The sequence below is a fragment of the Cohnella abietis genome (assembly GCF_004295585.1).
Classification (GTDB): Bacteria; Bacillota; Bacilli; order Paenibacillales; family Paenibacillaceae; genus Cohnella; species Cohnella abietis.
The window spans coordinates 230,685-288,355 of the sequence record NZ_AP019400.1; the positions used below are offsets into that span (position 1 = coordinate 230,685).

The 57,671-nt window shown below is 48.1% G+C and carries 33 protein-coding genes (2 of these 33 cut by a window edge); 20 read left to right on the plus strand and 13 right to left on the minus strand.

The window, feature by feature from the left end:
- Positions 1–379, plus strand: partial view of an FG-GAP-like repeat-containing protein gene (locus tag KCTCHS21_RS01045; protein WP_130604730.1) — the 3' end only. 1,991 nt of this gene lie to the left of the window's left edge; only the last 379 of its 2,370 coding nucleotides appear in the window; the start codon falls outside the window, past its left edge; the stop codon is at positions 377–379.
- A gap of 396 nt (positions 380–775) precedes the next feature.
- On the opposite strand, the gene KCTCHS21_RS01050 is transcribed toward KCTCHS21_RS01045, so the two are convergent.
- The 4 genes from KCTCHS21_RS01050 to KCTCHS21_RS01065 form a co-directional block, all read right to left on the minus strand.
- Complete coding sequence (locus tag KCTCHS21_RS01050) at positions 776–1,078, minus strand: PadR family transcriptional regulator (RefSeq protein ID WP_130604731.1); 303 nt, start codon at positions 1,076–1,078, stop codon at positions 776–778.
- Between the two features lie 24 nt (positions 1,079–1,102).
- Entirely contained in the window at positions 1,103–1,918 is an 816-nt protein-coding gene (locus tag KCTCHS21_RS01055; protein ID WP_130604725.1) for an RDD family protein, read from the minus strand.
- A gap of 295 nt (positions 1,919–2,213) precedes the next feature.
- On the minus strand, positions 2,214–2,441 hold the full coding sequence (locus KCTCHS21_RS01060) for a hypothetical protein (RefSeq protein WP_130604732.1): 228 nt from the start codon (positions 2,439–2,441) through the stop codon (positions 2,214–2,216).
- A gap of 212 nt (positions 2,442–2,653) precedes the next feature.
- Complete coding sequence (locus KCTCHS21_RS01065; protein WP_130604733.1) at positions 2,654–10,804, minus strand: S-layer homology domain-containing protein; 8,151 nt, start codon at positions 10,802–10,804, stop codon at positions 2,654–2,656.
- Positions 10,805–11,146: 342 nt separating this feature from the next.
- On the opposite strand from KCTCHS21_RS01065, the gene KCTCHS21_RS01070 reads away from it, so the two are divergent.
- The 4 genes from KCTCHS21_RS01070 (at position 11,147) to KCTCHS21_RS01085 (ending at position 15,700) form a co-directional block, all read left to right on the plus strand.
- The gene (locus KCTCHS21_RS01070) at positions 11,147–11,770 is read left to right on the plus strand and encodes an RNA polymerase sigma factor (RefSeq protein WP_232058020.1); all 624 of its coding nucleotides are present in this window, start codon (positions 11,147–11,149) and stop codon (positions 11,768–11,770) included.
- Positions 11,767–13,275, plus strand: a complete 1,509-nt coding sequence (locus tag KCTCHS21_RS01075; protein ID WP_130604734.1) for an ABC transporter substrate-binding protein — start codon at positions 11,767–11,769, stop codon at positions 13,273–13,275. The genes KCTCHS21_RS01070 and KCTCHS21_RS01075 overlap by 4 nt, the downstream gene beginning before the upstream one ends.
- Positions 13,272–14,606, plus strand: coding sequence for an ABC transporter substrate-binding protein (locus KCTCHS21_RS01080; protein WP_130604735.1), 1,335 nt, complete (start codon positions 13,272–13,274; stop codon positions 14,604–14,606). The genes KCTCHS21_RS01075 and KCTCHS21_RS01080 overlap by 4 nt, the downstream gene beginning before the upstream one ends.
- A gap of 278 nt (positions 14,607–14,884) precedes the next feature.
- The gene (locus KCTCHS21_RS01085) at positions 14,885–15,700 is read left to right on the plus strand and encodes a GNAT family N-acetyltransferase (RefSeq protein ID WP_157993908.1); all 816 of its coding nucleotides are present in this window, start codon (positions 14,885–14,887) and stop codon (positions 15,698–15,700) included.
- Between the two features lie 394 nt (positions 15,701–16,094).
- Here the strand turns inward: KCTCHS21_RS01085 and KCTCHS21_RS01090 are convergent, their stop codons facing one another.
- From KCTCHS21_RS01090 to KCTCHS21_RS01095, 3 genes are all read right to left on the minus strand, one after another.
- Positions 16,095–18,536, minus strand: coding sequence for a leucine-rich repeat domain-containing protein (locus KCTCHS21_RS01090; protein WP_162309241.1), 2,442 nt, complete (start codon positions 18,534–18,536; stop codon positions 16,095–16,097).
- 297 nt (positions 18,537–18,833) lie between these two features.
- Positions 18,834–18,929 (minus strand): competence inhibitor ComI, encoded by a 96-nt coding sequence (gene comI, locus KCTCHS21_RS30755; protein ID WP_157993909.1) that lies wholly within the window; start codon positions 18,927–18,929, stop codon positions 18,834–18,836.
- 362 nt (positions 18,930–19,291) lie between these two features.
- Positions 19,292–21,610, minus strand: coding sequence for a preprotein translocase subunit SecA (locus tag KCTCHS21_RS01095; RefSeq protein WP_130616285.1), 2,319 nt, complete (start codon positions 21,608–21,610; stop codon positions 19,292–19,294).
- A gap of 308 nt (positions 21,611–21,918) precedes the next feature.
- Between KCTCHS21_RS01095 and KCTCHS21_RS01100 the strand changes: the two genes are divergently transcribed.
- The 6 genes from KCTCHS21_RS01100 (at position 21,919) to KCTCHS21_RS01125 (ending at position 39,673) form a co-directional block, all read left to right on the plus strand.
- Positions 21,919–24,303, plus strand: a complete 2,385-nt coding sequence (locus KCTCHS21_RS01100; RefSeq protein ID WP_130604738.1) for a carboxypeptidase-like regulatory domain-containing protein — start codon at positions 21,919–21,921, stop codon at positions 24,301–24,303.
- 120 nt (positions 24,304–24,423) lie between these two features.
- Positions 24,424–29,034: a fibronectin type III domain-containing protein gene (locus KCTCHS21_RS01105; protein ID WP_130604739.1), complete on the plus strand. Its 4,611-nt coding sequence runs from the start codon at positions 24,424–24,426 to the stop codon at positions 29,032–29,034.
- Between the two features lie 243 nt (positions 29,035–29,277).
- The gene (locus KCTCHS21_RS01110) at positions 29,278–30,174 is read left to right on the plus strand and encodes a LysR family transcriptional regulator (protein ID WP_130604740.1); all 897 of its coding nucleotides are present in this window, start codon (positions 29,278–29,280) and stop codon (positions 30,172–30,174) included.
- Between the two features lie 210 nt (positions 30,175–30,384).
- Complete coding sequence (locus KCTCHS21_RS01115; protein ID WP_130604741.1) at positions 30,385–32,775, plus strand: carboxypeptidase-like regulatory domain-containing protein; 2,391 nt, start codon at positions 30,385–30,387, stop codon at positions 32,773–32,775.
- Positions 32,776–32,895: 120 nt separating this feature from the next.
- Positions 32,896–37,710, plus strand: a complete 4,815-nt coding sequence (locus KCTCHS21_RS01120) for a fibronectin type III domain-containing protein (protein WP_130604742.1) — start codon at positions 32,896–32,898, stop codon at positions 37,708–37,710.
- Between the two features lie 451 nt (positions 37,711–38,161).
- Positions 38,162–39,673: a copper amine oxidase N-terminal domain-containing protein gene (locus tag KCTCHS21_RS01125; protein ID WP_130604743.1), complete on the plus strand. Its 1,512-nt coding sequence runs from the start codon at positions 38,162–38,164 to the stop codon at positions 39,671–39,673.
- Between the two features lie 593 nt (positions 39,674–40,266).
- Here the strand turns inward: KCTCHS21_RS01125 and KCTCHS21_RS01130 are convergent.
- Positions 40,267–42,927, minus strand: a complete 2,661-nt coding sequence (locus KCTCHS21_RS01130) for a hypothetical protein (protein WP_130604744.1) — start codon at positions 42,925–42,927, stop codon at positions 40,267–40,269.
- 273 nt (positions 42,928–43,200) lie between these two features.
- Between KCTCHS21_RS01130 and KCTCHS21_RS01135 the strand changes: the two genes are divergently transcribed.
- Both KCTCHS21_RS01135 and KCTCHS21_RS01140 read left to right on the plus strand, forming a co-directional pair.
- Positions 43,201–43,614: a tellurite resistance TerB family protein gene (locus tag KCTCHS21_RS01135; RefSeq protein ID WP_130604745.1), complete on the plus strand. Its 414-nt coding sequence runs from the start codon at positions 43,201–43,203 to the stop codon at positions 43,612–43,614.
- 192 nt (positions 43,615–43,806) lie between these two features.
- On the plus strand, positions 43,807–44,940 hold the full coding sequence (locus tag KCTCHS21_RS01140; protein WP_130604746.1) for a THUMP domain-containing class I SAM-dependent RNA methyltransferase: 1,134 nt from the start codon (positions 43,807–43,809) through the stop codon (positions 44,938–44,940).
- 245 nt (positions 44,941–45,185) lie between these two features.
- Here the strand turns inward: KCTCHS21_RS01140 and KCTCHS21_RS01145 are convergent, their stop codons facing one another.
- The 4 genes from KCTCHS21_RS01145 to KCTCHS21_RS01160 form a co-directional block, all read right to left on the minus strand.
- Positions 45,186–45,962 carry a hypothetical protein gene (locus tag KCTCHS21_RS01145; RefSeq protein ID WP_130604747.1) on the minus strand — a complete coding sequence of 259 codons (777 nt, stop codon included), beginning with the start codon at positions 45,960–45,962 and terminating at the stop codon, positions 45,186–45,188.
- On the minus strand, positions 45,962–46,948 hold the full coding sequence (locus KCTCHS21_RS01150; protein WP_157993910.1) for an ABC transporter substrate-binding protein: 987 nt from the start codon (positions 46,946–46,948) through the stop codon (positions 45,962–45,964). The genes KCTCHS21_RS01145 and KCTCHS21_RS01150 overlap by 1 nt, the downstream gene beginning before the upstream one ends.
- A 19-nt stretch (positions 46,949–46,967) precedes the next feature.
- On the minus strand, positions 46,968–48,146 hold the full coding sequence (locus tag KCTCHS21_RS01155; protein ID WP_157993911.1) for an alpha/beta hydrolase family protein: 1,179 nt from the start codon (positions 48,144–48,146) through the stop codon (positions 46,968–46,970).
- Positions 48,147–48,282: 136 nt separating this feature from the next.
- The gene (locus KCTCHS21_RS01160; protein ID WP_130604750.1) at positions 48,283–49,842 is read right to left on the minus strand and encodes a helix-turn-helix domain-containing protein; all 1,560 of its coding nucleotides are present in this window, start codon (positions 49,840–49,842) and stop codon (positions 48,283–48,285) included.
- 220 nt (positions 49,843–50,062) lie between these two features.
- Between KCTCHS21_RS01160 and KCTCHS21_RS01165 the strand changes: the two genes are divergently transcribed.
- The 5 genes from KCTCHS21_RS01165 (at position 50,063) to KCTCHS21_RS01185 (ending at position 55,060) form a co-directional block, all read left to right on the plus strand.
- On the plus strand, positions 50,063–50,512 hold the full coding sequence (locus tag KCTCHS21_RS01165; RefSeq protein ID WP_130604751.1) for a GNAT family N-acetyltransferase: 450 nt from the start codon (positions 50,063–50,065) through the stop codon (positions 50,510–50,512).
- Positions 50,513–50,525: 13 nt separating this feature from the next.
- Positions 50,526–51,476: an AraC family transcriptional regulator gene (locus tag KCTCHS21_RS01170; protein WP_162309242.1), complete on the plus strand. Its 951-nt coding sequence runs from the start codon at positions 50,526–50,528 to the stop codon at positions 51,474–51,476.
- Positions 51,477–51,482: 6 nt separating this feature from the next.
- Positions 51,483–52,421 carry a hypothetical protein gene (locus KCTCHS21_RS01175; protein WP_130604753.1) on the plus strand — a complete coding sequence of 313 codons (939 nt, stop codon included), beginning with the start codon at positions 51,483–51,485 and terminating at the stop codon, positions 52,419–52,421.
- Positions 52,422–52,630: 209 nt separating this feature from the next.
- Positions 52,631–53,266, plus strand: a complete 636-nt coding sequence (locus KCTCHS21_RS01180; RefSeq protein WP_130604754.1) for a 2OG-Fe(II) oxygenase — start codon at positions 52,631–52,633, stop codon at positions 53,264–53,266.
- Between the two features lie 276 nt (positions 53,267–53,542).
- Positions 53,543–55,060, plus strand: coding sequence for a family 43 glycosylhydrolase (locus tag KCTCHS21_RS01185; protein WP_197726497.1), 1,518 nt, complete (start codon positions 53,543–53,545; stop codon positions 55,058–55,060).
- Positions 55,061–55,374: 314 nt separating this feature from the next.
- Here the strand turns inward: KCTCHS21_RS01185 and KCTCHS21_RS01190 are convergent, their stop codons facing one another.
- Positions 55,375–56,328 (minus strand): hypothetical protein, encoded by a 954-nt coding sequence (locus KCTCHS21_RS01190; protein WP_130604755.1) that lies wholly within the window; start codon positions 56,326–56,328, stop codon positions 55,375–55,377.
- Between the two features lie 175 nt (positions 56,329–56,503).
- Here KCTCHS21_RS01190 and KCTCHS21_RS01195 point away from each other — a divergent pair, with 175 nt between their 5' ends.
- Both KCTCHS21_RS01195 and KCTCHS21_RS01200 read left to right on the plus strand, forming a co-directional pair.
- Complete coding sequence (locus KCTCHS21_RS01195; protein ID WP_130604756.1) at positions 56,504–57,181, plus strand: response regulator transcription factor; 678 nt, start codon at positions 56,504–56,506, stop codon at positions 57,179–57,181.
- On the plus strand, positions 57,178–57,671 hold the 5' portion of the coding sequence (locus KCTCHS21_RS01200; protein ID WP_130604757.1) for a sensor histidine kinase. It continues 886 nt past the right edge of the window; 494 of the gene's 1,380 nt are visible here — the first part of the coding sequence; the start codon lies at positions 57,178–57,180; the stop codon falls past the right edge of the window. The genes KCTCHS21_RS01195 and KCTCHS21_RS01200 overlap by 4 nt, the downstream gene beginning before the upstream one ends.

Consider the following 57,671-nt stretch of genomic DNA (forward strand, 5'->3'; position numbering starts at 1 on the left):
TGGCAAAGAGCCGGGCACTCTTCCGTTCAGTGATAAGGAAAGCATTCCAGATTGGGCAGCGACATCAATCTCCGCAGGTGTAACTGAGGGGATGCTCGATGGTTACTCGGACGGCACGTTCCGCTCGCAGCAGACTATTACACGGAGCGAGGTGGCTGCAATGATTGCGAAGGTAATGAAGTGGACGGCAACAACCGAGCGTTATTCAAGCTATGCCGACGGCACTAGCATTCCGGAGTGGGCACGAACCTATGTGGAGGCAGTATATGTGAGAGGGCTAATGCAGGGTCGCGGAAACAATCAGTTTGTACCAAATGGGATTACGACAAGAGCGGAAGCTGCAGTCATGCTGCTTAGGCTACGGAACAATATGAAATAAATGTTGGTCCCATAAGGTGAAGCTGTATGCGGGGAGCTGGAGCGATTGGATTTCCTACGCCGACAACCCGATAGCTGTAGGTGATGAAAAAGAGCCGAGAACCCGATTGCAGTGGGGGACGAATCTTAAATACAGAGCATTGTAAGATCATGCGCCTGTACAGGCTGTCCAGAATGGGCCGAAGTCAACACGGATTCAACACTTAGTCGCTGAAAATACTTACAGCGCGGCTCCAAATCGAGCGCGCGCTCTCATGTTCTGTGCCAACACAGAAGGGCCGGGAAGTCACCCATCACAGGTGTCTCCCCGGCCCTAGCTCTGTTTAGTTGGAAGAGGGGGCACTCTGTACCAAGTCAACTCTACTGAGCTTTTTGGTTAGCAATATAACGATCTATACTAAAAGTTTATCCCGAGTGAAGAAACACCTCGGAGTACGGTTCTCCACTCTTCTAACATTTGATTCAAATAATCCTCGCCGGAAGGAGTAATACCATAGTATTTTCGTGCTGGACCGTTCGGTGATTCCTTTTGCGTAATGTCGGTATAGCCGGTTGTATTTAACCTACGAAGAATGGTATAAATGGACCCCTCATAAACATCCGGGAAAACCTGTCTAACGGATTTCATAAGTTCATATCCATACAGCGGTTCGTCTTTAAGCTTAAAGAGAATACACATTTCAAGTATTCCTTTTTTCATTTGAGCTTCCAAATTAATCACCTCTTACACATCTGACACAATGGTATCGGCCAGCATATCGTGAAGTGCTTTATGTTCTTTTGTAAATAAGATTGTAAAAATAGATATAAGGGGAAGAATTGGGATGGAGTTGAGGAGCGTTTTACCTAAAAATTCCCGATAAAAAATAGCTTTAGTCGTAGTCGGTTCGGTACTCGAATATCGAATTTGGATGTGCATCAGTTTCTTGCCGATCGTCTGCCCTTTGAATAGTAGGGTGCAAATCAAGGAATAGAAAACATAAAAGACAAGACACATAATTGCCAGAATAGATCTGGCAGGCATCGGGTGTTTGGCATTCTTTCGTTGTTCCTCTACGACCGTTCGGACCCCGTTTTCGTTGTCCACAGATTCTGTTCTCGAACTGATGGCTACCGATGAAGTGGAATCGCTTGTTGTATAGATCATAAGCGCTTGAGTTGCCAAAACTCCGTTTGCGGGGCTAGGATAGGCAGCAATCAAAAAATAGGGAAGCGAATAAGCTCCTATAAAAATCGATAATAGTAGCATGGGAATTACAGCGATAACCGCATCTATGAGGTAAGCGCATATACGACGGCCAGGATTGGTTATGCGTTTATTCAGTTGCTTAGTTCCTTGGTTGCTATGTTCTTCTAATAATGATTTTGCTATAAACGCAGGCGAACCAAGCTCTTTTGAGATTTCCTCGTCGGTTCTTCCATCTTCTTCACCGGAGATAAAAAAACTTTCGTAGTCGGACAAAATATCTTTTAATTCGTCCGGTGACACTCGTGTTTCTAAATTTAATTTTAATTCACGTAGAAATTCAGATCGTTTCATGCGGTTATCCTCCGATACTGATTATTAAACAGTAGTATGGTTTTAGTATAGATTACTACTGTTCAATAAACAATACTGAATTTTTGTGATATGCAATCAAGATTGGTTTGTACTTGGAATATAAAAGATATATGACAATGCCAATTCAACAGCTGGAGTGATTGGATTAGCTAAGCGGGGAATGCTGTTGTTGTCGGGCCGGGGGTCCAAAATGTAACAACTGACGATCATTCGTATTTTTATCATGCATAAAAACTCTGCCCTCAAATCGGTCAGAGTTGCAGCAATCAAATGATTATAAGATTTTCGTTTTTACCATCTTGCGCCAATTGTCCTTTCCCATCGCCATGATGACAAATCTGTTCATGGATTCATCGTAAGGATAAAAGTCCCGAATGGAGGAGTCTGGCGTACCTGCCCCCTGAATCCATTTCTCTAACCTATCAAATTCCGATTTTTCAGTTAAATAGTTACCAAGCTCGGGCTGCGTCTTCGTGGTACCCGTAATATAATGAGAAATCATTACAGACTCTGGTTCCTCATTGGAAGAAGGCGGAGGACTCACTTCGCTAGATTATACGATAGAAAAGGAGATTGTATAATGAAAGGCAAAAAAATGTTGCTCAGTGTCGTTGCCCATGCCGGGTGAACTAACAAAACAAGCTGCCGAATCGTCTCTGCGACGTTCGACAGCTTGTTTTGTTTAGTGCCTGCTGTAGCAGGCGGGCTTCCTTCTTACCAAATCGGCTCAGGGATGAGCTCCGTCATCGATTCCGAACCATCCGAGTTCCGTTTATAGCTATGCGACTTCACGCTTTCCTCTACATCGCCAAACGCCCAGAATGAAGGGCTGACGTCAGGGAACGTTTGGCCTGTCTGCGTAAGCGGGCCTCTGAATAACAGACGGTTAATCATGGCAACTGCCTCGGCGCGAATCATTTTTCTGCCTGGGCCGAAAGTGCCGTCTGGATAACCGGAAATGATGTGATAACGGTAAATCTCTTCGATAGCATTTTTTGCCCAGTGCTGCCCAATATCCGTAAAGTGCAGATCAGCTGGAGCGGGAGCAGTCAGCTTCAAGTACTTGGAGATGACTTGTGAAAGCTCCGCGCGGGTAATGGCGTTATTCGGGCGGAACGTTTTGTCTTCATAACCACTGAATAACCCAGCCTTCACTGTGGCCTCAATATATCCGCCAGCCCAGAAAGTTGGCTCCACATCCGGGAATAGCTTCGCGCCTGTTACGGTGCTGCGCAAGTCCAAAAGGCGGGCAAAGATAGCTGCAATTTCCGCTCTTGTTATAGTGCGCTGCGACTTAAACTCGCCGTCCGGATATCCGAGTATATAACGAGTGTGCCGCTGCTCCGCGTAACGTTTCGAGAATAAAAGTACCTGAAGCTTGGATGTGTCGTCGTCTACGTTAATTAGATTGTCCGTACTGGTTATAGTCGCTGTGTTGTCCACCCGTACTTCGGCTTTCAGTAAGCCTGTGGCTTGCACCTTTACCTTGTAAACGATGGTGCCCTTGCCTCCGGCCGGAAGATCGCCTATTTTCCAACTGATGAGATTGCCATTAACGGATCCGTTAGCTGCGTCCGAAACGCTGGTGAACAGCGGCACCTCAGCCTGAACCACTACACCATGCGCAATTTCGTTTGTTTTATTGGTGTATACCACAGTATAAGTAATTTCGCTGCCTTCCTCATAGCTTGCTTTGTCCGAGTAAAGGTGAGCGGCCAGATCTCTTTGTCCAGGCAATGGGATCGTTCCACCGCCTCCAGATCCATTGGATGGACCTGTTGAAACAATTCGACTCAATGTTAAATCATGTCTAACAATATCTAGCTCTACTGAAATGGTAGGACTTATATATCCGTGATAGCCGGGTTTTGTTACTCTCAAGTAATAATCGGTATGATCGTATACCATGAAAGCATAATCCCCTGCCGCATCGGAATCCTGTGGGCTGGCATTATCATTCGGAGCAAAACCGACAATGGCAGGCAATGATACAGGCGTATTAGGAACAAGGCCTTTTAAGATGTTTCTTGGCGTATCAGCATAATACAATTCTACATGCGCTCCTTCAATCGGAGCGTTCGTGTCGTAGTCGGTAATTTTTCCGTAAGGGTCAATGAGCTCTTGGATAATGTTCAGTTCTCCGCCTTGCGTTACCTGCACCGTAGGCAGCCCATTTACAGTTCCATTGACAATAATAGAACGTCCTGGTGCAAGCTCATAGCTCAGCTCCAGCTTATAGCTTCCCTGTGGCACGTTCTTCAAGCTGAAAGTACCGTTAAGCGCAAGCGGCTCTGAAGCGCCAACCTGGGCGTTACTAGTGATATCCAGCAAGCGAACCGTTAGCTTGGATTGCAGCGCAGGAGCAAGAAGGCCAGCTCCGCCGCCGGATAGGCTGAACAAAATAATGCCGGTTGCGCCTTTATTAGGTACGAACACATCGTTGCCTAGTCCGCTGATGTTTCCTGCAGTTACCGTCTGTTGGAATGCGATATTTTCGGTATGTCCTCCAACCTGAACAGGTTTTGTAATAACCAAATCATATTGGACATTGCCGCGCGGAATCGCAATTGTATATTTGCCGTCCGCTCCTGTTACTGCAGTGCCAGTAAAATCGATCACGCCGTCATTATCAAAATCCTTGGATATGACAACAACCGCTCCGCTCACTGGAACAGCAACGCCATTAACCATTTCGGTCACAATTCCTTCAATAGAAGCAGGCTCAAAAGTTACAATAATATTGGCTTGTGCCAATTTATTATGGCTTGTATCAAAGGCTGTTGCCGTTACTGGGAAGCGTTCCGACAAAATACCGGAGATTTGCGACGATTGGAACAGCACGGATGCTTTCCCGTTAGCGTCAGTTACCGCCGTTGCTCCTGATGGGAACGAGCCTTTGCCAGGAGGAGCCGTGAACGTTACCGGCAGCCCTGCAACCGGATTTCCTTCCAGATCAGTTATCGTAGCTGTCAATCTCGATTGCGAATGCCCATCGCCAACGATAGTCGAAGGATTGGCATCAAGTGCTAGTTTGTAAGCTGTCAGTGCGACATCAACTACAATTTCCGTGTCGGCGCTCGAAGCTAATGCGAAAAATTGTGTTTGTCCGCTCGCATAGCCTTCTTTCTCTACAACGAGGCTGTAACGAGCCGCTTTTTGCTGGCCAAAGTTATAATCGCCGTTGGTATCTGCAGTAACCGTAGCGACTAATAAATGGTTAGCATCCTCGTTATAAAGCGTAACCTTCGCTTCAGGAATGCCGATTGCTGTAGATCCATCCGTAATTAATCCTTTAATAATCAAGCTGTTTCTCACTGTAAAAGCGTTGTTAGCTCCTGTGCTGGCTGAGCTCCAATCGTCGGTTTGAATAACCGCATCGGTAGAGCTAAGACCTTCAAAAGTCACCTGGAAGCTGTTCGAGTTGCCTAGACCATTGAGAATATCGTCCGGCAATCTTGTAAACACATTGCTCCATATCTTATATCCATCCGTCACATAGGTCGTTGGATTGTCCAGTGTAAACAACACATCAACGGTATGGCCGTCATATACATAGCTAGCTTTCAGCTTCTGAATATCGTTTGAGCTGGTGGCAGACAACTTGATAGGGTCGCCCGGCGCAAAAGTCGGCTCTGTCCATCCTATGCGCGCTTGGCTGCCTGTCCATCCATCCAGTTCGCTACCAACAATGTATAGCTTATCCGTTGCAAGTGTCGATTTGAGGCTGATTATCCCTTTGGCCTCTAAATTGATCAATTGAGGATTGTCATTATCGTACGGCGTTCCCTCGGGAACATGAATGACCCATTTTAATGTGCTCGTTCCGCCTGGTGGCAGCGGAATATTCGCCAATAAAGCATCAACCGCTGATTTATTGTCAATGACTTTAATGCCATCGACATATACATCGGCAGAGTACGGGAATACGGCTGAAACATCAAAGGTATCCGCACCTGCGCCCGTATTCGTTAATGTGTGCTCGAATGTCGCGTCCTGTGCCGCCGCAACACGTTGATCCGGCGCAGTATTCAATAAGTGGGCGCCTTCAATGGTCACATTCAATTTATTAGAATTCAAGGACGCGTATTGTTTGCCTCCACTATTCGGCAATGAAAAATATTGCAGCAAAGTGAAATCAATATCAAACGCTTTTTTCACTTCCGTAGCGGCATCAGGCGATGCAGTAAACACCAGCTCTTTATACGCTCCCGCTGCTATCGTTCCAGGGGCCCAAGTGAAATGAACGGAAGGCACCGTTCCATCTCCAATGACCGTAACAACAGCCTCTGAGCCAACATCAACAAAATGTACTCCTGTTGGAAGCGTCAACTCCAATGCAGGATTAAATGCCGGAGACTGCCCGCCGTTCGTTACCTTCAGCGTATAAGTAATTGTCTCATCTGCTTCATCAAACTGAGTTTTCGTTCCAGACAGAAGCAAGCTTAATTTAGGCTCCGCTACGCTAATGTCCAGCGCCGTGACGGTAACCGGTTTTGGCGTTCCTGATACTTTTAAGGAATCGTAAGTTAAAATCGGTGTGTATGTTGCCGTATAAGGATTCTGATTTGGACTTTGATCCGTTCTTACCTTGGCTACGATCTCATATTCAATTGGAGTCAAAGCGCCAACCAAATCGCCCAGCGGGAAAATATGTTCTGCAGTAGGCGTTATCGTACTTCCGCCAACCGGCTTCACACTAATAATTGTCAGACCGGTCAAAGTAGTCAGCTCATCTAATCTAGTATTAAATGTCGTAGTATTAATAGGAATATTGATAGCCAGCTTGTAAGTGACTTCGTCGCCTGGACGCACTGTAGTGACGCTGTTGTTCGTCGTTGAAGTAATCGAAGCCGTTGCCGTCACCGGTGCAATCGTCAGCACCTGCTGTGCCTGTGCATTCGGTGTATACTCCTTCGTCGGTTCGGCGTCGCGCGAGTTGTAAGACAGTAGCGTCGCGTTAATGTTCAAGGTGGAGCCTGGGCTTACCGCCGTCGTGCTCGTCACTACGAACGTGACATCTTGATTGCTGCCGGACAGTCCCGTCCAAGTAATCTCGTTGCCAACTCCATTCAGCACGCCGTTGTCGGAAATAGTACCTGTCTTAACCGCCACTCCGACTGGAAGGTTCACTTTCACGGACGCGTTTTTGGCGACGGACGTTCCCGCATTCGTCAATCGGAAGGAAACGCTGATTTCCTTATTATCGTTATTAAAAATCTTGTTAGGTGCCGCTATTGCTACGGCACTAATACCTAGCACAGGTTGAACTACAGTAATACTTGTAGTAGCTGGGGCTGTCTGCACGGGCCCAACTCCAGAACTTGTGTTCCAATACGCGATGGCCGACGTGCTATACACGGTTGGATCGCCGACTAAGAACTTGTCTGTCTTTGCTCTCAATTGCAAATTAAACGTATGGACGATTTCATTGAGCGTTGCATCCTGATTCTCAAGTGTTGCGGTCAAAATGTTGCCGCTGGCTGCCAGCGATTGCGGCTTATTAACAATATCGAAATTGCCCAAATTCGCCAGCGTATCCTTTACAACCAAATCAAATGCTTGAGTACCTTTCGGTACTGTGACAATTATTTGGTAATCAACGGTGTCTCCCGGACGAATCTTGGTAAGATCTCCGCTTGAGGTTGCTGTGATCGCATTCGTTATCGTTACGCTTGGCACGGTTATAGCGCTGGTGCCGATGGTGTAGTCATACTTCGTTCCATCCGTATCCTTACTGTAATAATCACCCGTATTACCTGTAATGGATTTCGTTGAACCGGCGCCTTCCACATGATCTAAAGCCGCATTGAACGTATATGCTATTTCGGCATTTGGAGCTAAGCTAGTTACTAGTCCAAAGCTTATTGTTTGACCCGAAATGTTGTAATTGTTCGGATTCGCGCCAAATATGAAGCCAGCCGGCAATACAGCAGTCGGCGTAAAGCTATAGGCTGTATTTTTACCTTTGTTTCTCACTGTAGCTGTGAATTGTTTAGCCGAATCGCCTTTCTTCATTGAAGCCGCATTCGGTGAAAGAGTGATCTCTAATTGAGGCGCTTTAACCGTCACCGTCACCTTAGCTACAGGTGAAATGGAATGATGGTGCGGCGGCGTACTGAGCGAACTGTCGTCATTCCACTCAAACCAGGCATCGGATTGATGATCTTCCTGTGCACCGGGATTAATTCGATTCACTGTCGTTTTATAGTAATACGTATAACGATCTCCCGCTGCAGGCGACGGAACGTTTATCGTCACTTTTCCAGCTACTGGTGTAGCGGTGACAGGAATAGTTCCTACATGTGTAGATGTATCGTAATTTTTGTAAATATTAGTTAATGTCTCATTGTTCGGTATTTCATTAATAACTGATGGAGCGTACGCGATTGTATTTGCAGGCACTTGAACATCGACTTTGTACACAACCCAGTCGCCTACACGAAGGTTATTCTTATCATTGGAAGTATCCACAACCTCCTTAGTAATAACTGGAGATTTCGCATACAGCTTTGTTTGCGTTGTTTCAAGCCCGTTGTATGTACGGTGAACGATGTTTGTGTCATTCTGGCCCACATAAGTCCATGCCGCTTTCTCAAGAACAATCTCCCGGGCTGCGCCAATCGGATTAATCACATTAGCTTTATATTGTACGATCACGCTCTGGCCCGGATTAATCTGCGGAACCTCTGCGAAACTCAGCACATTCCCCACTGCTGTAAACGTATAGCTTCCGAAAGGCTGTGGAGTAGTCAGATCCGTCGGCACCGTTTCAGTCAGCTTAACATGGTAAGCCGGTGTGGTGCCGGTATTCGTTAACGTAAGGGTAATGGTTACCTCATCAGTGCCTACCAAATTTGTCGTCTTGTTGACAGAACGGCTGATGATAACCTCAGGCTCTTCATACACCAGCTTTACTTCCTGACGTTTGCTCTCTACGATGCCGTCTGAATTCTCATAAGACAGCTTCACCAAATTTTTGGCGCCTTTGTCCTTCTTTACGGAACTTGTATTATCGGTTACCAACACTTTAATTTCTTTAAATAGCTCAGCTAATTGACCTTCATTAATCTTACGATTGACAGCGGCCCAATCCCAGATTAGCAAATTTTGCACAGGGTCATAGGTAGGTACAATCGTATCGATTACGTAGCTTGTAGGGTCGCCCACAAGTGTCGTTCCGAGCGGTAAATAATCGTAAATACGCACGTTATGCTGCTTCGCTTGCAAGCCAATCGCATCATAGCCTACGTGAAAGTCGACGTTATCCCCAACGGTTACAGATTGAGTCTGCGGATTAACAGGACTGCCCCGTACAATAGTACCGCCATTGACCATGGTAATACGCTCATTTATGGTTGGAGTTCCCACGTACACTTCCGTGTAATCGGAGTCCTTAACAACTCCGGAAGAAACGGTTTCACCGCTCACCTCTACATCGTTGACGAGCACATCGTTCGCAACAATCGGGCCTTCCCCGTGCGCAGCAGTCCAGGCATTGTCTACCTTTACTTCATACTCCAGTGTAATCTGTCTCTTGGCAGCGTCAGAATAGCTGAGCGTGCCTAAATCCCAATCCAGCACGGTCTTCCCGCCTGATTTTGTTGGAGAAGCCACCGTTCCTGGCGTTGAAATATACTTAACAAAGGTCTGCCCATCGCCAATCGTATCTTTTACATGTACGTTCGATACGGATTCATACTCGTTTACCTTTACGGTAAGCGTGTACTTTAACACATCGCCGTAACCGATCGTGGATTTTCCTGTGGGTAGTGCTACGCTTTTGTATACGACTATATCATGCGATACGGACTTCGCTGCTACAGGATGCAGCGCGTCATCTGTATACGTTACACCGTTAACGTTTGCCGTATAAGCAAAAGAGATATTTCGTTCCGTTCCATGCGTAATAACGGCTCCTTGATTTTCAACGCCTGACACAATATCCTTATGGAAATAAGCTGTCTTAAACGTCAGTTGCTTGCTTGCCCCTGCAGTTAAAGATAAGCCTGTCCATTCAATTTTTCGATCCGATCCGCTAACTGTCTGAGCGCTTGTTGTCGCGCCAGCAAATCCGTACACTTCTAACGCGCCACCAACAGTCTGCGTAAACTTACTAAAAGTAGTAATATCCCGCGTATTGTTGATTATCTTAACTGTATACGGAAGCTCCCCCCACTCAGCTCCTCCTACCGGAACCGTTAAATCGCTGCCAGCGCCCTTGACGTTTTTGGCATCATGAATAATGCGAACCGAAAAAGGCACAACCTTCACATTAGTGGTCACTTGACTTGTTGGCGCAATAGCTTCGTAATAGAGCTGACGCGCATCGCTGCTGGCATAAAGGCTTGACTTGATCGGCAAGCTATCGCCGTACTTTACAGCGGCAGGCGGCGCCTTTTTGAGATAGTTATCCGTTACCTTCACCTTAACCGGAAATTCGAATTCTTCATTGCCGGCTAAATCTTTAATATCTTTCCAGAACGCAATGGTTGACCCATCGCTCTGTGGCTCCAACGTGCTTGGGCTTTCGCTGCTAGCAAGTACGATGCCGTCCGGTAGCACAAGCTCAAGGCCTACATTATAGGCGGTTTTCCCCGATCCGGCAGCAGCCTTGTTTTTGGCGTGCAGCACAATTTCAGTTTCTACCCCGAGCACTAGCTCGGCCAGAGGATTGCCCCGCTGTTTATCCCGCAGTTTAGATTGCGGCGTATCATTGACGCCAGTAACCCAGAAATCAATCTGGCTTCCAATATACGGAGTACCCGGACTTGCGGACACCGAACCCACGCCAATAAGGCTGCTGAATAGCTGCAGTACGAGCAGTGCCGACAGCAGAATAGATAAATGCTTCTTCAAACGAATCATGGTACACTCTCACTTTCTTATAGAAAACATATAGTTCTATAATACCAAAAATAACTAAACAATTTGCGATTAAATTTGACATTCTATGATAAATTACTCATAACAAACAGGAAAAACGGCTCTAGAAGAGCTGCGATTAATACAGTAATAAAAAGCAATGAATTCGTGGCGGTTGTTCACTCCCTAGCCGGTCGGTCGCCGTTCCCGCCTCTACCGCCCTCATAGAAGACCGAGCCGTCTCCATCGTCCGCGAGTTTGCAGGAATAAAGCGGCGGCGCCTAGAATTCCATAAGTATGATGATAAAGCCAAGGCTTTGAATGCTAGGCTTTTTTTACGTACGGTTGAAAAAAAAGGAACTATGCGGCGTCGCGCTCGTTGTTTTGGTAGAGGAGGTTGCCGGAGTGGATTACGAGTATATCAAGCAAATGGACGAAGGGATCGACCGCAACGCCTTGCTCGACGAGCTGATGATGACGTTCGGCAAGGATGTGTGGAACTATGCGTTCTACTTGACGCGTCGCCGGGAACTGGCCGAGGATATCGCCCAGGAAACGTTCATAAAAGCCTACAACGCGATTTATTCGTTCCGAAGTGGGATGACGATGAAGGCGTGGCTACTCACGATCGCCCGCAACACGGCGCGGGATTACTTTAAATCTTCGTGGTTCCGCCGCGTCCAGCTGGTCTGGGAGGAGTACGAGACGAGCGTGTTCCAGCCTTCCGCGGAGAAGCAATGGTTCGTGTCGCAGGAGCAACGCGAAGTGTGGAATGCCGTTTTGAGCTTGCCGCTGAAGCAGCGTGAGACGCTGCTGCTGTACGCGCATCACCATCTCACACTGAAAGAAATCGCGGAATTATTGCAGCTTAGCGAAGGGACGGTCAAGTCGCGTATTTTTCGCGCGCGGGCCACTATTAGCCGCAAGCTGGGCAAGCCTGCGGCTTTTGAAGGAGGAAAGCGTCCATGAATCATTCCGAATGGGAGAAGCTCCTCGAAGAGCTTCCGCTCGGCAGCGGCGGCTTCTCCCCGAAGTCCATGAAGCAAATTAAGGAGAGGATACGATTGAATGGTAAACGCAAAAGCCCCATCCGAGGCATTGCGATCGCGGCGGTTTGCATGCTGCTAGTGGCCGTCGTCTGGGCAGTCGGGGATTTCAGCGGGGCGCTCCTTCCGAGCTCTGGGGCAGCGAAAACAGACGAGCAAGAGTTTCGGCTGACCGTGCAGTATAGGGACAAATCGAGCTTTATGGCTCAGTTCGGCTCGACTTATATGCTTGATCACCCGAAAGCGTCGTTCGAGGTCGCCGTACCAAGCGAGGAGTACGAAGAGAAGCAAGACTTGGCGTCCTACAAGAAATGGGTAAGCGATTCTAACGCGGACATTCTTCAAGTTCCGCTCGCTTTCTTCGACGACCTCGCCACGGATGGCACGATCGTTCCGCTTGACGATCTAATTAGACAGGAGAAGTTGAATCTCAAAGCACTCTACCCGTCCGGGCTCGATTTGGTCAAGGAAGCGGGCAATGGGCTAATATACGGAATACTCGATGATTTTGATATGAATATGCTGATTTACAACCGGTCTCTGTTCCGGAGCAAAGGCGTGTCGCTCCCCGAGCAAGGCGCGACGTGGGACGACATCGTCCGCTTAGCCGCGCGCTTCGAAGGCACGAGTTACCAAGGCAAGCCGGTGTACGGCTTCTCGTATGGATACGCTCCGGATCCGTTTCAAATGATTAATGACATCGGGCAGTCCCAAGCGCTGTCGATCGTGGATGCGAAGGGTCGCCCGCAAGTAAACGGCGCCTCATGGAAAGCCATCTGGAGCCAAGTATCGGAAGGTCTTAGCAAAGGCTGGATCAGCAATGAATTGCCGGATAATGCTGAAGAGCTCGACCCGTTAACGGCGGCTATCGCTGGCAATCCGTTCTATAGCGGCCGCTCCGCGATGACGCTGCAGCCTTACCTTTCGTGGTACGTCATGAGCGAGGCGATCCAGCGGGGCTTGTTACAGGACGAATGGGGGGTTATTCCGTTGAGCGCGCCTACTACGCCGGGTAAGGTTAGCGCGCTGACTAACTCTACGATCTATTCCATTAACGCCAAGTCTGCCAACCAACCGCAGGCGATGAAATTCCTCCATTTTCTAGCAAGCAAGGAACGGTCGAACAAGGCCGTCGAGATGGGGGGACCGAGCCTGCTGTTCGCGGCGACGCCGGACGCGAAGATCGGGGAAGACTCTCCAGTTAATCGCTATTACGAGACCGGGCTGGATGTGTCCGCCGTGATGCAGCAAGCAGAACGTAGTCGGTTGCCCGCGTACGGCCAAGTCATAAGCGTTCTGTCGGCGAACGCGAACGCAGCGGTTCGGGACATTGTGGCCGGACAGTCGACGGTTGACGAAGCGCTGGCCCGGCTGCAGGCGGATGCGGAGCAGGCTGCGATGCTCGGTGTCTCGGAGGCGAGTCGATGAGGCCGGCAGTCTTAAGAGTGCGAGGGCGCTTCCTTGCCGTAGTGGTGCTCGCGGTTGGCATGCTCGCGGCATCTAGCGGTTGCACCGGCAAGAAGCCGCTGACAGAGCCGAACGAGATGACGATTGCGTGCATCAACCAGATGACATTCGATGCGTTCTACCGCACCGCCTTTCAGTCCGTCTTTCCGAATACGAAATTCAAGATCGTACCGCTGGAGGATCCGATTTATTATCCCTACAATCCCAATTTCGGAGTCCCGCTTAAAGAAATGTTCGAGACGAAGAAACCGGACCTCGTTATCCTGTGGGACACGCAATACAAATTCGCCGCCGATGCGGGATGGCTACGCGACCTAGAGAATATGGCGTCATTGAACAAGTTCGACCTTGGCACGCTGCACGAGGGGGTGCTCGACAGGGCACGGAACAATGAGGAAGGTAAGCTGTACGGGCTTTCGCCTACCTTTGACTCCTCGGCGGTCTATTACAATAAAACGCTGTTCCAACGCTATGGCGTACCGCTGCCGGACAAGGATATGACCTGGGATGAGATTCTGCGGTTGGCGGGTTTGTTCATGGACCAGCCAGGGGGCGAGGAGGGCGTCAGAGGCCTCAGCCTAAAATCGTTGACTAAGCCGTTCGACCTCATGTCCAATATCGCCCAGACCGAAGGGGTTGAGAAGTACGACAAAACGGCCAACCGTCTCACGCTCGACAGTAAATCTTGGCATGCCATTATTTCTAAGATCATAGCCGCATACCAGCACGGTACATTCATTACCGAACCCTACAAGACCAAGGGCAAATATATTGGTTTGGACGAGATGCGTGAGCGCGACCTGTTCGCCCATGGCAAGGCGGCGCTTACGGTCGAAAGTGACTATTACGTGGGTGAGCTAAAGCGGCTGTACGTAAAGTTCGAGTGGGGCGTGCTGCCTGGACCGGTCCAATCACGGGACCCGAGCCGGGGTGGGGATATTGGGGTGAACTCCATGTTTGCGATTCCAGCAAAGTCGGACCATCCCCAGGAAGCTTGGAAGCTCATCGAGGAAATCATGTCAGTGAGAATGAGCGAAGTTTTTTCAGAGAGGGATTCTGGGCTGCCCGCACAGGTAAATGGAAGAATGGCGAAGGATCCGCTGTATGAGGTATTCTACAAGCTGCGGCCAGTACCGCTGCAGATGGAGTATTCGCTTGGCGTCAACGAGAAAAACGAACTGTTTCAGATCATCGACGACGAGATCGACGCGGCGATCTCGGGCCGCAAGTCGGTCGACGACGCCATCGCGGCGATTCAGAAAGCCGGCACGCGGCTGCTTCCGGCTCGCTAAAGACAGAAATAGAGAGGAAGCATGTTTGAGGGCTGCAACAGGTTGCCGGGAGGCAGGCTGTTGCGGCCCTTTTTGGCAATCTCGTTCAACAGCTTGCAAACAAGCGGTCGGCTAAACTGGTTGCCTGGAGCTAACCAGCATGCCTTTTATTCTGTATAATTTTTCATAATGAGGGCGGCGACGAGGGTCGACAGAATAATGTGGGTATGACTATAATTTAATTCAACATTATGGTAAAATAACCAAAATTAAAAATGGGTATAAGGGGTTACGCTGTCATGTATGAATTGTCCCGAGATCAATTTCATAAAGCTATTCCTCTCCTCGAAAATGGTCATCCTCATCCTGAGGTTCAGTCCATTTTAGAAAATAATAATCCTGGTTGGATATTTTCTGATCAAGTAAGCTCACCAAGGACCGCCTTAGTTTGGAGCAAGGGGATGAAAGGATTTTACCTTATTGGAGACGAAACCAATAATGCTTTTACCTGCAAGCTTGATGACTTTGTTACAGCAAGTATTGCACCAAGGATGATGGAACTAGGCATGAACTATTTCGAAGTTTCGGGCCATCATGATAATTGGAATCTGAATTCGATATTTGCTTCAAGGGAAATGCACCAATGGGATCAAATCGCATACGAATTATCAGATTTTAATGCACACACTGATGAACATTCTAATCTCCGGGTCGTTAATTTACGATCGCAAGAATGGAGAAAACAAAACGTTCTCAATAGGGAGTTTGTATATGCTCATATTGATCAGTTCTGGGAAACACATGAGGATTTCTATAATATAGGTTATGGATACGCTGCAATTGATGGTTTTGAAATAATTGGTGTCTGTTACTCCAGTTTTGTAACGAAGGAAAAGCACGCTATTGGAATAGAAACTCTTCCTCAGCATCATAGAAGGGGAGTGGGGACTTGTCTGGCAAGTCTAGTTGCGAAAGATATAGCCCAAAATGGGTACCATTCTTACTGGGATTGTTCACAAAGCAATGAAGCATCGAAAAACCTAGCTCTCCGGCTGGGCTTTCAACAAATCCATCAATATCAGTGCGTGGGTTTCCATTTAACTACAAACTATTGATGAAAATTACCCACCGAAGAAGCCGAGCGGTTGAGCGGATTACCACAACTATCGAGTGAAACCACATCTAATTATACAGGGGTGTGGTTTTTTGCTATGTCGACAGCTCTCCTTGCGGAAAAAAACCGAACGCTCCGCTTGAAACTTGCTAATATTAGACATATGGAGGTGGGATGTGGAAAATTCAAATGACTTGCGAATATCGAGCAATTGAATGGAGGCACAATTCCATAATTTAATATGCTCGTCCAGTCACAAAATCAACTCGCTTCTCAATATCGTTTTCAGCAGAATATGCAAGAATAGTAGCCGATATTCATTCTCACTATCAACTTTGCAATTCAGAAATAAAGGGAAGGATCCGGCATGTTCGCTATTTCCTTCCCTGTGGGAGTTACGGTTTATTAAATTCCCCGATATAAACCTCATTCCCCAGACCGAAAGCGTATAACTTTCCGTTAAATAATTGTGCCGAGAACACTTTATCATTGTAGGGAATCTCTTCGCGGTTCCACTCTTTCCCGTCTTTAGACAGATAGACGGATCCGTTATTGCCGACGGATACGAATTGACCCCCGAGAAAATGAACACCATATAAGGATGGAGACCAATTTCTTTCTGCTGTCATTTTGTATTCCGTCGGTATCTTCTTCCATTGCGTTCCGTCCGTAGACAGGAACACCGTATAGGGCAGATCCAAATGATAGTTCTGAGCGACCGTAATGACAAACGTTCCATTTCCCCATGCGATATCGGTAAACCTGAATGTAAAAGAACTGTCGGACGTTTTAATGTTGATGTTAGCTGGCTTCCAGTCCGTTCCATTATCGGATTGAAACGCCTCTGTCGATAGCAGGTACTCACTGACGGCAATGAACTTTTTGCCGCTCCAGGCGATGGAAACAATATTAAAATTCGTGTTCAGCTTTTGCTTCTTCCATGTCTTCAGATCCCTCGAAGACATAATGAGTCCATTGGTGCCGGTGACATAATAAGTATCGTTCGCCCGAATCACCCGGAACATGGATTCTTTCGTTGGCGAGTCGACTTTGGCCCAATTGATTCCGTCCTTGGATGTCATCATTATCCCCTGATCTCCAACGGCAAAAAATTGCTTCCCTGTCCAAATCACGTCGTTAAGCGGCGGGTATTTGTCATCCACCCGGTTGTATGCTACTTTTCCTGAAGCATCCACGCGGAAATATCCCCAGACCGAATTGAGTCCCCCAACCGCAACCAGCTTTCCGTCACCTATGGCTGAACGGTTCAGCATATTCGGCATACGGGTGATCTTCTTGATCAGCTTCCAGTTCACGCCATCTTCCGATGAAAAATGCGCCCAATAGGATCTGCAGATATACTTGGATTTCTCGAACTTAATATCACCGAGGATAAGGTCTGCTCCAGGCACCTTCATAACGGACCATGATTTGCCGTCAGTGGAGGTCATATAAGCGGCGGTTTTTGTTTTTGGATTGAAACTGGACGTAAAGAAACGTCCCTTCACCCATACAACCGCGCCCCATGAATGGCTAGACGTAGAGGTAACAGTCCACTTGGTTCCGTCCGTGGAATACAGCAAGGCGCCGGATGCGGTTGCGACGAACTTCCCGTCAATGAAGAGGATATCGTTGAGCAGGCTTTTGATCGGGAGTGTTACTTTCCTCCAAGAGATACCGTCATTGGATTTGAATAACGATTTGTCCGTCAGAGCAAGCACGACACCATTGCCTGATGCAAGGAGGTGTGCGTTTCTTTCCAACTCAGTTGGGTGCACTTTCCATGTTACGCCATCCTCGGAAGTCGCGAGTACGCCCTTATAAATGTTGTAGTCGTTCGAGTAGCTGCTGATGACGACAAAGCGTTTGCCGGTAAATACCACATCGGTGAAATTGGCGCCCATACGGATAACGGTTTCTTTCGACCAGTTGACTCCATCCTTGGAGGTCCATACTGGAATGCCGTGATTGCTCCCGAGTCCAATGCCGAGGAATAGGCCTTTGCCAAAAACGACTTTATAAAAGAACCTCTCTTTGTCGTTTCTTTCATGGCTTGTCCAATGAATACCGTCGGTCGAAGTAAGCTGATCCGAACTCACATAGACTCCGTTGCCGTAGGCATAGTGGGAGGGCTCATACGCCTCTTGCTCCTCGTAGGATTGCTTAGTCCAGGAAATCTGCGGCTCATAAGGCGGCTTTTGCTGATTTTCCAGACCCGCCAAATTGACTTGGCGTTGCGCCAAGCTAGCGAGTGCCGACTGGTTCATGTCTGCCTTAACGTCGATAAAATTCTCCTGTACGTCGGCATCGCTAAGGGACAGGATCGATACTAACGGGGATAAATCAGAAATCTGGTTACTACTGATTTGAAGAGTTTCCAGCTTGGATAGCCTGGTCAAAGGGCGAATGTCTTTTATTAGGTTGTACTTGATGTATAGCTCCTTCAATTCGGTTAAAGCTGCAAGCGGGCTCAGATCGGAAATGAGGTTGTTGGTTAAATCGAGTCTTGTAAGATTCGTCAATTGCGAGAGTGGGGTTAAATCTTTGATCTTGTTGTTGCTGATCGTCAGATTGGACAGGTTGACGGCATACTCCAAGCCTTGCAACGACTTCACTTCGCCCTTGGCAAGTGCAGGCACAAACAAATATTCAAGGGATTTCATATCGTCCTCGGTTATGGGACCGCCAGGTAAGCTCAGCTTGTCACGAACTTCTTGCTCCAAGAGGGGGTCGCCGAACACGATTGCCTGATTCGCGTTTGCGGAAGGTGAAGGCAATACCTGAACTAGCAGCACGAAAGCGATGAAAACGAATAACAAACGGCGAAAATTCGACATATATATACTCCTTTTGACATGGAAGGATATAGATAATAGTAACATATTGCAACTGGATATTATAGGTAAAAATGAAAGACTATGATCGATAGACATAGCAAGGGGCTGCCCCATAAGTTTCATTGATGCATTTACATTTATCTAATTGTTGGACCGAAAACTTATATGTTACAATGACATAAGAAAGACCGAGTGCGGCAAACACTCGGCCTATACAATTGGCTTGGATGGGATGTCCCTTCAAGTTAATGAAGAGCGCGAAAACCCACCTTTGGCAGCTAACCTTGGGGTGGGTTTTTACTTTCTCTTGTTGTTATTCGCGATGTATGTTAAAAGAGCAATAATAAATGTGCCGAAAAGAATCATGATTGTAATTGCGTCCTTTACTTCCATAGCTTCACCTCCTTTCGAAGGGAAACTATGCCCACCCAAGGTATTCAATTGTACATGTTTATCTTATCTTTAATTCGAAATGCGATCAAGTGTTCGTTGAGTGTTAAGAAGCTGGAGCGATTGGATTAGCTATAGGTCCTCCGAAATCTACTCGATTAATGAATCCGGCATTGTGTGGCTGATGAGTGCTAACGCCTTTATGTCGATGAAGAAGCCTGTGCGTGTGAGAATTCAGGAGTCATAGAGCATTATGGCGATACAAGGTCGGTATTTCTAAGTTCATAGCCAAAAAATGAAATCAATCGTTTGCATGTTAATTTTACTCGTAGCATAGTATCGCTCCTCGAAACCATACACCGCACTTACCGCCAGCGATGAGCTCTAAAAAGCCAGCTGAGGACAGGCTTGAAGACAGGTTTGAGAACAAGCGTTATTGCACCGATAATGTCGGGACCCACGGCGTCGGGGGCTAGAAGGGCCTTTTGCGCATACTGATCGTTTATTATATACGTCCACGTTGAGGAAGGGCTTTTTAAGCCTAATCGTTCCCACTCGGAAGGGTTGTTTGAATCTCCTAGTATTTCCATCATTATCGAAGTTTCTTCTTCTATTTTCGCCGGAATTTGTTCGAACTCCTGGATAATTCGCTTATGAAACTCGTCGATCGGGCTGCGACTCGCAAGACCTTCCAAATGGATGCCTTCGCGAATATACGAAACATAAGAGAGATGCTCGGCCCAAAACTTGTCGATATAAAACAATCTGACGCGCTGTTCCGAGGGGCTCATTGGCGTTTCACCGGTCAAAATAGCAAAGCGATCTTGAAATAGGATGCGCCTTTGATCCTCTACCATATCCGAATAGTAGTTCAGCTCTTTGCGGATGTGGAAGTTCTGGCCCATGATTACATGCTGAATGTGGACAATTTTGTTGCGCAGCAAAGCTTCATCGAGTGGTTCGTCCTGTTTGAGTTTCTTGTAGGAGGACGGGATCGCTTTGTCGATGCCGAAACGCAATATCAAATCGTCCTCCAAGGTTACGAAAAATCTGGACGCTCCCGGATCTCCTTGCCGGCCTGCGCGACCACGCAATTGATCGTCGATTCGAACACTTTCATTCACGAGTGTACCTATCACATACAGACCGCCAAGCTTCGCAACAACATCCGCCTGCTTTGCGTCTCCGCTACCAAGCCGTATATCCACGCCACGCCCGGCCATGTTCGTGGACACCGTTACGGCGCCGATCTCTCCCGCTCTAGCAATAATTTCGGCTTCTTTCGAATCGTTTTTCGCGTTAAGCACGTGGCAATTCACGCCGATTTGCTGAAGGCACTCTGCCAAAACGCCCGATTCTTCGACGCTCGACGTGCCGATCAAAATTGGCCTTCCGGTTGCATGGACGGACGCGATTTCGTCGACCAGCGCTTTCAGCTTCGCTTCCTTGTCGGTATAGATTTTGTGAGGGTGATCGATTCGGATGCAAGGACGATTGGGCGGAATCTGAACCACCTGCAGCGAATAAATATCCTCGAAATCGATCGCCGAAGCTTGCGCGGTAGCCGTCATTCCGCTGATTTTTGGATATAAGCTCAGCAAATGCTGAAGCGTAATCGTGCCAAGTACTTGGCCACCGGCATTCGATATAATTCCTTCCTTCGCTTCCAGCGCTGATTGCAGCCCGTCCGGCAAAAGCCGGTTTTCCGCCACGCGTCCGGTATATTCGTCGATCAGTTCGACTTTACCGTCGCGTACGATGTAATCGATATCCCGTTTTAATAGAGCATCTGCATGAAGGGCGCAATTGATCGACGATAACAAATGACTGTTATGGCTTTCGTACAAATTATCGCAGTGCAATAGCGATTCTACCTTTTCGGAGCCCGTTTCGGTTAAGTAGACGTTACGCTTAAACTCATCGAAAACGAAATGCTCTTCGTGATGCAATTGCTTGGCCACATCCGCGAATCTTGTGCCGTCGTGTCCAGTAGGTGCGGCTTCACCTGCAATTACGAGCGGAACGCGCGCCTCGTCGAGCAGCAGCGAATCGGCCTCGTCGACGACCACGTAATGAAAATCCCGATGGACGGTATCGCCTGCGATCAACGCAATAGAGTCGCGCAAATAATCAAAGCCCGCCTCTTTGGCCGTCACGTACGTAATGTCCGCCGAATAAGCCTGCTTTTTCTCGGCCAAGCTCATGCCCGCTTGAAGCGCGACTACCGATAGACCAAGAAATCGATAAATCGGTCCCATCCACTCTGCATCCCTGTTCGCCAAATAATCGTTAAACGTCAGGATATGCACACCTTTGCCCATTATCGCGTTTAAATACGCCGGCATAACGGCAGCAAGCGTCTTCCCTTCGCCTGTCTGCATTTCGACCAAATTCCCTTCGTGAAGGGCAATAGCCGCCATAATTTGAACCTCATATGGCCGCATGCCAAGCGTTCGCTGAGCCGCCTCGCAAATTAATGCGTAAGCATCGATCAGCAGCTTATCGAGCGGCGTGCCAGCCTTGGCTTCACTTTGAAGCCGCATAGATTCGGCCTTTAGCCGATCGTCGTTCCACTCTCGCAAATCCCGTTTATTTATCGTTTCGGCTTTGTCTCGATAACCTTTCAGCTTGTGAAGCGCGTCGCGTTCTTTTACCTTTTGCATTAGTTTGAAGGCAATGTTCATGCGCACCTGGTCCTCTCCTCGCTACCGATAAATGTTGATAGGTATACGCTTGTTGCGTAAGGAAGTTTCAAATTGATAGGGCAGTTCTATCAATAAGTGGCAAAATGCCTATTGGACGGTCCTGTCAAACAGATGATAACATTGGGTTCATATTCCGTCCGTTCCACAAAATTCGTTATTATACGACAAGTGAGGGTGTGGCGATGCTTGCGTACATACGGGTTGATTCACCAAAAATCCGATTTCTCATTTTATAAATCCGACTATACTTATAGGATTTATGAATTTAAAAAGAAAGGGTGTTAAACATGCAACATGTACGAACAAAAGGCTTCAACCTGAGCGGTAGATTGGCGGTTCTTAGCATTATTGCATTATTGCTTTCCTTGCTATCCCCAGCGGCTCATAGCTATGCAGAGTCATCCAAGACGACGCTCGATCTTGCCAAAGGAAGCATAGTCATCGGCAACGGGACAGTGTCCGGCAAGACATCTTCGGGAGCTGCGGCTGCTTACAACGCTAGCGGCTACGTCATCACGAGCAGCTCAAGCGCCGTAAGCTCCAATACGGTAACGATCAATGGTGGCGAGCAGCAGGTTGATCTTCATAACCTGAAAATCACGACCGGCTACAATGGCGCGTCCCCTGTCTCGATCGAAAATGCGGGAACTAAAGTTCGGCTTACGCTCAGCGGCACGAACGTGCTGACAGCGGGTAATCCGAAGAAAGCGGCGCTTGGCGTTGCAGAAGGTACGGAGCTTACGATCGGCACGATTGACGGAAGCGTGAATCATGTGCTGACTGCCAATGGCTACGGCGGAAGCGCTGCTGCGATCGGCGGCAACGAATCGGGAGCATCGGGCAAGATTACCATTAATGAAGGCACGATCAATGCCAAGTTTACGTCCAGCGGTAACTATGGCGCGGCAATTGGCGGCGGACAAAGCGGTGCAGGCGGCGTCATCGTCATTAATGGCGGTGTTGTGACAGCTGAATCTTATGGCGGATCGGCCGCGGCAATTGGCGGCGGTTATTCCTCGACAGGTTACAACGGCAAATCGACTTCCGTAACCGTCAACGGCGGAACGGTAACGACGAAAATTCCTAATGCTGCAACGTATGATTCCATTGGCTATGGCAAGGTCGGAACGACTTATGCTTCTGCGGTGCAAGCTGCAACGTCGGTTGTGATTAACGGCGGCGCAATCATTAACAAGAACGACAGCAACAATATTACATCGCTATTGTACAAGCGGTTGCCGGTTAATGGCAGCGGAGAAACGGTATATTCCGTTGGCATCAAGTTTGATGACGCTCCGTCCAACGGAACGACTGTAACTTTGTCTCATGCAAGCGGCAGCGTAGCAACGAAGACGCTCAATAGCGGCAATGTATATACTTTCCTACCTGCCGGAGCGCACGAAGTGGTCGCAACGCGCGAAGATACAGGGTCTGTCTACTATGGGCTCGTTGACGTTAACACGTCCAGCTCGAACACTCCGAACAGCTCGGGCGCAGTATCTCGCACCATCAAGTCCACCCCGGTAATTGCTGTGGTGAACGCAGATGCTGCGGATGCCGATCTGAATGACGGCAAGACGAGCGTACTCGTTATCGGAAATTACAGTGAGATCGTCAACGGTGGCAGCTATCTGCTAGAAGCCGGCAACGACTATACGATTCAATGGTACAAAGGCGCCACGTTGATTGCGGGAGATGCAGACGACGCATCGCGATTGACAGTCACGCCTGACAAAGGAGATACGTTCAAAGCGAAATTCGTAGCGACATCGACGGGCAAGGCCATCGGCTCGACTTCCTTCTCGTCCGTGAAAACAACGCTCGGACCGAAGAACCCGAGCATCCCAGTTCCGGGAATTGACAGCAATTTATCTGTAACCTCGGAAGCGGAATTCACCAAGCAGCCAGATCCGACAGCAGGCGCAATCACCTATACGGTGAAGCTGACTGCCAACGATGGATCGAACGCTCCGATCGCAGGAGCAACCGTACGTTTCTATCAGGACGGCTCCAAGTATACGAGAGTTACGGGAGCTGACGGCATCATTCGCTTTACGTTCGGCGCCTTGCTGCCAGGTGAGCACGCGATCAAAATCGCATTCGAGACGGGCAAAGTGAACGGCGTTCAATACAATGGCTCGACTTACGATAAGAGCTTTACCGTCGTCAAGCCGGAGAAGCCGTCCGGATTCACAACGATTGCGGCCAAATCGGGTACGACTAACGGTAAAATATTCGGCGCAGACGAGTCGCAGGAGTACATCAAGTGGATTCCTACCATCGGCATCAACCAGCAGATCTATCCGGTTACGGGCGATGTAATCGAAAATCTCGGACCTAGCTTGTATAGCATTCGTTATAAGGCATTTTACGACGGAGACGTTTACAGCTTGGCATCCGACTATCGCTACCTCGTTTGGGTACAAACGGCGCAATGGACAGTGACGCCGGTTGCGACCGATTCCGTAGTGTGGGAAACGGGAGCTGTTGATGTCATCGCCGGAGGCAGTGCGCAATTTGTCGTAACGCCGAAAGAAGGCTACGAGATCCAAGCAGGCGATATTCAAGTGAAATATGCCAACTATTCGTATGACAGCAGCACGCATATTCTGAGTCTCGACACGATTACAAGCGATATTCGCATTGTGATCAACGCGACGAAGATCGAATAGAAACAACCTTCTAAAACTAGAGACACAGGAGCGGTCGTTCGCTCCGATCAGCGAGCTCTCGATTCGGGAGCTCGTTATTATTCAATAAATCATTTGGTACAAGAGAGGAGAGCATGAGAGATGAAGAAAACAAAATGGTTAAGTTATGTGTTAACAGCTGCACTTGGGCTGAATCTGTTTGCGGTGGTTGCTCCGCCCGTCTCAGCGGCAGACGTAGTTCAGACGGAGCTGGATATTTCCAAGGGGGATATTGTAATCGATAAAGATGCGGTGACCGTTAACAAGGTTGCAGTTGCCTACAATCCTAACGGTTATGTTATTAAGGGTAAAGCATCAACAACCTCTGCTACCATCACGATCAAAGGCGGCGTGGAGCATAATATTACACTGGATACTCTTACAAACGACAGAACAACTACAAATAGCAACGCGAGTGGGTCGGCTCTAGTCTTAGCGGGAACAGGAACGAAAGTCAATTTGCTTTTAAAAGCGACAAGCTCGCTGTCTACGTCCAGTAATGGCAAAGCGGGAATTAACGTGCCACCTGGTACCGAGCTCGTCATTAATACAGTTGACGGGAACGATACGCCTAAACTGATTGTCAAAAGCGCAGGAACTGCCGCGGCGATCGGAGGCAATGATAACGAGAGCGCCGGGAAGATCACCATTAATCACGGTACGATCGACGCTTCGTTCAGTAGCGGCGGGGCTACTGCTGCGGTCATCGGCGGAGGCAAAGGTGGACAGGGCGGAACGATCGTCATCAATGGCGGGGTCATCACCGCCACTCAAGACATCAATAATAATACAGGAGCTGCGATTGGTGGGGGCAATGTGAACAGTCCTTATCCGGATTGGGTGGATAAGCTGAAGCCCGATACCAGCGTCACGATTAATGGAGGCACCATCATTACGAAGGTAAAGAACAATCCGTCCTTTGACTCCATTGGAATGGGCTATGCCAATACCAAGCTTGAAGAAAATACCGCAAGAACCAAAGTGGTCGTTAATGGCGGAAATATTTACACGACTAATGCATCCAGTAATGGCGTCTCGTTGTTATACAATCGCGTCCCGGTAAATTCCGATGGCGTATCGGTGTACGCTACATCCATTAAAGTAGATCCGGCTCTGACGAGCGGAGCGGCTGTTACGGTCAAATATGCAGACACAACGTTAGACACAACACTTCAGGGCTCTTCTGGCTCGGTTTATTTATTTTTACCGGTAGGCACGATTCCGGTTGAAATTACGAATAAATCGAACGGAAAAACTCATTTCGGCAAAGTGAAGACTACCACCGCCACCGCCGCCACGCCAGGCATCTCATCATACCCCTTTAGTGCGGGAACGGTCTCCCGTTTGATTGGAAGCACAGCACCGAAGGTATCTGTACTGAGCAATGCTGACAACGGCATCAGCAGCGGTCGCTTTTTTTACGGAGCCAACGTAACTCTGAGTGTCACCAATTTAGATGATATAGTAAACAAGAGTGATTACCCTCTAGTTTTTGGGACTGATTTTACGGTTGAATGGTATAGAGGTACGGGGAATAATCCAGCCCGCATCGATACTAATAATCCAGCTCAAGTGACAGTAAATCTGGGACAGGGGGAAGTAATTCGAGCCAAATTAGTGGCGATTGATCCCCTTGTTTCCCCTGCAACCAAGCTAGATGCCAGTTCTACCAACTTTTCCGATAGTCTAATAGCAGATTGGCAAAGGAGAACGCTTGGGTTCCAAGATTTGAAGTCTGGCTATCCTTTTGGCGCTTCTGGGACAGTTATAGCCAAAGCTAGCGCAGGCTCGGATGCCATTACTTATGCGAGCTCCGATTCAAGCATACTATCGGTAGACGCATCCACCGGAGCATGGACCGCCCACAAGCTCGGGTCGGCTACGATTACAGCTTCAATTTCTGAGAATGCAACAGATAAGCTGTCAGCGGCAGCAGTAAGTCAGGTGGTTGAGGTTACGCCTATTATTCCGCTGGCACCGGTTCAAGTGAGCGCTGTGCCCGGAGATCAACAAGCTGAAGTCAGTTTCGTAGTTACACCGAATAAGGATGGAAGTGCCAATACTGGCTATACCGTGACTGCATGGAACGATGAAAATGTAGCCGGGACGGGAACAGGTACGAAGAGCCCGATTATCGTAACGGGGTTGACGAACGGAAAGTCTTACACGTTCACGGTAGTTGCCAAGAATGCGGTTGGCAATTCGTTGGTATCGACAGCGTCCGCAGCGGTAACGCCGGTGGGGGTGCCGAACGCGCCGACAGGCGTAACGGCGACGGCGGGTAAGGGTCAAGCGACGGTAGAGTTTATAGCGTCGTTGGACAACGGCAGCGAAATAACGCTCTACACGGTAACGGCGTGGGACGATGTAACGGCAGTCGGGACGGGAACAGGAGTGGCGAGCCCAATTACAATAACGGGTTTGACGAACGGAAAGTCTTACACGTTCACGGTAGTTGCCAAGAATGCGGTCGGCAGTTCGTTGGTATCGACAGCGTCCGCAGCGGTAACGCCGGTGGGGGTGCCGAATGCGCCGACAGGCGTAACGGCAACGGCCGGAAACGGCCAAGCGACGGTAGAGTTTACGGCGCCGTCAGACAATGGAAGCGAAATAACACTCTACACGGTAACGGCGTGGAATAACGGAACACAAGCCGGGACGGGAACAGGTGCGGCGAGCCCGATTACAGTAACGGGTTTGACGAACGGAAAATCGTATACGTTCAAGGTAGTGGCGACGAATGCGGTCGGTAATTCGTTGGGATCGGAAGCATCAGCGGCGGTAACGCCGATAGTAACGGAGACGCCGGCGGCGATTCCGAATGCACCGACAGGCGTAACGGCGAAGGCAGGTAACGGCCAAGCGACGGTTGAGTTTACAGTTCCATCGAACAACGGCAGCGCAATAACGCACTATACGGTAACAGCTTGGAATAATGGGGCTAAAGCCGCGACGAAAACAGGCACGACGAACCAGATCACGGTATCGGGTTTGACGAACGGAACGTCGTACACGTTTAAGGTAGTTGCGACGAATGCGGTTGGCGACTCATTGGAATCCGCTGCATCTGAGGCAGTAACGCCGACAGATGTAACGGAGACGCCGGCAACTGTGCCGAACGCGCCGACAGGTGTGACAGCGACGGCTGGTAACGGCCAAGCGACTGTAAAGTTTACAGTGCCGTTGGACAACGGCAGCGCAATAACGCACTACACGGTAACAGCTTGGAATAACGGGGCTAAAGCCGCGACGAAAACAGGCACGACGAACCAGATCACGGTAACGGGATTGGCAAACGGAACGTCGTACACATTTAATGTAGTTGCGACGAATGCGGTTGGCGACTCATTGGAATCCGCTGCATCTGAGGCAGTAACGCCGACAGATGTAACGGAGACGCCGGCAGCAGTGCCGAACGCGCCGACAGGCGTGACAGCGACGGCTGGTAACGGCCAAGCGACGGTAAGCTTTACAGTGCCGTCGGACAACGGCAGTGAAATAACGCACTACACGGTAACAGCTTGGAATAACGGGGCTAAGACCGCGACGAAAACAGGCACGACGAGCCAGATCACGGTAACGGAATTGACAAACGGAACGTCGTACACGTTCACGGTAGTAGCTACGAATGCGGTTGGTGCTTCAACGCAATCTGCTGCATCGAATGTCGTTACCCCGACGGGCGATACCGGAGTTTTTATTCCCTCTCCGCCTATCGTTGACGATAAGGGAAAGAACGACAATCAGTCGGTACGCAATGAAACTGACATCCCAAGCAATCAGTCGGGTAGCCTTCAGTTAAATCAAGAGGTTTGGGTTACAGTTCCATCCGGAACGGCTGATAAACCGTTAAAGATCAAAGTAGAGAAGCTTACGGGAGCAACCGATCTTGTGGCAGACAAGGAAACGTTGGCAAGTCCAATCTATGAGCTCACGAAAAATTTTGCAGAAAATTTCAGTCAGAACATTACGTTGAAGTTCGCTTTTGATACTTCTGTACTAAAGGATGACGCGCATACCGTTTCTGTGTTTTATTATGATGAGACCGCCCGCCGTTGGGTAGAAATTGGTGGCGGTATCGTAAACAATGGATTTATTACGATTAATGTCAATCATTTCACCAAGTTTGCGGTGTTTGTTGTAGCCAAGAACACGGAGCCGGTAGAACCGGGAGTGCCACAGTTTACAGATTTGGAAGGGCATTGGGCGGTCAACGCAATCAAGCAAGCTGTTGCAAAAGGATTCGTCAACGGATATGCTAACGGTCAATTCAAGCCGAATGGTCACATTACTCGTGCTGAATTTATCGCAATTCTCGTGCGCGTGTTGAATCTGCAAACTGAGGGTGCGCAATTAAGCCTCACCGACACGGACAAAATCAGCAAGTGGGCCGTGAAGCCGATCGCTCAAGCTGTTGAAGCGAAGCTGATTACGGGGTACAGCGACGGATCTTTCCGGCCCAATGAACAAATTACTCGTGCGGAGATTGTGACGATTATTGCCAGAGCATTTAACTTGAAAATAAAAGAAGGCGTCGCCTCAAGCGGATTTGCCGATGACCGGTTAATTCCCGCCTGGGCTAAAGGCGCCGCAGAAGCTGCACGGGAGAAAGGAATTGTCTCCGGTCGCAGCGGCAACCAGTTCGCGCCGAATGATCCGGCGACAAGAGCGGAAGTAATTGTTATTCTGCTCAATGCGCTAGGTAGCAAATAAAATTCAATTCTGAAAGCTTGTCAGGTAACTCATATGGCGACAGCAGTGCTTGAAGTGCTGTCGCTCTACGGGATTATACTTGGCAGGCTTATTTTTTTATTTCGTAGTAACAAATTAAATCTACTCTTTCAATTCCAATAAATCCTAGTATAATAGTTAGTTATTAAGAGTGACGCAAGCTTATATTCATCGTTGAGCGAGAGGGAAATTGCTTTGCTCACACCAGAAGGAGGCGAGCAGCAAGTGAACATAGAGAATATAGAAGCATTCGTTTATGTCGTACACTTTAACAGCTTTAACAAAGCGGCCGACGCCTTATTTTTGACCCAGCCATCGATCTCTTCTCGTATTCAGACGCTGGAAAAAGAATTGGGTGTGAAGCTTCTCGTAAGGGAGCGCAAACAATTTTCGCTTACGGAGAAGGGGGAGATGTTCCTTCCTCATGCACAGCAAACGCTTAAATCATACAGAAGGGCGACGCAATTGTTGGCCGGCAAGGCGACGAAGGTTGAGATGCTACGGCTAGGCTGTACTGAGACGATCTCCCATTATATTATTCCGCTAATTATGCCCAAGCTGAAGGCTAGATTTCCTGATTACCAGTTTAGAATCATTACCGATAACAGCGAATCTATTATCGATAAGGTGCTGAATAAGGAAGTGGATCTGGGATTCGTTCGGAGTATCTCTCATCCTGCGCTTGAATCAATCAGATTCCTCGAAGATCCGATCAAGCTCTGTGTGTATAAGGGGCATCCTTTTTCGCAGAAATCGGAAGTGTCGATCGAGAGTCTGGAATCCGAGTCTATTGTATTCTATGAATGCGGGTCATTGAATTGGACGAAGGTCCATCGTTTGTTCGAAAAATTTAACGAGCCTCCCAAAATTGATTATCATATCGACAATATGGAAACGGCCAAGAAGCTGATGCTTCAGCGTCAAGGAATCGGATTTATGCCTTTGCAATGCATACGTCAGGAAATCGAGGATGGACTGCTGATCCCGGTTGCGGTTCCCATGTTGTCCGAGCTGTCTCTTGTGACGAACCTGATTATGCTGAAGGGTGGGGCCTCGTTCGTATACGAAACAATAATGGACATTATTAAGGAAGTGAAATTGATAGAACCGTTCTATCAATAAGCGGAAAATGCTTATTGGACGGTCTTAGCAAGCAGATGATAACATTGGGTTCATATTCCGTCTATTCCACAAAATTCGTTTTTATACGACAAGTGAGATGTGGCGATGCTTGCGTACATACGGGTTGATTCATCAAAAATTCGATTTCTCATTTTATAAATCCGACTATACTTATAGGATTTATGAATTTAAAAAGAAAGGGTGTTAAACATGCAACATGTCCGAACAAAAGGCTTCAACCTGAGCGGTAGATTGGTGGTTCTTAGCATTATTGCATTATTGCTCTCCTTGCTATCCCCAGCGGTTCATAGCTATGCAGAGTCATCCAAGACGACGCTCGATCTTGCTAAAGGAAGCATAGTCATCGGCAACGGGACAGTGTCCGGCAAGACGTCTTCAGGAGCTGCGGCAGCTTACAATGCCAGCGGCTACGTCATCACGAGCAGCTCAAGCGCCGTAAGCTCCAATACGGTAACGATCAATGGCGGCGAGCAGCAGGTTGATCTTCATAACCTGAAGATCACGACCGGCTACAATGGCGCGTCCCCTGTCTCGATCGAAAATGCGGGAACTAAAGTTCGGCTTACGCTCAGCGGCACGAACGTGCTGACAGCTGGAAATCCGAAGAAAGCAGCTCTTGGCGTTGCAGAAGGTGCTGAGCTTACGATCGGCACGATTGACGGAAGCGTGAATCATGTGTTGACTGCCAATGGCTACGGCGGAAGCGCTGCTGCGATCGGCGGCAACGAATCGGGAGCATCGGGCAAGATTACAATTAATGAAGGAACGATCAATGCCAAGTTCACGTCCAGCGGTAACTATGGCGCTGCAATTGGTGGCGGACAAAGTGGTGCAGGCGGCGTCATCGTCATTAATGGCGGCGTTGTGACAGCTGAATCTTATGGCGGATCGGCGGCGGCAATCGGCGGCGGATATTCCTCGACAGGCTACAACGGCAAGTCGACTGCCGTAACCGTCAACGGCGGAACGGTAACGACGAAAATTCCTAATGCTGCAACGTATGATTCCATTGGCTATGGCAAGGTCGGAACGACTTATGCTGCTGCGGTGCAAGCTGCAACGTCTGTTGTGATTAACGGCGGCGCCATCATTAACAAGAACGACAGTAACAATATTACATCGCTATTGTACAAGCGGTTGCCGGTTAATGGCAGCGGAGAAACGGTATATTCTGTTGGTATCAAGTTTGATGACGCTCCGTCCAACGGAACGACTGTAACTTTGTCTCATGCAAGCGGCAGCGTAGCAACGAAGACGCTCAATAGCGGCAATGTATATACTTTCCTACCTGCCGGAGCGCACGAAGTGGTCGCAACGCGCGAAGATACAGGGTCTGTCTACTATGGGCTCGTTGACGTTAACACGTCCAGCTCGAACACTCCGAACAGCTCGGGCGCAGTATCTCGCACCATCAAGTCCACCCCGGTCATCGCAGTCGTGAACGCAGATTCTGCGGATGCCGATCTGAATGACGGTAAAACGAGCGTACTTGTCATCGCGAATTACAGTGAGATCGTCAATGGCGGCGGCTATCTTCTGGGAGCCGGCAACGACTATACGATTCAATGGTACAAAGGCGCCACGTTGATTGCGGGAGATGCAGTCGACGCATCGCGATTGACAGTCACGCCTGACAAAGGAGATACGTTCAAAGCGAAATTCGTAGCGACATCGACGGGCAAGGCCATCGGCTCGACTTCCTTCTCGGCCGTGAAAACAACGCTCGGACCGAAGAACCCGAGCATCCCAGTTCCGGGAATTGACAGCAATTTATCTGTAACCTCGGAAGCGGAATTCACGAAGCAGCCGGATCCGACAGCAGGCGCAATCACCTATACGGTGAAGCTGACTGCCAACGATGGATCGAACGCTCCGATCGCGGGAGCCACCGTACGTTTCTATCAGGACGGCTCCAAGTATCCGTATACGAGAGTTACGGGAGCAGACGGCATCATTCGCTTTACGTTCGGCGCCTTGCTGCCAGGTGAGCACGCGATCAAAATCGCATTCGAGACGGGCAAAGTGAACGGCGTTCAATACAATGGCTCGACTTACGATAAGAGCTTTACCGTCGTCAAGCCGGAGAAGCCGTCCGGATTCACAACGATTGCGGCCAAATCGGGTACGACTAACGGTAAAATATTCGGCGCAGACGAGTCGCAGGAGTACATCAAATGGATTCCTACCATCGGCAACAACCAGCAGATCTATCCGGTTACGGGCAATGTGATCGAAAATCTCGGACCTAGCTTGTACAGCATTCGTTATAAGGCATTTTACGACGGAGACGTTTACAGCTTGGCATCCGACTATCGCTACCTCGTTTGGGTACAAACGGCGCAATGGACAGTGACGCCGGTTGCGACCGATTCCGTAGCGTGGGAAACGGGAGCTGTTGATGTCATCGCCGGAGGCAGCGCGCAGTTTATCGTTAAGCCTAAAGAAGGCTATGAGATCCAAGCAGGCGATATTCAAGTGAAGTACGCCAACTATTCGTATGACAGCAGCACGCATATTCTGAGTCTCGACACGATTACAAGCGATATTCGCATTGTGATTAACGCGACGAAGATCGAATAGAAACAACCTTCTAAAACTAGAGACACAGGAGCGATCGTTCGCTCCGATCAGCGAGCTCTCGATTCGGGGGCTCGCTTTTATTCAATAAATCATTATGAGTAAGAGGGGAGAGCAAGAGAGATGAAGAAAACAAAATGGTTAAGTTATGTGTTGACAGCCGCACTTGGGTTGAATTTGTTTACGGCGGTTGCTCCTCCTGCCTCTGCGGCGGAGACGACACAGACGGAGTTGGATATTTCCAAGGGGGATATTGTAATTGATAAAGATTCGGCGACCGTTAACAACGTTGCGGTTGCCTACAATCCTAACGGTTATGTTATTAAGGGAACAGGATCGAGTTCTGCTACTGTTACGATCAAAGGCGGGGTGGAACAGAATGTAACGTTGAACAGCGTTAGAATCGATAAAACCAACTTCCAGACGAATGCTCCAGCAATTGGCGTAACAGGGGTAGGCACGAAGGCCAACCTGATCTTAAGCGGTAATAATATCGTTTCATCGGATAACTCCAAAACTCAATATGCAGCAATTAATGTCCAGCCCGGCTCGGAGCTTGTGATTGATACGATCGACGGGAGCGATACGCCCAAATTAACTGCCACCAGTGGCGGTTCTGCGGCGGCGATCGGAGGCAACCAAAACGAGTCCTCCGGCAAAATTACAATTAATCACGGTAGTATCACCGCTACATTCGGTTCACAAGCCGGATCTCCATCTGGGGTAGCAGCGGTCATTGGCGGCGGTGCCGGCGGTGTTGGTGGCACGATTGTTATAAATGGCGGAATTATCACGGCTACTCAAGCACCCAGTCAAGTATCGGGGGCGGTAATCGGTCAGGGTGATGTATCCGGAACTTATCCGGCCTGGGCGGACAAGACGAAGCCAGATACCTTGATTACGATAAATGGCGGTATTGTTATTACAAAGAACAAGTCCAATCCGTCTTCTGAATCTATTGGTATGGGAAATTCTTCTGCAAATCAGCTTGAAGAAAATAAAACTAGAACGAAGCTCATCGTTAACGGCGGTAATTTTTACTCGATCGCAGGTACTAATGGTGCCCCGTTGCTGCTGTATAATCGAATTGTGGTTAATACCGAAGGCGTTCCGGTATACGCAACAGCCATTAAAGCTGATACAACGTCGAATATCCCTAAGGATACGGAAGTGACGGTCAAGTACGCCGGAAATACAATTGATACAGTTGTCCAGGGAAATAGCGGGGTTAATCTATTCTTACCCGAGGGAACGACATCTTTTGAAATTTTTAATAAAGCGACGAAAAAGTCATATTTCGGCTCTGTGGAGACCACCAATAAAACCGCAAGCACATACCCTTACAGTTCAGGGACAGTCTCGCGCGCGATCGCGACTACAGCGCCGAGTGTTTCCGTATTAAACAACGGTGACAATGGCAACAGTCGCTTCTATTACGGAACGAGTGTAACTCTGAGTGTCAATAATTTGGAGGGGATTGTTAATAAAAGCGGTTATCCGCTGAAATTCGGAAGTGACTTTACAGTTGAATGGTTCAAAGGGCCCGGCGGCACTCCTACCCGCGTACCGGGTAACAGCGATAATCCGACCCAGTTGACGGTAACCGCCTTATTAGGAGAGGTATATCGTGCCAAATTAGTGGCGATTGATTCCGCTGCAAGCAAGCTGGATTCAACTTCTAGCACCAACATCTCCGCGAATTTGACTGCGGATTGGCAGAAGCGAACGCTTAGCTTTACGGATCTGCAAGCAAGCTATCCTTTTGGTGCTCAGGGGACTGTAGCGGCTACTGTCAGCGCAGGCTCGGGCAGTATCACGTATGAAAGCTCCAACTCAACCGTTTTATCTGTGAACGCATCAACGGGTGCATGGACTGCGCTCAAGGCTGGATCGGCTACGATTACGGCTTCAGTTCCCGAGAATGTGACCAGCAAGCAATCATTGGCAACCGTGAGCCAACAAGTTCAAGTCACCCCGATTGTTCCGCGTGCTCCGGTTCAGGTGAGCGCTGTGCCTGGAAATAAACAAGCGGAAGTCAGCTTCGGAGTTCTTGATAATTTGGATGGAAGTGTCAATACGGGTTACACGGTAACGGCTTGGGACAATGAAACAGAGGCCGGGACGGGAACAGGTACAGCCAGCCCGATTACAGTAACGGGGTTGACGAATGGAACGGCGTATACGTTCAAGGTATTAGCTACGAATGCAGCCGGCAATTCACCTGCATCATCGCCCTCAGCGCCAGTAACGCCTGCAGCTGCGCCAGACGCGCCGACCGGCGTGGCGGCGACGGCCGGGAACGGTCAAGCGACAGTACAATTTGTGGCTCCGTCGGACAACGGCAGCGAAATAACGCTGTACACGGCAACGGCGTGGAATGAAGGATCGGCAGTTGGGACGGGAACAGGCAGAGAGAGTCCGATTACAGTATCGGGCTTGACGAACGGAAAGTCGTACAAGTTCACAGTAGTGGCCAAGAGTGCAGTCGGCAATTCGCCTGCATCGTCAGCGTCTTCTGTGGTAACGCCGGCAACAGTACCTGACGCGCCGACAATTGTGACGGCGACTAGAGGATACGAGCTAGCGAAGGTTACCTTTACAGAGCCGGCGGACAATGGCAGCCCAATCACGCTGTACACGGTAACATGGAACAATGGAACAGAGACTGGGACAAAAACAGGTACGACGAGCCCGATAACGGTAACGGGCTTGACCAATGGAAAGTCGTATACGTTCACGGTAGTGGCCACGAACACGGTTGGAGATTCGGAAAAATCGTCGGCCTCAGTGCCAGTGACGCCGGCAGCTGTACCGAATGCGCCGACAGGCGTGACAGCGACGGCCGGTGACGGCCAAGCGGAGGTAAGCTTTACAGCGCCGTCAGGTAACGGTAGCGCGATTACGCTATACACGTTAACGGTGTGGGAGAATGGAGCACAAGCTGGGACGGTAACGGGTACGAAGAGCTCGATTACAGTAACGGGCTTGACGAACGGAAAGTCGTACAAGTTCACGGTAGTGGCCACGAATGCGGTTGGCGACTCGGTAGAATCGGCAGAGTCAGCTGAGGTAACGCCGGCGACTGTGCCTGACGCGCCGACGAAAGTGACGGCGGAGAGAGGGCACGAATCTGCTTCGGTAATCTTTACAGCGCCGTCGAACAACGGCAGTGAAATCACGCTGTACACGGTAACATGGAACAACGGAACAGAGACTGGGACAAAAACAGGTACGAAGAGCCCGATAACGGTAACGGGCTTGACGAACGGAACGGCGTATACGTTTACGGTAGTGGCCACGAATGCGGTTGGCAACTCGGCAGAGTCGGCAGCATCCGCGGCAATAACGCCGGCGGCGGTGCCCGGTGCGCCGACGGGAGTGACGGCGGCAGCCGCCGGTAACGGTCAAGTTACGGTAAGCTTTACAGAGCAGTCAGGCAACGGCAGTGAAATCACACTGTACACGGTGACGGCTTGGAACAACGGAACAAAAGCCGCGACAGCAACAGGCTTGAAGAGCTCGATCATAGTAACTGGCTTGACGTACGGAACGCCGTATACGTTCTCGGTAGTGGCCAAGAATGAGGTTGGTGATTCGCCTGAATCAGAAGCGTCAGAGGCGGTAACGTTAGTTGCGGCTCCGGGCACGCCAACTAATGTAACTGCGACAGCCGGTAACGGCCAAGCGGTGGTAGGTTTTACAGCGCCATCGGACAACGGCAGCGAAATTACGCTGTACACAGTAACGGCGTGGGAAAATGGAACACAAGCTAGGACGGAAACAGGTACGAAGAGTCCAATTACAGTAACGGGCTTGACTAACGGAAAGTCGTATACGTTCACGGTAGTAGCTACGAATGCGATTGGCGATTCAGCCGTATCGACAGCATCGAATGCTGTTACACCGACGGATGGCAGTGTAATCTCCACACCAACCTACCCTGGTGTAGGCGATAAGGGCAAGAATGACAATCAGACTGACGAAATTGTAATTCCGGGTAATCAGTCGGGTACGCTTCAGCTAAATGAAGAAGTTTGGGTCATTGTTCCGGCTGGCACGAAGGAGCAAGCGTTTAAGCTCAAAGTGGAAAAGCTGACGGAAGTAGCCGACCTCGTAGTGGACAAGGATAAGCAAGCAAGCCCGATTTTTGAGCTTACAAAAAGCTTCGTGGAAAATTTCAGACAGAACATTACGTTAAAGTTTGCTTTTGACACATCTGTGCTGAAGGACGACAAGTCGACCGTTTCTGTGTTTTATTTTGATGAGACAGCCCGTCGCTGGGTTGATATTGGCGGTACAGTGAGCAATGGATTTATTACGGTTGAGGTCAATCATTTCACCAAGTTTGCGGTATTCGTTGTAGCCAAGAATACAGAGTCGACTAACCCGCAGCAGGTAGAAACGAAACTGACAGATATTGAGGGACATTGGGCGGCAAGCGTGATCAAGCAGGCTGTGTCAAGCGGCTTCGTAACCGGATATGCCAACGGTCAATTCAAGCCGAACGATCGTATTACTCGCGCTGAATTCGTCGGAATCCTCGTTCGCGCCTTGAATTTGCAAACAGAGGGTGCGAAATTAAACTTTACCGATATAGACAAAACTGGTAAATGGGCCTTGAAACCGATCGCTCAAGCGGTTGAAGCCAAACTTATTACAGGGTACAACGATGGATCGTTCCGACCGAATGACGAAATTACTCGTGCGGAGATTGTGGCGATTATCGCCAGAGCGTTTAACTGGAAAGTAAAAGAAGGCGTCGTCTCAAGCGGGTTCGCCGATGACCGGTTAATTCCCGTCTGGGCTAAGGGCGCCGTAGAAGCTGCGCGGGAGAAAGGGATTGTCTCCGGTCGCAGTGGTAATAACTTTGCGCCTAATGATCAAGCAACCAGAGCGGAAGCTCTTGTCATTCTGCTCAATGCACTAAGCAGCAAATAATTCGAGCATTCAGCAAGTCCGATGTTAGGTCTATATCCCCTCCTGGCAGACAGAAGAATAAGATTAATCCACTGTTGGCCGGAGGGGGATGTGCCTGACGGGCTCATTCCTTGAACCTGAATTTTACGTAAGTTGTACGTGCAGCTGTTATCTTCGGGATTTTATTACCCAAAAATAGTTTTTACCCTAACATTGATTTTGCTCATTGCTTTGTTGGTCGCTTGCACAGAGAAGGCAGCCAATCCGCCCCCATGCAGTTCCCCAAGTGCCAGTGTAAAAACCCAGCATTTACAAGATTTGAAGTTTATTTGTGCTTTCATGAAATCTCAAATTTTTCGCCTATTAAACTAGTTAGTATAATAAAATCAACAATACATCTAAGACTGGAGATGGTATACTCCTGTAAGAATAAACCAATTTCTTACATACAAAGTATAAGGGAGAAGTCTAAATGAAATCAGGATGGTCGGTATTTATTGCTATACTGCTCCTATTATCGGTTTGTTCAAGTGTAACCGCAGCCGAGCCAATCGCTTATCGAGTAACCATTGACGGCAACAACATGAATACATCATTAGCTCCGCAGATTAAGAACGGAACGACTTACGTTCCGATGCTCCCCTTATTTGAAGCATTGAATACCAAGATTTCGATAGATAACAAAACGAAAGAAATAGTCGGCAAAAGAGGGAGCAAAACGTTCAAGCTAACTGTCGGATCAAAAAACGCTATGCTGAACGGTGCTAAGATTGTATTGTCCCAACCTCCCCTTATGATCAAAGGCAATGTCTATGTTCCTATCCAACTCGCGAATAGGCTCCTCGGCGCTGAAATTGAGACGAAGGTCTCCGCAAAGACGATTAATGTTCGTTCGATTGCCATCGATCTAACGATTACAGAGAAGCTTCCGATAAACAATGACGGAAACGAGCCAATTACACTACAACACCCCGGAAACGTAAAGCTTAAATGGTGGTTTAAGGATGAGAGCCCCCATCAAAGGTATACTGGATACGTGGGTCCGAATCGAACGTTAATCTTTAAAGGCTTCGGTGACCGCATAGATACCGATTACAACGGACACAAGTTGTACGAAGATGCATACCAAAGAGAATCAAGCTACAGTTTTCAAGCCAGAATTGGTGCAAAGGGTTATGATATTATTGCGCAAAAAGATAAGGACATCCACAAATGGAGCGGTATATCGCTCTATCTCGGCAGTAATGTATCTACTACGTTTATTATAGATGGCGAGCCTTCTTATGATTTGCTCAATATCAAAGCAGGGATAGATGTGTATGGCAACCTGATCGTACTGACGACGGAAGGCTTAGCTGCATATAACCCCGCGGGGAAACAACTGTGGGTGCGACGGGAATGGCCAACAAAGAATGGTACATTGTCCGCTTTTGAAGCTGGTCTATCGGTATCGGATTATTCCGAAAATCGTCTCTATATCCAGAACTTCGCGGGATATGCAATTGTTGATTCAAAAGGCGAGGCGGTATTTGCTGCAAATGATTATTTTCATCCCGAGATTACTTCTGACGAACTTATGCTCTTTAACGACAGTTCTTATCGTCTTGTCGATGGCCAATTGAAGCTGGTCGGTTCTTCATATAGCGATGGAACAACAGGTAACTACGTTAGTTTGGAAAAAGAGAATTCGCTGAAGCGAATGGACTTGACGGGGAAAAAGCCGTTGTGGATTTATGAACAGCCGCTTAAGGAGAAAAGTAAGGGCTACAGCCTGTTTAGTGAGCTCGTCGTGGATTTGGATGGTAACGCGTATATATCGACAACCGGTGGTACGGTGCATAGTCTCGATCAGGCAGGCAATTTGCGTTTCGTGCTGCATGTGGATAACGGTAGCATTTCCAGCACGCAAATCATACCGCTTTCCTCTACTACATTCGTCGCGATCGATAAAAATAATGTTATGTGTTTTGAAGTTACGAAATAATAGTTCAAAACTAATTGAGTATTGTAGCAGCTGATTAGATGGTCAACCTCAATGCATTGAGTACAATGTAGCCCTGAATCGATACAAATTAATTCCACAACTGGAGTGAGTGGATTAGTTATGCGAGTAATCGGTTGGCGGTGGGGGAAGAGTAAGGGGCTAGGAGAAGAAGAAAGATGTATAGGGTAGAGTCGGATGCGGGTTTGGAGGCTGTGATGGGTTGCCGAGGGGCAGGCTGTTGCGGTCTTCTTTGGCGTTTTCGTTCAACAGCTTGCAAACAAGTGGTCGGCGAAGATTTTGCATAATTTTCATATCTCGGTTCCAAATTAATAGGAGCGATCGTATCTTCTTTGATTTTATGTATCGTCTACTTAAGCATAAGGTACAACCAGTTTACCCTATGAAAAATCCCCTTCGATAAACAACGCAAAGTCAAGATTAAAAGATGTCTCTTTTTCGTTGTCTACCGTAAGGGGATATTGCCAATTTAGTAGGGTGGGACTCCTCTTAGCCTGTCCTCAGATTTCTGCGACGTAATGAATAAAAGTCGTGCCATAGAACGGGACTAGAGAGATTCCACACACTTCCATCTATTAGACTTTCTTTTTCAATAGATTTGCAATATCACTGCTCCTGACGAAGAGGAAATCATTCTTGTTGCCGAATTTGAAGGCGACAAGGCCGACGCCAAGCAACGTCGTCACTTCCTTCTGCGTGAAAGTGAACGTCGCCTGTCCCTTAATCGGTTTCGCGACTTTGTCTTGAAACTTCAGTAGACGGTCGCCGTTCGGCGGATTAAAGATGTTCACATATCGGCTATCCGTGCTCTTGTAGATAATGACGAATTGCGCGCCTGTCTTAGTCGGAGACAGCTTGACCGATACGATGGACAAGTCCTTGCTCGCAAATTGGTAAGAGAAGTCGATATTGCCCTTCGAACCCGCCTTCATGTTCGTACCCGGCAGTGCCTGTCCGATATTGCCATTGTTTCCGGCATTTCCGGCATTTCCGGTATTACCGTTTCCGCCGGAGGCGGGACTTCCGTCCTTCGGATCCGGCAAAGTATACAGCATCATGTAATCGAACTCATTGTTGCTGCCGGTCGATACCAAAGCCGCATCCGGGCGCGCCATCCAACTGCTCCACGCTTGCAGGAACGCGTCCAGTGACAGCCCTGTATCCGCGATCAAGTTCTGCTGCGCGCGCGTCACGTCTTGGTAGTTGCGATATATGGCACGACGGGAAGTTGCTTCACCGTATTTATAATTCAGAAATGCGTACATGGAACCCATCGTGTAATACGTGTAAAGATGGCCATTCGGATTAGGCGCCAACTTGGTGAACCAGGTCCAATCTAGGGCTGTCTTATAATTCGCGATGATTCTCATTAGATCAGGCACTTCGTGATTGTTCGCAAACCGCGAGTTAATAAGCGCCGCAGGATCCTCGAGATACTTCAGGTTCGCATATCGGACAAAATGGCTCTGTCCCTGCCACTCTTCGAGTACGGATTGATCACGTGAATGCGGATTGCTCGAGGCAAGTGCATGATTCGATTCATGGGCAATAGTCTCCATATACGGACCGGATCTCATATAGATATATATTTGATTGTCTTTCCGATTAAAGTTCGCGAAGCCGCCACCTGCCGCTTCCGACTGCCCCTCGAGATCAGTCCGGCCGGCGATTACGGCTGCCTTGTTACCATCCTGCATGAAGAGGGCGATGATTTTTGGGCCCGTTTTCGAACGGTAGTTATAGTACGCATCTCTCTCATAGATAGCATCCATTTCTTTCATGATGCTCGGCGTAATTTGACCGCGATATACCTCGTCTGCGTAAATTGTATAATGCTTGCTTTCAATCCTGCTCAGCGTAAGCTTCGGATTATCAAACGCAGCCGGGGTAAACGCCTGGGCCTCGTAATCGAATGACACCGAATCTTCCTTGCTCAGCTGGCTCATCATGCGATCACCTTGCTCAAGCAGCACTTTTACACCTGACTCATATTGTGCCTTCGTGATAGCCGACGCCTTGTCCGCCATCGAGTCATCGACCCACGTATTCTGATCTCTTACTATTAGCAGACGCTTTGTCTTTCCCCTAAGCGTGTTCGAAAGCGCATTGCCCAGATCGTTGTTGTAGTAGGCTTGATTAAAAGAAGCTTTGGCGAACGATTCAAAGCTCGGATCGGTATAGCCGATCCTGATATCTGCGCTGCCCCCCATCGCGTACAGGTCGACGGTAGCTGCAATCGATTCAAAATTCAATTTGTTCGCTAGCGCGGTGATGCCTTCTTGTCCCGTCCATTTGCTACCGACGAAAGTGAATATTTGCGTATACTCGGGCTGGTGCTCCCCATAGTACCGCGCCATATCAAGCATCATCGTCGTAGCCGCCGAGCCAGATATGGCGCTCTCGTACCATCTGCCATCTGGTAAGCTCCCGAAGCCGTCGATGTTCGTGACCCATAGAACTGCTTTCTCCTGTTTGCCGGGAATGACGCCGATCAAATTATCCGCCGAACTAGACGTACGGCTAATCGTCAGCTGCATCTCGACTTTCGGAGTCGGAAGCTGGACAGGCAGGTAATCAGATTTGAAGCCTGCTTGTCGCGCGGCTTCCTCCGAAATATAGAGCACCGGAACGGATATAGAATGGCCATTCAGCGGATGCTCGTAGTTTCCTACTTTCAGTTCGCCGTTCGTAATGACGAGAACTCCCTTAGCGCCTTGGGCTACTGCGCGCTGAATTCGGTCCAATAGCCCTTGGGGGAACTTGCCGTCCTTGTCTAACCAACGGAATAAGACGAGCCCATCGACCTTTCCTTTATAATCCGATGCATTGCCCGCTGCCGCATCATAAACGCCAGTGAAAGTATATTTTCCCTCCGCAGATCTTGCGTAAGGCATATAATCTTTCATTAAGGCAAGTGATTTGCCGTTTATTGATACTTGTTCCTTGGTTAGCACTGCTACGGCAGTCGGCACGCTCTGACGGAATTTCCCCCCTTCAAGCATCGGGGACATTCCGATCGCCTTCATCCGCGATTCGATCAAGCTTACGGCTTTCGCATAACCAGGCGTTCCGGCCTGCCTGCCGGTATAATCACTCTTTGCCAGCTCTTGAATCAGTCCGTATTCGGAAGCGCCTGATGCCGCTGAGACTGTGTACGCCGACCACGACTGGGATGTAAACACGAGTGTAATTGCTAAAATGACGAGAAGTACTTTTCTTGCTGTGCGTGATATCAATGCTTGTCCTCCTAATCTGGGCCCATTCGATAAATTCATCCTCGATTCTACAGCAATTGGCAATATTTCGCTATATAGCTTGGGCAGGCTGTCGCAGCCCTCACTGCATTTATTGCTTATCCCTCGCCACCCCGTACTCGTTGGAGAACCCTTCACATAATGGAACCACCATAAGAAACGCCTACCATTTTAAAAACGTACTACTAGTAGGATTAATAACTTAAACGTCGAAGCTAATAAGCAGACTTTCAACCAACAGAGGAGCTGACCGCATTGTTTTTGCATTTTCTACAGAAGAAGGAACATATACAGGCTTTTATTGAATTAGTCCATATCATTGCGGGTGCGGACGGTTTCGTAAGTGGCAACGAGAAAAGATTCTTACGGTCCTTAATGAATGAAATAGACATAGAAGGAGTTTTGAAACCTATTTCCCCGGGGCGAGAGCTTGAGGACATTCTCGGCGATATTAAGGACGATCAGGTGAGGAGCATTTTTTTCATCGAAACGCTGCTTTTAGTATATTCTGATGGCGATTACAGCGACGCTGAGAAGCAGGTTGTGTTGGACATGAAGCGAATATTCGGTATTTCCGACGAAACGTACGAGAAGTACAAGGACTGGGTCGTTCGTCTGGATCAATTGAAGATCGAAGGCGTTAAGTTCATCCTAGATCCATCTACGTAGACCCTTCTAGGAGCCGCTATCTAAGTGGATAGACCACGTCGAACACGGGTTTGGGGCTGTGGCAGGTATGAGAAAGTGACCCTGTCACAGTCCTTTCTTTCTTTTTGAGGCAAGAATCGATATAGTAACAAATGATGATAATGATCTATAAAGTTGGTTTTGACGATATTTCAGAAGTGAGTGATATTGCTAATGTCTAAATATGAATTAATTGCTACGACTCCAATGGGGCTTGAAGCTGTGCTGGCTAGAGAGCTGAAAAATTTGGGCTATCATGATCAGCTTGTCGAGAACGGGCGGGTCACCTTCTACGGGACTGAAAAAGATATTTGCATCACGAATATGTGGCTGCGGACAGCGGGCCGAATTTTGATCAAAATGGGCGAATTCGAGGCGCGTACATTCGAGCAATTGTTCGAAGGCACCAAGGCACTTGCCTGGCCGGATTGGATTCCGGAGGACGGAGAGTTTCCGGTCGATGGCCGCTCGCATAAATCGCAATTGAGTAGCGTCCCTGCTTGCCAGGGTATCGTTAAGAAAGCCATTGTGGAAAAAATGAAGGAGCGTTACAACACCGAGTGGTTTCAAGAAACTGGGGCGCGGTACGTGGCAGAGGTGACGTTGCTGAATGACATCGCAACATTAACTCTGGATACAACGGGTGCAGGCTTACATAAGCGTGGCTACCGAATCGAAACGACCGAGGCTCCCTTGCGTGAATCGCTGGCGGCTGCCATGATCTTGCTGAGCAGATGGCGGCCAGAGCGGCCGCTCTATGATCCGTTCTGCGGTTCAGGGACAATTCTCATTGAAGCTGCGCTTATCGGCTTTAATATCGCGCCGGGACTCCATCGCAGCTATAACTCGGAAGCTTGGTCAAGAATTGGTCCGGCGATCTGGGAGGAAGCGAGAGAAGAAGCTTTCGATTTAATGAAGGAAGATACTCCTTTGAACCTCGTCGGAACCGATATCGACCGCGGAGCTATACAAACTGCTCTGGCAAACGTTAGAAACGCGGGGCTTAGTAAGGAAATTAAGCTTGATGTCATGCCGGTATCGGATATCCGCCCTGATGGTGATTATGGATGCATCATCACTAATCCGCCTTATGGGGAAAGAATCGGCACAGAGACGGAAGTTGAACGGTTGACCCAGCAGCTTGGGCAAATCTCCAAGCAATTGAACAATTGGTCCCATTTTATCATTACTCCTGATAAAACCTTTGAAACCCGCTTTGGTCGCAAAGCAGACAAGAAGCGTAAGCTCTTTAACGGTCAAATCGAGTGCACCTATTATCAATACTTCGGACCTTTGCCGCCGAGGTAAAGAAGCGAACTTAAAGTTAGCTGTGCAAACCGACAAATAGATGTGCTAAAAAGAGAATAACGGTATGTAGATTTGGAGCGGAACCGCCACATTACCTACACGAATAACCGCGCATAAAAAAACGGCACATCTCGTATTAGAGAGTGCCGTTTTTTTGTGCATGCCAATTTAAGAATTGTGTCCACGGCGGTTTCCGCTATGTTGTCCTGTATCTCGGTCTTCCGTCCTGTGTCCATTTTTTCCTGCTAAAACTTAAACTCCGCACGCTCTTTCTTCGTGAGACGTGGACAAGTATAACAATAATATCGATCTTGCCTCAAATACTGAAGACAGCAAACGTTTTTCATGTGGAGCTGCTTGTTAGGGTCCAAAGGGTGTGCGATTTTCCGAACCGAGACATGAAGCGGATTTTTGCTTCTGCCGAACACTTGAGGGGGCAATCCAGTTTGTACGAAATGCTCATCTTCGGCCAGCTGCCTCAAGACAGCTTCATTTTCAATAGTCGTTTGACAATGTTCCCTAAAGTTAGTGAGCGCGGTAGGTAGTTGCCCCCACAGTAGACCGACATTTAACCCCGAAGCTTCAGACAGGCATTCCATTAACGGGCGTGCCGTATGACTGTAGAATTGAGTAAACGCGAGGTCTCGCCAAGCCGCTCTTCCCATTGTATCCTTCGGGGCCTGATCCACGTTCCCATGTGTAAGTTGAAAACCTATTCTAGTAAATCCGGTTTCCTTAATAACATGTGCGGTCAGATTCGAAAGTGAGAAATCCGGAGTCACGTCATGAACGGATACGCTAAAGTGCATTGCTGAAGCAATGGAGCCGAACCAACTGCTGAAATAAGCGGCAGCTACCGTGTCGTCCAGCCCTTCGATTAACGGCTTATAGGCGCCCAGAAAGCTTCTCATTGCATCTCTATCGAGAAAAGCGGCCGCGCTAATTGACGCGACAGCCTCTCCCCGTTGTTCCAAAGCGATATTAAATTGCTTGTCCAACTGTTCCCATATGAACGCACTCATCAGTTAGCGAATAACCGATCCAAATCATCCAGCATGGAGTTAGCGGAGTTCGGACCATAGCCGCCAAACCAAGAATCAGAGGAAATTTGATATACACTGTTGTTTTTAACGGCCTTTAGGTTTTTCCAGATGGCAAGATCCTGCAAGCTATTGAAGAGCTCTTCGTTGTCTTTAATGAGTAGAATATAATCGGGATCAATTTCTGGCAGCTTCTCGTTAGATAGCACTTCGTAGCGATTATCTGCGCTGGTGACCGGGAATACCGCTGGTCTTGAGAAGCCGAAATCATCATACAGCCATCTGTAGTCCATATCTCCGTAATACCGAACATCGTTTCTGATCCGTAGAACCATGAGAGTACTGCCTGCAACCTTGTCATGGATTTTCGCGATTGCCTCTTCTTTATGCTTTGTATAATCGCCGATCACTTGCTCGGCTTTATCGTTCAGTCCGAAAGCGGATGCCGTTGCGCGAAAAGCCTCTTCCCAGCTTGGGGACAGATAACCGTTCTCGAGCATGGCTGTTGGAGCGATCTTGGCGTAGGAGTCGAAGATTTCAGTGCTGTTCGTATCCGTAATGATTAAGTCTGGCGCGAAAGACAGAAGTTTTTCGATGTTAACCTTGCCTTGCTCTCCAATAACCTCAACGTTATTCAGAAAAGGTTTCAAATAAAGCGGGAAATCCTCGTTCTGCGACTTAACTGTTAATTTCGGCGTTAAGCCTAATGCAATCATATGATCGGTTAAATAGGTAACTGTCGTAGCAATATTCTGCGGTTGCGCGGGCAAAGTCTGTTCGCCTTTCGTGTCCGTGAACTTAAATGCTGCTGCTTCTTTAGGTGCTTCAGATGAAGGCTGCTCCTGTTGAGCGGATTCCGTGGCAGCTGGTGACGAAGTCGAAGATTCGTTGTTCCCCTTGCCGCAAGCGACTGTCAGTGATAATAAAACCAATAGTAATGCCGTTACCATAATGATCCGTTTGTTCATAGTATTCATTCTCCTTAGTCTAAGTCGCGTCATGTAAGATGCTCGTTTTTCTGTTGTCAGTCATGACGCGGGTGCTGGTCGTCCAGCCCCTATCATTAATCAAATTCATAAAGAAAGTACCCCCGCTTTCGGGGAGACACGCTGAAGCAGTAAAGCTTCCTTCGATCTCATCAAGCTGAGCAGGTATAGGCTCCCATCGGGCCGTTCTCCAATCACTGTCATCCCTGCACCAATAAAGAATGGCTTTTTCAACGGGAATTGACGATGCATATCGCACGCCTACCCAATCCCTCTGTTGATCGACTTCCATAATGTCAACGAACGATGGATTTCCTTTTGTCACACTATCCGCAAAGGCATAGGGTTCTTCGCAAGCCCATGCGTCCGAATAAGAATGCCCTAGTCCATGATGTAGGCTCAGCCTGCTGTTCGGATTGCAATTCTTATTCAGCTCGTAAGATTTGATGAAGATTGACAAAGGGAAATGCGAATCGTTGCTGCCGTTCAGCCAAAGCATTGGCAAGTGACTCTCCGGCAAATACGTTGAAGGATCCCAGAGCAGGCGGAACCGATCGGCTTCGGTAGGAGGCATGGCAGCAAAACCTAACCCATAGCCTGTTCCTGGTTCATATAGAAATCCGCAGCCATAGATGGGCATTGCATAAGAAAGCCTTTTGTCCAAGCCTGCAACTAAGCTCGTTATAATGCCTCCCCATGAAATACCTGTCATGCCTATCTGACTCTTGTCCACGCCGGGAATGGAACGAATCAGGGAGTGGGCAAGTACAGCTGCCGACACCGCATGGTACATCCACTGATCCTCCACAGGCATTCGATAATCTGCGAACACGCCCTGCTTGACCGGTCCGCTCCAAGAATGAGAAGGCCACTCGGTCGTTCCTTCCTGCTCCTTAAGCTGGAATGGAACTTGTCCCTCTAAATCCATCGCAATAGCGGCATAGCCCCGGTCCATCCATAAGCGTACCCATTCGGAAAATGCCGTGCCGGCGCCACCATGAACGAGCACGATCGCGGGAACTTTCCTTTCTAATGAAGCATGCTGGGGAACGCCAACGTAAGCGAAAACACGCGTTTCTTTTCCCTGATAGGGAACTCCCCGATAGAACAGCGCTTTAATTCCTGTATGGTCATCTTCGGAAACCGGGTATACGACAGGGGTTTCGTATAATTGTTCCAATTTCCAAGGTGGTTTACACGAGATGAACAGTCCTCCCCCAAAACATAAACGTGATAATGATTTTCTTTCTCAATTAAAATAACAAAAAAACGAGCCCCTTAACATGGATTTTAAGACTTGGCTATCTGGACATTTGTCAGCTGAACATTTGCATAAAATAAGACAGAGCCCTGTCATGAGACCATGCGGAGTATTCGAATAGCTTTTCCGTTTCTATTTCATATACACGGCCGTTGCGTACCGCAGTTAATCGGCTCCATAGTTCGCTGGATTGAAGGACAGCACGTTCTCGGGCAGCCTGGGCTGTCGAATCGACCATAATGAGGAGGACATCGGCATCATAGTCTATGAGTGCTTCCTTGGAAACTGTGTCGAACACGCTGATCTGATCAAGGTTATGCGTAGCCGCTAGCTTCAGGTCGCCATAAAGAACAGCGCCTGCGTTACGTCCCCCGTAAATCCGATATTCCGAGCCCATAATCCGCCATATATTCAGAGTGGCTCCACCGATTTTGCTTCTAACTTTGCGATACACCGTTTCAGCTCTACGATCGTACTCCGATAACCAAGAAGCCCCCTCTTCACGCTGATCGGCCGCGTCCGCGATTGTCAGCAGCTGCTGCCGCCAATCGACCGACAGCCAGGGAATAGGTACCGTGGGTGCAATTCGCTCCAACTGCTGCCGTGCCCGCTCGTTCAGGATGTCCGTGCAAAAAATAAGCTCCGGCCCAGCTTCCTTTAGCAGCTTTAGATTATGATCCCATACCGCTCCTTGCCCCTCCTCATCGGAATGCAACCGAATCATGCGGCTGTACTGCTCATGATTGGGGTAGAACGCGGCGGCCTTAGGTAATAAGCTAAGCGCCATCAAGCTTCCGGAAATCGGATCGGAGACGCTTGCAATGCTGCGCCGGCGGCTTCTAACGAAAGCCAAGGGAGAGAAGCCCGTTTTCTGTTTGAAGCGGCGACTGAAATAAAACTCATCGTTAAAGCCGACCTTGATAGCCGTCTCTTTTACTCCGCCGCCTGACAGGAGCAGATCTTTTGCTCGTTTTATGCGAATATCCATTAAGTATGCCAACGGGGAAACCCCTGTATGTTCCTGAAATGCCAATGAAAAATAGCCTGGGCTAAAGCCTGCCAATCTAGCCAGCTCTTTGCGCGTGAGCTCGCGTTCCCAATTCTGCTCCATAAAGCCGGACACGCGGGCAATAGCGGCATCGGTCGATACTTCCTCCTGCGATTTCGTCCGACCCTCGGCAAGCAACGACATTATGCGGTACAATTCTGCCTGTCCGCTGAAACCGTCTTGCAGCGCCTCAGTCTGCAATCGAAGCAGAAGGTCACAGGATTCAGCCAACAATTTCTGGTTTCCTGTCCGGATCTGACCATCCATATATTCCGTTACTTTCATAGAATGAAGTTCTTCCACTCTAAGAGAGTAAACCTCAAAACGTATAAAATAACCCTTTAATGGCTCACCATCCGCAAGAAGCGTTAATGCTTGTCCGGGCGCCAAAAAATAGGCTTCACCAGGAGACAGATTCAGGCTTTCTTTCGTAAAGCCGATCGTTCCTGCGCCGCCCAGACACAGGATGGCAGTATGTGAATTTGAAGCGGGAAGGACCCTTTCGCCATTCTTACTTACTTCAAAGGAATCAATGCCGCAGTAACGTAGTAAATGACTCGTTTTCATAGTCGACCGACCTCTTTCCGTACCGTTGCTTCTATAGATTAAGGATAATGATTTTCACTCGGTTTTGAAATAGATAATTCAGGAATCGAATCTCCTTGTCAATTGTGATCGGAAAAGGGTGCAGACTTCGGTACTATAGTAATGCGAAATACTTTGTCATATCAATAACCAAAAAATGGATTTATAATAATTGTAAAATGCAGAGTATAGGGGTGTATTTATGGTAGATGAAGTAACTGTTAGAACCATAAACAAAGACGAACTACCTGAGTTACTACTGCTATATAAACATTTAAATAAGGATGATCCGGAACTTAATGTTGAAGATTTAGATTCGTTGTGGGAACAAATCTATAGTGATCCAAATATGTACTACATCGTTGTCGATATAGACAATCAATTAGTTGCCTCTTGTGTGTTAGTTATCGTTCCGAATTTGACAAGAAATGCCCGTTCTTATGGATTGATTGAAAATGTAGTTACTCATTCCAACTTTCGAAGACGAGGATATGGAGCGGCAGTTCTGAAAAAGGCATTAGAGATTGCGTGGGAGCAAAATTGTTATAAAGTCATGCTTCTTACTTCATCAAAAGAAGAGGGAACGCTACTATTCTATGAAAACGCTGGATTTAAGAAAGGGATTAAAACGGGATTTATCGCAAAGGGTTAGGGCGGGAGGGAATATGAATAGAAGAGACTATATAAGTCGTATCAATAAAGTCATGAATTACATAGATAATCACTTAGAAGAGGATCTTTCTTTAGCCTCGCTATCACGAATAGCGGCGTTCTCTCCCTTTCACTTCCATCGTATTTTTAAAGCGATTGTTGGAGAGAACGTCAATGAGTTTGTGAAACGGATTCGCATTGAGAAAAGTGCACATTACCTAGAAAACCGCAGCGATTTATCGATAACGGATATCGCCTCTGCCTGCGGATTTACCTCCTTATCCACGTTTTCACGGGCATTCTCTGAGCATTTTGAAGTAAGTGCGCGAGACTATCGCAAAAACCGACAACATAGCAAGAATAGTCAAGTTTACCGCAAGAAGGGGCAAGAAGTTTTGGGTGTAGAGAGTTATTCTGAATATGTAGCAACCGGAGTCAGCGATCAAATGAGTGTTGAGCAAGTTAGGATCGAGAGGTTGCCGGAGCTTCATGTGGCTTATGTTCGGAATAGGTTTGGGTTTAGCAAAGGGATATTTAGCAAGGAAATCGTCGATTCCTTTAGCAAAACCGAAGCGTGGTTGAGACAAAATAACCTAGATTTGCGTAAATCGATAGAAATCGGAATTACGTACGATAACCCGGATATTACGGAGAACGAAAAATGCAGATACGATGCGGCATTTACCATCCCTGCCGAGCTCACGGACAGCTTGGACCACGAGGAAGTAGGCATTCAGGACGTTCCGGGCGGTCTGTATGCAGTCTATACGATTAGACTTACGAATGTAAGCTCTGAGGAGGAAGTGATTGCCCAGCTTGGACATGTTGTAGATTACATGTACGGACGTTGGCTTCCAGACAGCGATTATTTATTGGCAAACCGACCTTGTCTCGAGATATACCATACGGAGCTGCAGGGCGCGGTTGTCATCCTTGATTTTTGCTTGCCAGTTGAGAAAGGATGAGGTGTCATGTTTGCCTATGTCGGAAATGGTGCGTATTGTTACGCAAATTCTACATCTATGCTGCTCGATAGCATCGGAGAGCAGGTTTCCCCGAGCCTCATTGAGGTGTTATCTGGAGTTGGACTAGGGGCAGTTTGGTTTGATGTAGATAATATGATGTATTTTTCCAATGGCATTCCGCATCTAGGGGTTAGCAAAGCACTGGACATTTTGGGGTTTACATACAACGAATGTTCAGGGACGGATGAAAATGGAATGGTTGAGCAAATATCTGAGGAGCTTAGAAAAAATCCGATTATGCTGGGGCCTCTTGATATGGGTTTTCTGAGCTATATGCCGAACCATCAATATTTACATGGCTGCGATCATTATGTGTTGGCTTTTTGGCTGGAGGATGGGTGGGTTCGACTGCATGATCCTGCGGGATATCCTTATGCTACGCTGCCTGTTAGCGATTTGATCGACGCAAGTAAAACAAACCGATTACAGTACCGTTTCTATCCAAGTGATCTTGCTTTTCATTATTGGGCCGCGCCTATGAGACAGCGACAACGAACATCGAACGATTTATACCGTGAAGCCGTGCTCTACTTCCGAGAGGTGTATTTGAATGCCGATCGCATCGCTTTGGAACATGGCTGGAAAACGGGAATCAATGCTATTACGGCCTTGCAGCGCCATGTTCAGGGAGAAAAGATTGACCCGGGACTTCAAGGTCATTTAACGCATTTTGCATTTCAAGTGGGTGCAAGGCGAGCTTTGAACTATAGCGAATTTTTTCAATCTGAAAATCCTAAGCTATCCGAGTTGAAATTAATGCAGTCCGAAATGTTCGGTAGCTGTCATTCCCTTGCCGTTCGGGGGGACTACCATGGACTAGGCGAGGCAGTACGACGTTTAGGAGAGTTTGAACAACAATTCCGAGAGTGTTTATTTAGTGAGTAACAAGAGTAAAAGGCACTTTTTCATCCACAGGCCGGTACCCTAAACATTCGGGGCTGGTCTATTTCCAATACTGGTTAATGTTGGAATTAAGTTGGCTGAGAGTGCATAAAAATGAATTTGTGGAAGGAATTTCCGGATGAGTAGGGAACTATCTTAATGAGCGAACATAATGTTCATTCGATGACTTCTCAAATAAAGGGGATGGAACGATGAACGTTAAGGAACAGTCGATTATTCATTTAATTGGAAACAAAATGAGAACAACGGATCAAGAGATTCATATTGTCGGTAAAATAGATGAGCCGCTTATCTTGATATTGGACAATGTATTAAGCAGTTTAGAATGCGATGCATTAGTGAATTTGGCTAAAAATAGAATGGAGCGAGCCAAGATTGGCAAATCCCACGTCGTAAGCGATATTAGAACAAACAGCAGTATGTTTTTCGAGGAAGGCGAAAATGTATGGGTTAAAAAAGTAGAAACAAGAGTCTCCGAGCTAATGAATATACCGATTTCACACGCCGATCCGCTGCAAATTTTACATTATAAACCCGGTGAGCAGTATCAGCCTCATTATGACTATTTCACATCCGGGAATGTGGTCAACAATCGCATTAGCACGCTGGTGATGTATCTAAACGACGTGGATGAAGGTGGAGAAACGTATTTCCCTTCACTTCATTTTTCGGTAACTCCTAAAAAAGGCAGTGCCGTCTATTTCGAATATTTTTATAACGATAAGCTCATAAATGAACTAACATTGCATGGGGGAAACCCTGTTGCGGTCGGGGAAAAATGGGTAGCCACCCAGTGGATGAGAAGGCAAAGTCATCGCGTCATTTAATACCTATTGGTGTTAAGCTGAGGAAGAAGAATACATCGCCGTGCAGGCTAAGTGCATGGGCGGTGTATTTTTGTTTTATCGAGTAGAGTCACAGTTTCACAGACTGCCAGTCGAGCGATATTTAGTAGATTTCCCTCTCATCAAGTTAAGGATAACGAAGGAAAAGCTAAGAACGCCTCATTCTGCTCGTGCTTTCATCTGTTATACACTGATGTTAGACGATCTTTTACATATCGGGTGTACATCCCGTATAAATCTATCGGGGAGGAAACCCTTATGAAAATTATGCATGTGAGACTGTTTGTACTGGGGGCTATGCTGCTGTCCGCCCTTAGCGGATGCACGTCCTCCAACCCATCCCCGGCTGCCGCCATTTCCTCCGAAAATCCAATTCCTTCGGGAAGTCCCTTCTCTTCCGAAAATCCCGATTCCTCTGGAGATCCCGTCTCTTCTGGAAATTCAACTTCCTCGGGAAACCCCATCTACACGAGTATATTTACCGCCGATCCCTCAGCGCATGTGTGGGATGACGGGCGAATTTATGTGTATCCTTCGCATGATATTTTTCCCTCTAGAGGCAGCGATCTGATGGATAAATTTCATGTCTTCTCATCGGACAACATGGTGGACTGGGTGGACGAAGGGGAAATTCTGAGCGCTGACGACGTATCATGGGGGAGACCTGAGGGTGGCTTTATGTGGGCTCCCGATGCCGCCTACAAGGAAGGCAAATATTACTTCTATTTCCCTCATCCCAGCGAGACAAATTGGAATAAATCTTGGAAAATAGGCGTGGCAACAAGTGATAAGCCTGCAGCTGATTTTAACGTCAAAGGGTATATAGAGGGGCTTCCCGGCGACAGCTTGATAGATCCGAGTGTGTTCCGCGATGACGACGGGTCCTATTACCTTTATGCCGGCGGCGGAGGGAAAAGCTACGGCGTTAAGCTGGCCGATGACATGATGTCGATGGACGGACAGCTCAAGCAGTTTGCTGAACTGCAGGACTTCCATGAGGCCACTTGGGTGTTCAAGCGGGAAGGAATTTATTACTTGATGTATGCCGACAATCATTCGGGAGGCAATCAGATGCGGTACGCGACCAGTGATAGTCCGCTGGGACCTTGGAAAAACCGTGGCGTCTTTCTGGACCCGGTGAAAAATAGCGGAACGACGCACGGCTCTATCGTCCAATTCAAGGGTAACTGGTACTTGTTTTACCACAATGCCGAGATTTCTTCTAACGGTACGCTGCGATCGGTCTGCGTAGATCGGGTGTTCTTCAACGAGGATGGGACCATACAGAAGGTAAAGCAGACGACCGAGGGCGTCCCAGCTGTCGGACCGCGTTCCAAAGCCACGGAGGTCAAGTATCGCGACTTGGTCGGCGAGAGCTTTGAGAAATATACCGCGACGACGGAATTTTCCATGAAGGGCGACAATGTTTCCATTGGGGGCGGAGCGACCCGAACGAATGAAAATGTTGAAAATATGCATACCGAAGGATCCTACATCGAGCTGACCGGCGTTCATGGCGGTGCGGGCGGCAAGGCGCTACTCACGGTAATCTACGCTTCCGCCGATGGTGGAGCAGCTTTTAAGGTAGACGCAAGCGGCGATTCGTCGAAAGATGGTTACTTTCTTTCCTTGCCCGGCACGGGAGGATGGAGTACGTACACCGGTCGAGCAAGCCGGCTAATTGATCTGAAGGCGAATAATGATAATGTCATTCGAATAAGTGGTGGTATGGGAGGAGCTAATGTGTCCCAAGTCATCGTCTCTTTAGTCCCGTAAGGTGGAGTGATTGGATTTAGTTCACTAATCGCCCGATTCAACTTGTACCGCCGTCCTAGGGACGGGTGAAGCTGTTTTACTTGGTCCTCCAATTTTAACTTCCTGAGTGAACTACACATATGGGTTGGCAGACAGGTAAGTGTAGTTCACTCAGGAGATCCGGGGATGAGAGGGGCTCGCGAAAATTTGGGCGGGTAAAAAGGTGAATATGAATATTGCAAAGTCGGCCATCCGCTCTCAATGAGCAAATGGCCGGCTTTTACCTTTTATATAGAGTAATAATCATTGTGTTTACCCTAACTTTCCTACCTGAGTCAAAATTTGATACCCCTTTGTTCGGTGCCGGAAGCCGCAGTGGCGGACTCTTTTTGTAAATCTAAAGGTTGGAGTACAGGAATGCTTTTCTGCAGAACAGGTTTATGACCATCCGGGCGGACGCGTATCGCAGGAGCTGGTTCGGTAACTCCTTCTTGTGTGGGGGACCGCTTGTCCAGTAATTCCAGTAGCTGCTGCATGAATTGCTCAGGCGAATATTTGTCACCTTCACCAAGCAACACGAACCGGATGATCGAACCGTCTAACAAGCCCACGGATAACAGTAGTCCTTCCCCTTTTTTGCCATGGCCAATAAGGCCTAGACGGTTAATATCGCTCAATCGGATTTCTGCTCTTTCACCTTTATCTGGAGTGGGCATACGGATGGCGATCAGACGGTTAGGTGTCAATAGGAGTATTTTTGTCCGGCTATTAACAGAGTCCCATCTCATAGTATCCTTGTACATACCGACTACGTTTTCGTTCGGTCGAATAATTCCGAGATCCTCTAACTCGAAAAGTGTTGCATCGTCTATTGGCTTATGAAACTTAATTCGGGGCTTTATGGTCATTTGAATCAGTAGAAAACCAACAATGGCAATACCAAAAGTAGATATACGGGTATGTCTACTAATATCTCCAATCAAGTAGCTGCCGATGGCAAGAACAAAGAGCAAAACCTGGCTAACTGTCAAAACGCGGATTTTCCCACTAGGAGTGAGGCGTTGAAACCAAAAGCCTTTACCGGGACGATAAGGTGGCAGGGCAGATAATTGGCGATGTACTGCGAACAGTCCCCAAAAACAAAAGGCTGTTATGCCACCAGTGAGAAGAATCATTTTTAAATCTCCTAGCACGATGCACGCTAGGGTGGTAAACGCACAGAGGATTGTTCCCAACCAAATGAATACTTTGTTTTCCTTCCAATTCTCTGCCGTAGACTCGTCAGACATAACCGACACTCCCTGTATGTAAAGTATGAATACTGAAATTGTATAATATTTGGAATAATTGGGCTACAAAAATCTGGAAAGTGGCTTGGCGCAGGTGTTGTGTTCCTGCTACAGAATGCTATGAGAGATTGTGGTAAGCTTATTCTCATATGCTGACTTCAAGGAGGGCGATTGCTTGATAAACCTGCTCGTGGCAGATGATGATTCACATATTCGTGCTTTGTTAAAGCACTTCATGACTGTAGAAGGTTATAGGGTAATCGAAGCAAAGGATGGTCTAGAGGCGGTTCTGAAGCTTAAAGAGGGGCGGATCGATCTGGCTATTCTCGATGTGATGATGCCAGGTATTGATGGCTTTGCGTTATGTGAATTTATTCGGCAAAACTACGACATTCCGATTATTTTGCTTACCGCGCGTGAACAGCTGAGTGATAAGGAGCAGGGTTATTTACGAGGAACGGATGACTATATGACCAAGCCTTTCGAGGCGGAGGAATTGCTGTTTCGGATTAAGGCACTGTTTCGTAGGTATTCTCTCGTGTCCAGCGACATTATTAACTTGAATCGGATTGTGATTAATCGCAAAAATCATGAGATCTCAGATGGAGATTCCATGCTGCTGCTACCCTTGAAGGAATTTGAGCTGCTGGCCCAGCTAGCGCAATATCCAGGCCGTCTCTTCTCCCGAGAAGATCTGATCCGTCTGGTCTGGGGAGTGGGATACGATGGAGATGATCGGACTGTAGATGTTCATATCAAACGACTTCGCCAACGATTTGTCGATTATCAAGAGGATTTCGTCATACATACGGTGCGGGGTATTGGCTACAAGCTGGAGGTGCCTGTGCGATGAGGTCGCTTTATTTTCGCATATTCATGATTACTCTTACCACTATTATACTAAGCAGCTTCCTAGGTTTCCTTGTATCCAACATCTATTATCATATCCAGCTGAAGCCGCAAAATGATGCGAAGCTCATCACAATTGCCAAGAACCTGCAAGGCTTTATTGAAGCAAATCCCTCGCTTAGGGATAGCTATCTAGACAGCTCAGCGGCGCTGGGCTACGAGATTTATTTGGCAGATGATCAAGGGAACGAACAGTTCTATGGCAGCCCATTCCGAGAACTCGATTTAGCCAAATCTGCTCTGCTGAGCGTATTAAACGGAGAAACCTATCACGGTGTTGCACAATTCCCCAACAAGCCGCTGATTTCAGGTTTTTTCGATAATCGTCTGAGTAATTCCGTCGGGATACCTATTCAGTTGAGTGGCAAGCCGTACGCGTTGTTCCTACGCCCAGATGTACTGTTACAATTCGGCGAGCTGAGAAGCTTTTTTGC

Excerpts from the sequence above, each read along its gene's own strand:
- KCTCHS21_RS01100 (WP_130604738.1), top strand. The coding sequence starts at position 21,919 with ATGCAACATGTACGAACAAAAGGCTTCAACCTGAGCGGTAGATTGGCG.
- KCTCHS21_RS01190 (WP_130604755.1), bottom strand. The coding sequence starts at position 56,328 with ATGTCTGACGAGTCTACGGCAGAGAATTGGAAGGAAAACAAAGTATTC.
- comI (WP_157993909.1), bottom strand. The coding sequence starts at position 18,929 with ATGGAAGTAAAGGACGCAATTACAATCATGATTCTTTTCGGCACATTT.
- KCTCHS21_RS01095 (WP_130616285.1), bottom strand. The coding sequence starts at position 21,610 with ATGAACATTGCCTTCAAACTAATGCAAAAGGTAAAAGAACGCGACGCG.
- KCTCHS21_RS01060 (WP_130604732.1), bottom strand. The coding sequence starts at position 2,441 with ATGATTTCTCATTATATTACGGGTACCACGAAGACGCAGCCCGAGCTT.
- KCTCHS21_RS01160 (WP_130604750.1), bottom strand. The coding sequence starts at position 49,842 with ATGAAAACGAGTCATTTACTACGTTACTGCGGCATTGATTCCTTTGAA.
- KCTCHS21_RS01055 (WP_130604725.1), bottom strand. The coding sequence starts at position 1,918 with ATGAAACGATCTGAATTTCTACGTGAATTAAAATTAAATTTAGAAACA.
- KCTCHS21_RS01125 (WP_130604743.1), top strand. The coding sequence starts at position 38,162 with ATGAAATCAGGATGGTCGGTATTTATTGCTATACTGCTCCTATTATCG.
- KCTCHS21_RS01050 (WP_130604731.1), bottom strand. The coding sequence starts at position 1,078 with ATGAAAAAAGGAATACTTGAAATGTGTATTCTCTTTAAGCTTAAAGAC.
- KCTCHS21_RS01170 (WP_162309242.1), top strand. The coding sequence starts at position 50,526 with ATGAATAGAAGAGACTATATAAGTCGTATCAATAAAGTCATGAATTAC.
- KCTCHS21_RS01085 (WP_157993908.1), top strand. The coding sequence starts at position 14,885 with ATGTATGAATTGTCCCGAGATCAATTTCATAAAGCTATTCCTCTCCTC.
- KCTCHS21_RS01140 (WP_130604746.1), top strand. The coding sequence starts at position 43,807 with ATGTCTAAATATGAATTAATTGCTACGACTCCAATGGGGCTTGAAGCT.
- KCTCHS21_RS01175 (WP_130604753.1), top strand. The coding sequence starts at position 51,483 with ATGTTTGCCTATGTCGGAAATGGTGCGTATTGTTACGCAAATTCTACA.
- KCTCHS21_RS01120 (WP_130604742.1), top strand. The coding sequence starts at position 32,896 with ATGAAGAAAACAAAATGGTTAAGTTATGTGTTGACAGCCGCACTTGGG.
- KCTCHS21_RS01165 (WP_130604751.1), top strand. The coding sequence starts at position 50,063 with ATGGTAGATGAAGTAACTGTTAGAACCATAAACAAAGACGAACTACCT.
- KCTCHS21_RS01090 (WP_162309241.1), bottom strand. The coding sequence starts at position 18,536 with ATGTCGAATTTTCGCCGTTTGTTATTCGTTTTCATCGCTTTCGTGCTG.
- KCTCHS21_RS01115 (WP_130604741.1), top strand. The coding sequence starts at position 30,385 with ATGCAACATGTCCGAACAAAAGGCTTCAACCTGAGCGGTAGATTGGTG.
- KCTCHS21_RS01080 (WP_130604735.1), top strand. The coding sequence starts at position 13,272 with ATGAGGCCGGCAGTCTTAAGAGTGCGAGGGCGCTTCCTTGCCGTAGTG.
- KCTCHS21_RS01185 (WP_197726497.1), top strand. The coding sequence starts at position 53,543 with ATGAAAATTATGCATGTGAGACTGTTTGTACTGGGGGCTATGCTGCTG.
- KCTCHS21_RS01065 (WP_130604733.1), bottom strand. The coding sequence starts at position 10,804 with ATGATTCGTTTGAAGAAGCATTTATCTATTCTGCTGTCGGCACTGCTC.
- KCTCHS21_RS01075 (WP_130604734.1), top strand. The coding sequence starts at position 11,767 with ATGAATCATTCCGAATGGGAGAAGCTCCTCGAAGAGCTTCCGCTCGGC.
- KCTCHS21_RS01145 (WP_130604747.1), bottom strand. The coding sequence starts at position 45,962 with ATGAGTGCGTTCATATGGGAACAGTTGGACAAGCAATTTAATATCGCT.
- KCTCHS21_RS01105 (WP_130604739.1), top strand. The coding sequence starts at position 24,424 with ATGAAGAAAACAAAATGGTTAAGTTATGTGTTAACAGCTGCACTTGGG.
- KCTCHS21_RS01150 (WP_157993910.1), bottom strand. The coding sequence starts at position 46,948 with ATGAACAAACGGATCATTATGGTAACGGCATTACTATTGGTTTTATTA.
- KCTCHS21_RS01180 (WP_130604754.1), top strand. The coding sequence starts at position 52,631 with ATGAACGTTAAGGAACAGTCGATTATTCATTTAATTGGAAACAAAATG.